Raw genomic sequence first — 53,491 nt, forward strand, 5'->3', positions numbered from 1 at the left:
AAGATTAAATTCCGAAACCCCTATCTGCGTATGCAGGTAGGGGTTTTGTTTTGACTGCAGGAAATGCACTAACTAAAACGCACCTCTAAAAAAGCCCCGTACAGAGATCTTCTGGCGGGGCTTTTTTGCGCGTGGTCGGTAAGCGTGATCGATGGTTCCAAGGCTCTTGATTAATTACCAGCGTCGGCGCAACCAAATACACGTTTATACGCCCAACGCTTCAAGGGAACGCCTCTCCTGGCCGATAACCCGAACGATCGATGTTCTCTTTGTTTGCGGCGATTCACAGATATCCCGCGGGCTGATGAGAAATCGCTTGATAGCCTTTTGCCGCCAGCTATCATCTGCGCGCCGAACGCGCAGCAAAGCCGTATGTTCACCTTTGGGTTGTTCTTCTTAAATTGCCTGGAAATCTTCGATGCTGTCGTATCACCAAAAGAGTTTTCTGATCGTCGATGATTTTTCGGATTTCCGCAGTTCCGTCAGGTCCATGCTGCGGGAGCTGGGCATCAAGGATGTCGACACCGCTGATACCGGTGAACAGGCGCTGCGTATGTGCGCGCAGAAGTCTTACGATTTTATCCTGCAGGATTTTCACCTGGGCGATGGCAAAAAGAACGGTCAACAGGTGCTCGAAGACCTGATGATCGAGAAGCTGATCAGCCATGAAAGCGTGTTTGTCATGGTTACCGCCGAGACGAGCCAGGCCATGGTGCTCAGTGCTCTGGAGCACGAGCCCGATGCTTACCTGACCAAACCGTTCAACCGCTCCGGTCTGGCCCAGCGCCTTGAGCGGCTGGTACAGCGCAAGACGTTGCTCAAGCCGATCCTGCAGGCGCTTGACCGGGGTAAGCCGGTCGAGGTGCTCAATGCTTGTATCGCCTTGTGCAAGCAGGACATCCGCTATTCGCCGCTGTGCCTGCGTTATCGCGCCGATGCCCTGCGCGACCTGAACCAGAACGAGGCGCTGGAGCGTCTCTACGACGGCATCATCGCTGATCGACCGCTGCCATGGGCGTTTGCCGGGCTGGGCAAGTTGCTGTTCAAGCGCGGCCAGGTCAGCCAGGCCAAAGGTGTCTACGAGAAGGCGCTGAAGGTCTTCCCGATGATGCCGGCGCTGTATGACGGCATGGCCGACGTGCTGGTCGCCGAAGGCGATACCAAGGGCGCCCAGCGCGTATTGGAGGAAGCCATCCGCCTGTCGCCGCTAGCGGTTCGTCGGCAAGCGTTGCTGGGTAAGCTGGCGATGACCAACGAAGATTTTGAAACCGCCTCCAAAGCCTATCGGCAAGCGGTGGCTCAAGGTGCTCAGTCACGTTTCAAGGATGCGGAAAGCAACCTTGGCCTGGCCCACGCCTTGATCAGCAAAGGCAGTGAAAAGGGCCTGGATACCCGGACCCGACTGGAAATCAACACGACGCTCAGCGCAGTGGCCAAGGAGAATCCTTCCGACCCGGGTCTGCAGATCCGGGCGCGGCTGATGAAAGCCACCAGTCTGTTGCTCAACGATGCCGAGACCGCCGAAAAGCTCACCGAGCAAGCAATGATGCGCCTCGATGGCATGGAGCAATTCATGAGTGCCGAAGCGGCGCTCCTGGTGGCCAAGCAACTGCAAATGCTCGGACAGGCCAGTGCAGGTGCGTCGATGTTGAAAAACTGTGCGGAGATCTACGGTGACGACCCGTCGGTAATGCAGGGTATCGCCAAGTTGACCGACGACCCGACTATTCTCAACGCCGGTAACGCCGCCGCCGATCTCAACCGTCAAGGTGTGCGCGTGTACAAGACCGGTAATCTGGTGGAAGCGCGGGACGTGTTCCGCAAAGCCCTGGCGTTGCAACCGAAGAACATCAGTATCGCGCTGAACATGGCGCAATCGCTGCTGCATGGCACTGACACCAGTGTCCCGTCGGCAGAACTCGAGGAGTGCCGGGCCTGCCTGAAAACGGTCGGCCTGATGCCCGATACCGACGCGCGTTTTTCCCGTTATCAGAAGCTGCGAAGCAAGGCGTTTGGCGAATGAACGACAGTGAACAAGCTCTCGATTTCTCCACGGTGATCGCCTCTACCGTGCACGACATGAAGAACTCCTTGGCAATGCTGATGCAGGCCCACAGCCAATGGCTGGCACGCTTGCCCGATCAGCAGCATTCCAGGGAGCAGGGCGTCATCGACTTTGAGTTCGCCCACCTCAACGGCATGCTCGTGCAGTTGCTGGGGCTATATAAGCTCGGTGTTAACCAGATGCCGTTGCAGCCGGCTTACCACGAGTTGGACGATTTCATTGAAGCGCAATTGGCGGCGCATCAGGAGGTCTTCGCCAGTCGGGGCATCATGGCTACGTATGAAGTCGACCCGTTGAGCCCATTGGGTTTCTTCGATCGGGAGCTGATCGCTTCGGTGCTGGCCAACTGCATCAACAACGCGATTCGCTATGCCAAGGATGCGCTGTTGATCACGGTCAGTGATGAGGCCGGTCAGTTGGTGATCACCATCAACGACGACGGCGAGGGTTATCCGCCGGAGATGATCGAGCGCCAGGCCGATTATGTGCAGGGCATCAACCAAAGCTCTGGCAGTACTGGCCTGGGCTTGTACTTCGCCGGACGAATTGCGGCGCTGCATCAACGCAATGGCGTTGGCGGTTACACGCAAATCAGTAATGGCGGCCCGCTGGGTGGTGGCGTCTTCAGCCTCTATCTCCCCTGACCCATATCCTCCCTTTAGGAGCTGGCGAAGGCTGTGATCTTTTGACTTTCAGAGGCGAGATCAAAAGATCGCAGCTTTCGACAGCTGCGACGCAATTACGCATTTTTGTTTGCCGCTGCTTGATATTCCGAACGGCCGGAGCCTATTTTGTACGGGTCGCCGTTCGCGGCTCGCACAACAACAAGGATTGCGTCATGACAACCGATGGCCAGCGTTCACTCGCTCAGCGATTGACGGGCATTGATGAGATTGAATGTGTCACGCCGGATTTGAACGGCGTACCACGGGGCAAAGTAATGACCGCCGAGGGTTTCCTCGAAGGGCGACGGTTGCAGATGGCGCGGGGTGTGCTGCTGCAATGCATCATGGGCGGATATCCGCCAGCGCGCTTTTACGGCAGCGATGATGGCGACTTGGCGCTGGTCGCGGATCCTGCGCAGATCCACCGCTTGCCCTGGAGCAAGCAACCCCGGGCATTGGCCATTTGCGATGCGGACGAACTGACCGGGGAGAGCTCCTCGCTGTCGACTCGCGGTCAGCTCAAAGCCGTCATTGCCCGTTATGCCGCACGGGGGCTCGCGCCAGTTGTGGCGACCGAGATTGAATTCTTTGTCTTCGCGCCCAACACCGATCCGACGCAAGCTTTCCAGCCGCCGCTGGGCCTGGATGGTCGTCGCGAGGACGGTCATTCGGCGTTCAGCGTCAGTTCCAATAACGGCTTGCGGCCGTTCTTCAGTGAAGTCTATGAATGCATGGCGGCCCTGGGCTTGCCTCGCGATACCTTCATGCACGAGATGGGCGTCAGCCAGTTCGAGATCAATCTGCTGCACGGCGATCCACTGTTGCTGGCCGACCAGACCTTTTTGTTCAAGCACCTGCTCAAGGAAGTCGCGCTCAAGCATGGCCTGACCGTGGTGTGCATGGCCAAGCCATTGGCGCACACGCCGGGCAGTTCGATGCATATTCACCAGAGCATCGTCGAGATCGGCAGCGGCCGTAATGTGTTCAGCGACAAGGCCGGGGAACCGACGGCGACCTTCCGCCATTTCATCGGCGGTCAGCAGGCCGGGATGGCCGACTTTACGGCGTTGTTTGCGCCGAACGTGAATTCCTATCAGCGCTTGTGCCACCCGTATGCGTCACCGAATAATGCCTGCTGGTCACATGACAACCGGGCTGCGGGTTTGCGCATTCCGGCCAGTTCGCCGGTGGCCCGCCGGGTCGAGAATCGCTTGCCCGGCGCCGATGCCAATCCGTACCTGGCGATTGCCGCGAGCCTGGCCGCAGGGTTGCACGGCATCGAAAACGAGCTGGAACCGAGCGAGCCGATTCAGGGTGAATTCGTAGTGCCGGATAATCTTTCGTTGCCATGTACCTTGCATGCTGCTCTTGAACGTCTGAAACGTAGCCAATTGGCGATGGAACTGTTCGGCAAGGAGTTCATCGAAGGCTACATCGCTTCGAAGACCATGGAGTTGACCAGCTTCTTTGATGAAATTACTCCCTGGGAACGGCGTGTTTTAGCAGCCCAGGCCTGACGATCCGTCGTCTTCGGGCTATCGTTTTCGATAGCCCGATCCCACTGCAAGGAGCCGCTCGGAACGCCGATGCGCCAAATCTGGAAATCCTTTCGAGCGCTGTATTTCGCCTCGCTGATGATGTTGATCGGCTCTGGCTTGTTAAGTACCTATCTGGGCTTGCGTCTGGCGGCTGACCATGTCGACAGCTTGTGGGTCGGTGCGCTGATGGCGGCCAACTATTTCGGCCTGGTGCTGGGTGGCAAGATCGGCCACCGGCTGATTGCCCGGGTCGGGCATATTCGCGCCTATGCGGCGTGCGCCGGGATTGTCGGCGCCGCGGTGTTGGGCCACGGCTTGATTGACTGGCTGCCCGCCTGGCTGTTTTTGCGGGTCATCGTCGGCCTGGGCATGATGTGTCAGTACATGGTTATCGAGAGCTGGCTCAATGAGCAGGCCGAGGCCAAGCAGCGCGGGCTGGTGTTCAGCGGCTACATGATTGCCTCGTACCTGGGGCTGGTGTTGGGGCAGTTGATTCTGGTCCTGCACCCGGCGCTTGGCTTGGAACTGCTGATGCTGGTCGCGCTGTGTTTCGCGCTGTGCCTGGTGCCGGTGGCCCTGACCCGACGCATTCACCCGGCAGCTCTGCATCCGGCACCCATGGAGCCACGGTTCTTCATCAAGCGCGTGCCGCAGTCGTTGAGCACGGTGTTGGGGGCCGGGTTGATCGTCGGTTCGTTCTACGGTCTGGCGCCGCTGTATGCCTCGCAGCAGGGGTTGTCCACGGAGCAGGTCGGTCTGTTCATGGGTAGCTGCATTTTTGCCGGGCTGGTGGTGCAGTGGCCGCTGGGCTGGTTGTCCGATCGGTATGATCGAGCGTTGCTGATCCGCTGTTTTGCCTTTTGCCTGGCACTGGCCGCGTTGCCGCTGGCGATCATGACCGAGGTGCCGCTGGAGGTGTTGTTCATCGCCGGGTTCCTCTGTTCGCTGGTGCAGTTCTGTCTGTATCCATTGGCCGTGGCGTTCTCCAACGACCACGTCGAGGGCGATCGCCGGGTGTCCCTGACGGCGATGCTTCTGGTGACCTATGGTGTCGGCGCGAGTATCGGGCCGTTGGTGGCCGGGGTGTTGATGAAGCTGTTCGGCAGCCACATGCTGTATGCCTTCTTCAGTTTCTTCGCGCTGGTGCTGGTGTGGCGGATTCGCCCGAAAGCAGTGACCAACCTGCACGTGGTCGACGATGCGCCGCTGCATCACGTGGCCATGCCGGACAGCATGTCGAGTTCACCCCTGGTGGCAGCGCTTGACCCGCGGGTCGATGAGCAGGTGGTACAAGACCAGATGCACAATCCGGTTGAGCCTGAACCCGAACCCGAGCCGACACCTGATCCCGAGACAACTCCAGACGATCCGGAAGACCCGGACACCGGTCGCGAACAAAGCTTTACCGAGGCCAGGCCTTAAATCGAGGCATAAAAAAACGGGCAGTCACCGCGAGGGACTGCCCGTTTTTTATTGAAGCGCTGTATTACATGTCGTCTTTGTCGAAGCGTCGGGCTTCGCGTTGCAGCTGATAGACGAAGCGCTCGACCTGCCGTTGCACCAGGCCGCTCATGTTGTGAAAGCGCACGCCGGCGAAGGTGGTGGAGATTCTTTCTTCGAAGTGCAGGTAACGCAATTCAACTGGGGCGGTCATGCTGCCAAAGGGCAGGGCGGCCATGAAGCGGTCGTAGACCTGGCCCAGTTGCAGGCTGGAGGTGATGTCGCCCTCGAAGCGCAATTTGCAGCCGGTGGCGGAGATGTCCAGCAACTTGCCACTGATCGGCGCCTTGAGCTTTTCACCGCCCAACTCGACACTGACCAGTTGCGCCAGCTTCAACGCAGCGCGAAAGGCATTGCGGCGCTGGTGATAAACCACTTCGGAAGGCAGCGCGCCACGGTAGCAACGACCACCACCGGACTCGTCGATAGTCAGCGGGCCGTTACTTTCCCAGGCAATGCGCACACCGTCGTGAAAGCCTTCGACCTTGAAGGGTTCGCCGGCCAGCAGGAAGCGTTCACCGTCGCGGGGGATCATTTCATCCAGGGCAATCATGTTGCTGTCACGATCAAGGTCCACCAGATAACTCTGGAAGCGCTGGCTGCGCTCATGGAACGTGATGATCAGCGGGTCATGGCTGTCTTGCAGCTGCCGGAGGTTGCCGGAGATTTCCAGAGGTGTGGTGAGCACCTTGGGTGGTTGCGGAGCGTCTTCCGCGCTTGAGGCATTGAACACGGTTCATCAATCTCCAGACAAAATATGACTACTAGCGGGCATTCTGCCAGTATGTTTCGCGTCTTGATAGGGCGTGCTCATTGGCGGGGTATCAAGCCTGACTGAGCGGGCGTGGCTTTGCCATCTTGGCGGTTGATCCGCGGGCATCATAGAGCGCTGGAGGTTCGCCACCGGTGAGGATTTTCAGCTGATTGGCCGTGGCGGCCTGCTGCATCAGGATCGACTGGCCATTCTTGACGTTGGCTGCCTGGCACTGAGCCAGAAGATCGGTCAGTACATCACCTTGTTGCAGCAACTGATCGCCGATGCTCGAGTGGCTGGCGAGTTGCTCGAGGCCGCTGCGAGTGATGGGCAAGTTGAGGCTGGCGAGGATTTCGCTGCGCTTGCGGCCATGCTGTTCGAGCAAAATGATCAATGCCTGTTTCTGCGCCAGAATCTCTTCAAGCAGTGGCATGTCGCGACCGTGCAAGGCGAGGGACTCGGTTTGCAGTAACTCCAGCAAGCGTTGCGCTGGAGCAAAGTCGTCGGTGATCAGTTGCAGTAGATTAGTGTCGTGCATGGCTGGCCTTGGGTTTTAAGCGTCCAAAAGCCTGGCGCAGGCGAGGGCCTAGCGCTGGGCTTCGAAGTTGAGCAGTTTGCTGGCTACACGGCTGCTGTCGACTTTATAGCTGCCATCGGCAATCGCTGCTTTCAACTCGGCCACACGGGCGTTGTCGACGGCAGGCTGATCGCGCAGCTTGTCAGTGACCTTCTGCAACTGTTGAGCCTCATTGCTGAGATGTACCGACTCCCCGCTTTTGACGGTACTGGCCTGATCGGCCGGGGTATTCAGCGGCGCGGATTTGCCGGCGTCGGCGGTTTCCTTGGCAACGCTGGTACGTGTACTGCCCGTAAGTGACGAGGAGCTGTTCAAACGGCTGAAATCGATGACCATGATAAAAAAACCTCTGGGTATTTGGACGCTTGCCATGTTTTCGGCAATACCTGCGAAAACTTTAGGCTCATTTGTGCAATGAGCTGCATGCGCCAACGCTGCATGGACACAGTTTAGGTAACAGCCTGCCAGAGCGCCATAGCTGAGCCTCTACATGGACACTTCCACTTGGCCCGGCGCGGTGACTTGCGCTTTGATGACCCGCATGGAATTGAGGTTTTTCACGCGTATCTGTTCGGCCAGGCCGCCATTGGAGAGTGCTTCGCCCGGCATGCGCACACTGAGCGTACCACTGCGGGCGGTAATCACCACTTGATCGCCTTTGCGCACGACTTCTGCCTGTTCCAGATGAACCAGGGTAATCACTTGGTCGCCTACCGTTGGTCGGGTAAGTTTCTGTCCGATGGCCTGATCGACCGAGGTGAAATACCCCTGGTTGATCAGGCTGATGTCCCGCTCGCGCAGTGCGACATCGCCGGGTTCGATAATCCCCGCGCGCTTGAGTGGACGGGTAGTGATGACAACGTCTCGAAACAGGCGCACTTGAGCGGGTACGAACACTGTCCACGGGGAGCTGCCCTCGCAGCGAACCTTGACCGTTACTCGGCCTATCGGGGTCGCCGGACTCTCCAGTGAGGCTGTCAATTCCTTGTCGCACATGGGCATGCGCAGGCGTGGATCGAGCTGTTTGACCTCGATTTCGTAGCGTCCTTCCGTTTGACTGGTGGCCAGATAGTCTTCTACGGTGAATTCAAGAAACCCCTGAGTCACGCCGATAAGCATATCAGGCAAGGTAACCGAATCAGCAACGGCAGGGCTGCCAGGGGCTAACAGGCAAACAGCCGACACCACGCACAGCAATTTGCGGTAGTTTGATGTCAGGCGTCGGAAAAATGTCGTTTGTTCGTTCATACGGGTTAAAAAGCAAGCGCCGTGCCGTTTAGTGATGAATGTGCGTCGCAACACAACTTAGCGTTGTTGGTGTAGGAGTCTGGGCATGGCTGGTGTAATGGATTCGGTAAACCAGCGCACGCAACTGGTAGGGCAGAATCGCCTGGAGCTGTTGTTGTTCCGTCTCGACGGCCAGCAGCTGTATGGCATCAATGTGTTCAAGGTTCGTGAGGTGCTGCAATGCCCCAAACTGACTCTGATGCCTAAGTCCAGTCCCGTCGTGTGCGGTGTGGCAAATATTCGTGGAGCGACCATCCCGATCCTTGATCTGGCGATGGCGACCGGTTCCGGTCGGTTGCTCGATCAAAGCAATCCCTTCGTGATCATCACGGAGTACAACACCAAGACCCAGGGTTTCCTGGTCCGGTCGGTAGAGCGCATCGTCAACATGAACTGGGAGGAGATTCATCCGCCACCCAAGGGCACGGGACGCGATCATTACCTCACGGCTGTGACTCGGGTCGACAATCAGTTAGTCGAAATCATCGACGTCGAGAAGATCCTGGCCGAAGTAGCGCCGACGCCGGAAGCGATTTCGGTCGGTGTGGTCGATGTCGAAACCCAGCACAAGGCGTTGTCCTTGCGGGTGCTGACGGTCGATGACTCGTCGGTGGCGCGCAAGCAGGTCTCGCGTTGCCTGCAAACGGTCGGCGTCGAAGTGGTGGCGTTGAACGACGGTCGGCAAGCGCTGGACTACCTGCGCAAGCTGGTCGACGAGGGCAAGAAGCCGGAAGAAGAGTTCCTGATGATGATTTCCGACATCGAGATGCCGGAGATGGACGGGTACACCCTGACGGCCGAGATCCGCAGCGACCCTCGCATGCAAAAGCTTCATATCATCCTGCATACTTCGTTGTCGGGTGTGTTCAATCAGGCGATGGTCAAGAAAGTCGGTGCCGATGACTTCCTGGCCAAATTCCGTCCTGATGACCTGGCATCCCGGGTAGTCGACCGGATCAAAGCAGCAGATATCAGCTAGGGGCCCTTTGCCCCTGGCGGTCAACACGATTTAAGAGGCGGTATCTTTGTCTACGGGTAATTTGGATTTCGAACAGTTCCGGGTCTTCCTGGAAAAAGCCTGTGGCATTTTGCTCGGTGAAAACAAGCAATACCTGGTTTCGAGCCGTCTCAACAAACTGATGGAACAGCAGGGCATCAAATCCTTGGGTGAGCTGGTCCAGCGCATCCAGACCCAGCCGCGCAGTGGTTTGCGCGAGATGGTGGTGGATGCCATGACGACCAACGAAACCCTGTGGTTTCGTGACACCTATCCGTTTGAAGTCTTGAAGAACAAGGTACTGCCCGAAGCAATCAAGGCGGCTCCCGGTCAACGCCTGCGCATCTGGTCGGCGGCCTGCTCATCGGGTCAGGAACCGTATTCGCTGTCGATGTCGATCGACGAGTTCGAGCGGACCAACCTGGGCCAGTTGAAGATGGGCGTGCAGATCGTTGCCACCGACCTGTCCGGCACCATGCTGACCAACTGCAAGACCGGCGAATACGACAGCCTGGCGATCGGTCGCGGTTTGTCGCCCGAGCGCCTGCAGCGTTACTTCGATCCGAAAGGGCCGGGGCGCTGGGCCATCAAGGCACCGATCAAGAGCCGGGTAGAGTTTCGTTCGTTCAACCTGCTGGACAGCTACGCAGCCTTGGGCAAGTTCGACATCGTGTTCTGCCGCAACGTGCTGATCTACTTCTCCGCCGAGGTGAAGAAAGACATCCTGTTGCGCATCCACAGCACGTTGAAGCCAGGTGGTTACCTGTTCCTAGGCGCTTCCGAAGCGCTGAACGGTTTGCCGGATCATTACCAGATGGTCCAGTGCAGCCCAGGGATCATTTACCAAGCGAAGTGATGCAAAAGCGGCTGGCATAAAAAACGGGAGTCCTCAGGGACTCCCGTTTTTTTTGCCTGATGATTTCTGATGCGCGCCGCAATCCCTGTAGGAGCATGGCTTGCCCGCGATGGCGGTGTGTCAGACAACATCATCATTGGCTGATACGCCGCCATCGCGGGCAAGCCATGCTCCTACAAGGGATCGGTGTTGCCCGTGGGAAAGCGGCAGAAAAGCGGCAGACGGCGGAAACCCGTTGCCGCTTTTCTGGCATTGCCGCTTTGCCGATGCCCGCAAAGCCCCGGTTTACGGCGTTTTTTGAATTGGCACGCCGCTTGCTATGTTCATGTTACGAAAAATCAGGTCACCCGAAGGTTTCCCGACATGAGCATCAGCTTCGATAAAGCGCTCGGTATCCACGAACAAGCCCTGGGCTTCCGCGCCCAGCGTGCCGAAGTCCTGGCCAACAACATCGCCAACGCCGATACCCCGAACTACAAGGCTCGGGACCTGGACTTCTCCAAAGTGCTTGCCGCACAGAACGAGAAGACCAAGAACGGTTCTTTCGCCTTGAACATGACCAACAGCCGTCATATCGAAGCCGAAGGCCTGGGCAATGGCGACGAGTCGCTGCTGTATCGCACGCCGATGCAACCGTCGATCGACCAGAACACCGTGGACGCTCAGCTTGAACAGTCGAATTACGCGGAAAACGCGGTCGGCTTCCAGGCCAGCTTCACCCTGCTCAACAGCAAATTCAAAGGGCTGGTTTCAGCCCTGCGAGGAGAGTAAGTCATGTCCCTTGCCAGTGTTTTCAACATTGCCGGTAGCGGCATGAGTGCCCAGACCACTCGCCTGAACACCGTCGCCTCGAACATCGCTAACGCCGAAACCGTCTCGTCGAGCATCGACCAGACCTATCGCGCCCGTCACCCGGTGTTCGCCACCATGTTCCAGGGTGGCCAGAACGGCGGCAGCGATTCGCTGTTCCAGAGCCAGGACGCCGCCGGCCAGGGCGTGCAAGTGTTGGGCGTGGTCGAAGACCAGAGCAACCTTGAAGCGCGCTACGAGCCGAACCATCCGGCTGCCGACGCCAAGGGCTACGTCTACTACCCGAACGTCAACGTCGTCGAAGAAATGGCTGACATGATTTCCGCGAGCCGTTCGTTCCAGACCAACGCCGAAATGATGAACACCGCCAAAACCATGATGCAGAAGGTCCTGACCCTCGGTCAGTGATAAGGGGCGACTCAGATGAGTGTTACCGATTCCACCAGCGGCCTCAGCATTAACGACATCCTGGCGAACTCTTCCGTCAAGTCCAATGCCACCAAGGATGGCCTTGGCTCCGTGGCCGGCGCCGCGACCGGTGGCCAGACGTTGGGCAAGGATGCGTTCCTGCAATTGCTGGTGACCCAACTCAAAAACCAGAACCCGCTGGACCCGCAGGACAACAGTGCGTTCGTCGCCCAGTTGGCCCAGTTCAGTAGCCTGGAAGGCATCACCACGCTCAACAGCACGGTCAGCTCGATCGCCGGCAACTACAGCTCTTCTCAGGCGTTGCAGGCTTCGTCCCTGGTCGGCCGCTCCGTGATCGTGCAGACCAACAATATCCAGGTCGACGACCCGACCAAGGCAGTCACCGGTTCGGTGAACCTGACTTCGTCGATCGCCGGTGGCACCGTGACCATTGCCGACAAAGACGGCAAGACGGTCCGCACCATCGACCTGGGCACCCGCGCGGTCGGCAGTTCCAGCTTCACATGGGATGGCAAGGATTCGAGTGGCAACCCCGTTCCGGTCGGCGCTTACACCATCAAGGCCAGTACGCCGATCGACGGCAAGGCGACGGACCTGGCGGTGTACCTGCCGGCCACCGTCAACAGCGTGACCCTCAGCCAGACCGGCGGCGAGCTGATGCTCAACCTCGCAGGCCTGGGCCCGGTCGCCCTGTCCAAAGTTCAAACCATTGGTATATAGAGCCGACTAACCCGGCACAAAGGAGTGGAATATGTCTTTCAATATCGGCCTTAGCGGTCTCTATGCAGCCAACAAACAACTGGACGTGACCGGCAACAACATCGCCAACGTCGCGACCACCGGTTTCAAATCCTCCCGCACCGAATTTGAAGACGTCTACTCGGCGACCAAACTCGGCAGCGGCAGCCAGGTCGTCGGCAGCGGCGTGCGCCTGGCCAACGTGTCTCAGCAGTTTACCCAGGGTGACATCAACAACACCGGTAACGTGCTGGACATGGGCATCAACGGTTCGGGTTTCTTCGCCCTGAGCAACAACGGCTCGACGTCCTACACCCGTAACGGTACGTTCAAGGTCGACAAGGACGGTTTCATCACCAACACCGACTACACCTCCCGCCTGCAAGGCTACGGTGTGGATGCCAACGGCAAGATCATCAACGGCGTGTTGACCGACCTGAAACTCGACACCTCGAACCTGGCGCCGAAGACCACTTCGACCGTGACCTCGACGATCAACCTGAACTCGACGGCTCCGGTCATCGACGATACCGTCCCGGCTGGCAAGTTCGACCCGACGCTGACGGCGACCTACACCAAATCGTTCAGCACCCCGATTTATGACAGCCAGGGCAACCAGCACACCATGGATCAGTACATGGTGAAAACCGGTGCCAATACCTGGAAGGTCTACACTCTGGTAGACGGCCGCAACCCGGATGCTACCGGCAGCGATCCGAAAGTCACTGCCCCGGTCGCTTCGACACTGTCGTTCGACACCAGCGGTAAGTTGACTCAGGTAAGTACGCCTGCACCAGTGGCGACCGATCCTCCGATCATCAGCAGTGACTTGACGATGAAAAAATGGATACCAGGCACCGTCACCAATGGTGTCTGGAAAGCCAACGGCGCGGCCGCCAACCCGGCAGGCGTGACCATCTCCATGGCCAATACCACCCAGTACAACGCCGACACCGCGCGTTCGATCCCGACCCAGGACGGTTATGCCACCGGCCAGATCACCAACCTGACCATCGACGGCACCGGCACCCTGTTCGCCAACTTCAGCAACAACCAGAGCAAGGCCATCGGCCAGGTTGCGCTGGCCAGCTTCACTAACGAACAAGGCCTGCAAGCGATTGGCGGCACCAGCTGGAAAGAGACGTTCGCTTCGGGTATCCCGGGCTACGACGCGCCGGAAACCGGGACCCTGGGTTCCATCCAGTCCAACTCCCTGGAAGAGTCCAACGTCAACCTGACCAACGAACTGGTCAACCTGATCAAGGCGCAGAGCAACTACCAGGCGAACGCCAAGACCATCTCCACCCAGAGCACCATCATGCAGACCATCATTCAGATGACTTGATGCTGGCTGGGTTGTAGAGCTTCACCAAGAGCCCCTCGCGAGAGGGGTTTTTTTATGCGCGCGGCAAACGCGTACGCTCAGATTTATACCGTTCGTCCGCCTCTGTGGTGCGGAATTTGCACTCTCGGCGGGCAAAGGCCAGCAAGCGTCAAACTTTCATACGGCCTGCGTTATCTCGCCAGAACACTCTTCGGCGACATGGAAGCGATAGTAAATCCCAAGGAGGGAACTCAGTGAGCCGTCATAGAACCGTCAGTGCGCCCAGGGTGGCGCTGCAACTGAATGTGGCCTGGCATCGAGCATCGGCTTACTCCCAAGGCCTGGCTTTGTTCGCCAGGGTCTTCAGCATCATTTCAACGACTTCATCGAAACCCTCTGCTAACGGCGGATGGCGCTCTGCCGTCTCGCCTGTTTAAAACGATCAGTCATCACGTGCCGTGCATTCAGAGAGGGGTGAAACCCCCGAGGCACCCGGCGCTTAAACGTAGTTTCCAACACACACAAGGAAGATGTAATGGCGGTAATCAACGGGACCAACGGTGCAGATACGCTGGTAGGTACTGCAGGCGATGATCAAATACGCGGTTTGGCAGGAGATGATGTGCTCAATGGCGGGGACGGCAACGATCTCCTCATCGGCGGCGCGGGGGCTGACCAACTGATTGGTGGCGCCGGCATCGACATTGCCAGCTACGAGGATGATGTCTCGGGTGCAGGGGTGACCATCAACCAAAAAACCGGTGTCAATACGGGGCTGGCTTTGGGCGATACCTTCAGCGGTATTGAAGTGATCCGTGGAACGGCCTACAGCGACAACTTTGTTGGGGGCACTGCCGCCGATAACTTTGATGGTTCTGGTGGCTACGACACCCTGAGTTATTCCACCTCTGCCCAGGCCGTCAATATTACCGTGACGGGAACCACAGGTACCGGTGTCGGCGGTGATGCACAGGGTGATACCTTCAGCAATATCGAGGTGATCACCGGCTCGGCTTTCAATGATGTCTTTACCGCGACTTCCGGTAGCGCAACCTTTTATGGTGGTGCCGGCAACGACGTCTACATCATCAATAGCGCCAGTGGGGTTGGGGTAGGTGAGAGCGCCGGCGGCGGTGACGATGAGGTTCGTACCAATCAGCTCAACATGGGGATGAACGCCAACGTCGAGCGCCTGACCTACACCGGCACCGGCAACTTCACCGGGCGTGGCAACGACGGGGATAACATCATCACCGGCGGGGCGGGCAATGACTTATTGATCGGTGGCGCGGGGGCCGACCAACTGATTGGCGGTGCCGGCATCGACATTGCCAGTTATGAAGATATCGTCTCGGGCGTAGGGGTGACGATCAACCTGAAAACCGGAGTACACACGGGCATTGCGGCCGGCGATACGTTCAGTGGCATTGAAGTGATTCGCGGCTCGAGCTACGTCGATAACTTTGTCGGCGGAACTGCCGCCGATACCTTTGATGGAGCCGGCGGTTCCGACACCCTGAGTTATTCCACCTCTGCCCAGGCCGTCAATATTACCGTGACGGGAACCACAGGTACCGGTGTCGGCGGCGATGCACAGGGTGATACCTTCAGCAATATCGAAACCATCACTGGTTCGGTCTTCGATGATGTCTTTACCGCGACTTCCGGTAGCGCAACCTTTTATGGTGGTGCCGGCAACGACGTCTACATCATCAATAGCGCCAGTGGGGTTGGGGTAGGTGAGAGCGCCGGCGGCGGTGACGATGAGGTTCGTACCAATCAGCTCAACATGGGGATGAACGCCAACGTCGAGCGCCTGACCTACACCGGCACCGGCAACTTCACCGGGCGTGGCAACGACGGGGATAACATCATCACCGGCGGGGCGGGCAATGACTTACTGATCGGTGGCGCGGGGGCCGACCAACTGATTGGCGGTGCCGGCATCGACATTGCCAGTTATGAAGATATCGTCTCGGGCGTAGGGGTGACGATCAACCTGAAAACCGGAGTACACACGGGCATTGCGGCCGGCGATACGTTCAGTGGCATTGAAGTGATTCGCGGCTCGAGCTACGTCGATAACTTTGTCAGCGATGCAAGTGTTACTAATTTTGATGGTGGTGCTGGCAACGATACCCTGAGCTTTGCCGGTTCCGCCCAAGCGATCAATCTGACAATGGCAAATGGTGTTGGCAGCGGTGTGGGCGGCGATGCGCAAGGCGATACGTTCAGCAACATCGAGGTGATCATTGGTTCGGCCTTCGATGATGTCTATACCGTGACCTCCGGGAATGCGACCTTTTACGGTGGCGCCGGCAACGACGTCTACATCATCAACGCCGGGGCGATGGGCGTAGGCGAATTGGCTGGCGGTGGCGACGACGAAATCCGTACCAACCAGGCCTCCATGGGCATGAGTGCCGAAGTCGAGCGCCTGACCTACACCGGCACCACCAACTTCACCGGACGCGGCAACGCCGGGGACAACATCATCACCGGCGGCGCGGGCAACGACTTGCTGATCGGCGGCGCGGGTGCCGACCAACTGATTGGCGGTGCAGGCATCGACACGGCCAGTTATGAGGACAGCACCGCCGCCGGCGTGACCGTCAACCTGAAAACCGGAGTCAACGCAGGTTTCGCTGCAGGCGATACCTTCTCCGGCATTGAGATCATTCGTGGCAGCCAGAACGGTGACACTTTCGTCAGCGGCCTGGAGGCGAACATCTTCGATGGAGGCACCGCTGGCGGTGTCGACACGGTTGATTACTCGACGTCCGCGCAGGCCGTCAACATCACCCTCACCACACTCGGCGTCGGCAGTGGCCAGGGTGGCGACGCTCAAGGCGACACCTTTACCAACATCGAGAAAATCGTCGGTTCGGCTCAGGATGACGTGTTCACCACCGGTGCTGCGACTTTCACGCTGCAGGGCGGCGCGGGCAACGATATCTACGTTTTCAACGGCCCGGCTTACCAGGCGGTTATCGAGGTCGCGGGTGGCGGGGATGATGAGGTCCGCACTTCGATGGCGAACCTGGCATTGAGTGCCGAAGTCGAGCGCCTGACCTACACCGGCACCGGCAACTTCATTGGTACCGGCAATGCGGGCAACAACATCATCACCGGTAATATCGGCAATGACCTGCTGATGGGGGGCGCGGGTGCTGATGTCTTCATCGGCGCGGCCGGGACCGACACGGTTACTTACGACGACTCCACCGTCGGCGTGACGATCAACCTGAAAACCGGCGTTCACACCGGCATTGCCGCTGGCGATACCTTTGACGGCATCGAAGTCATTCGAGGCTCCAAGTTCAGCGACACCTTTGTTGCCGGTGCAAATATCGATAAGTTCGAGGGCGGCGCAGTTGGCACCGACAACATCGACGTCGTCGACTACTCGCTGTCCTCTGCCGCGATCAACCTGACACTGGCTTCAGGAACCGGCACCGGTACGGGCGGCGATGCTGAAGGCGATTCGTTCTCCGCTATCGAGAAGGTCATCGGCTCGGCGTATGACGATGTGTTCAACTCTTCCACTGCGGGCTCCTTCACCCTGCAGGGCGGGGCTGGCAATGACGTCTACATCGTCAACAACAGCGCGTCGGCGGTGATCGTCGAAGCAGTCGGTGGTGGTGACGACGAAGTACGCACCAACCAGGCCAGCCTGGGCATGTACAACAACGTCGAACGCATGACCTACACCGGCACCGGCAACTTCACCGGTCGCGGCAACGCTTCTGACAACATCATCACCGGCGGTGTGGGGAACGACACCTTGCTGGGTGGCGGTGGCGCCGACAGTTTCATCGGCGGCGCCGGCACCGATACCGTCAGCTACGACGACAGCACGGTCGCCGTGACGCTTAACTTCAAGACCGGCGTATACAGCGGCATTGCGGCGGGCGACACCTATACCGATATCGAACTGATTCGCGGCACGCAGTACGGCGATACGTTTATGGGCGGGGCGTTGGCGGATAAATTCGACGGTGGCGCTGGCACCGACATCGCGGATTACTCGCAGTCCGGCCAGGGCGTGACCTTGACACTCGGTGCGGCGGGGATCGGGTCGGGCGTCGGCAGCGGTGGCGATGCCGAGGGCGACAGCTTCTTGGGGATCGAGAAAATCATCGGTTCGGCTTACAACGATGTCTTCATCGCCAATACCAACTCCGCCGGGTTCACCGTGCAGGGTGGCGCAGGCGATGATGTCTATGTCCTCAACAACGCCACCTATGGCGCGATTGTCGAGTTGGCCGGTGGCGGCAATGATGAAGTGCGCACCAATCAGGGCTACTACCAGATGAATGCGGGTATCGAGCGCCTGACCTACACCGGCATCCTCGATTTCCAGGCACGGGGTAATGCGCTCGACAACGTCATCACGGGCGGGGCCGGTAACGACATCCTGATGGGCGGCGACGGAGGCGACACCTTCATTGGCGGGGCTGGTTTCGATACCGTCAGCTACAACGACATCGGGCCGGTCGGCGTGACGATCAACCTCAGGACGGGTGAGCATACGGCGATCGCCAAGGGCGATACCTTTGACAGCATCGAGAAGTTTGTCGGGTCGGGTCGTGACGATGTCTTTGTCGGTAACGACGAGGTCAATAATTTCGATGGTGGCTTTAGTCGGGATACCGTCAGTTTTGCCTTTGAAACCTCGGCGATCACGCTGGACCTTACCAAGCCGTTCACCGGGGTGGCGGCAGGGGACACCTACACCAACATTGAGAACTGGGAAGGGACGGCGTTCAACGACACGTTGATCGGTGGTGCCGGCATCGAGACGTTTATCGGTGGCAAGGGCGCTGACTTTATCGATGGCGGGGCCGGGCTCTCTGACACGGCCTGGTACATCGGCAGTTCGGCAGCGGTACAAATCAACTTGCTGGCAGGCACGGTGACCGGCGGCGATGCGACCGGTGATGTACTGGTCAACATTGAAGGCCTGCATGGCTCGGCGTTCGACGACACCCTGACGGGCACCGCCATTCAAAACGAGCTCTTTGGCGGCGAAGGGAATGATCTGGTTTATGGGGGCGACGGCAACGACTCCATCTATGGTGGCAAGTACGAGCCCTATGCTATCAACGGCCCGGATCGCAGTGGCGTCGCCGAAGCGGACCAACTCTTTGGCGGCAACGGTGACGATACTATTTTCAGCGCCAACAACGATGTCGGGAGCGTCCTGCACGGTGATGCCGGCAACGACTACCTCAAAGTCTACGCAGGCATTGCTTATGGCGATGACGGGAGTGACCAGCTGTGGGGCGAGGGCCCTGAGTACCAACTGCATGGTGGTGCGGGTTCGGACACCCTGATCATGACCGGCGGTGGCTATGCCTATGGCGGCGAGGGCAGCGACACCTACTCGGTGCAATCGTCTACCAGCGTAATGATCAAGGATATCGGCAGCTCGGGCGGTGATAAAGTCGAGCTCATGAACATCCAGTCCTACGCCGACGTGATCATCAAGACCGATGGCACCAACGCCTTCATCTTCAATGCCGTGGAATGGAACGCCGGCAACCAGAACAACGCGGTGATTCTTGCCGACTGGTATGCGGGCTCCAACACCATCGAGTCATTCACCACCGTCAATGGCGACTCGTTCACCATTCCGGTCGTAGGGCAGGCCATGTCTGATCATCTGTCGATGGTCTGACGCTCAGGCGGTACGTAACAAAAACGGCGAAACCTGAAGTTGAGGTTTCGCCGTTTTTTTCGCCCGGAACTTTCTTTCCTCCAGACAAAAGAAAACCCCCGATCAGCCAGAGGCTCATCGGGGGTTTCAGATAAGCGCCTTTCAGCGCCTACCGGCTCAGCTTATTGGCAAGCTTCGCAATCCGGCTCGTCGATGGCGCAAGCCTTCGGCACTGGAGCAGGACCGGCGGGAGCGGCCAGGACCGAATCTTCACCGTGGTTGCCGCCGCTGGAAACAGCGTTCAGCTTGCCGGTGTTGATGGTCGACTTCTCGGTGCTGGTCGCGGCCAGGGCACGGAGGTAGTAAGTGGTTTTCAGGCCACGATACCAAGCCATGCGGTAGGTCACGTCCAGCTTCTTGCCCGAAGCGCCGGCGATGTACAGGTTCAGGGACTGCGCCTGGTCGATCCACTTCTGACGACGGCTGGCCGCGTCAACGATCCACTTGGTGTCCACTTCGAAAGCCGTCGCGTAGAGCTCTTTGAGTTCTTGCGGGATGCGCTCGATTTGCTGCACCGAACCGTCGTAGTACTTCAGGTCGTTGATCATGACCGAGTCCCACAGACCGCGAGCCTTCAGGTCGCGAACCAGGTACGGGTTGATCACGGTGAATTCGCCCGACAGGTTCGATTTCACGTAGAGGTTCTGGTAGGTCGGTTCGATCGACTGCGAGACGCCAGTGATGTTGGCGATGGTCGCGGTCGGTGCGATGGCCATGATGTTGGAGTTACGAATGCCTTTCTGTACACGGGCACGAACCGGTGCCCAGTCCAGGGATTCGTTCAGGTCAACGTCGATGTACTTCTGGCCACGTTGCTCGATCAGGATCTGTTGCGAATCCAGCGGCAGGATGCCTTTGGACCACAGCGAACCCTGGAACGTCTCGTAGGCGCCGCGCTCGTCGGCCAGGTCGCAGGAAGCCTGGATCGCGTAGTAGCTGACCGCTTCCATGGACTTGTCGGCGAACTCGACGGCCGCGTCGGAACCGTAAGGAATGTGCTGCAGGTACAGCGCATCCTGGAAGCCCATGATGCCCAGGCCGACCGGACGGTGCTTGAAGTTGGAGTTCTTCGCTTGTGGCACCGAGTAGTAGTTGATGTCGATCACGTTATCGAGCATGCGAACGGCGGTGTTCACGGTGCGTTCCAGCTTGGCGGTGTCCAGCTTGCCGTTGGTGATGTGGTTCGGCAGGTTGATCGAGCCCAGGTTGCAAACGGCGATCTCGTCCTTGTTGGTGTTCAAGGTGATCTCGGTGCACAGGTTCGAGCTGTGGACCACGCCCACGTGCTGCTGCGGGCTGCGCAGGTTGCACGGGTCTTTGAAGGTCAGCCATGGGTGGCCGGTTTCAAACAGCATGGACAGCATTTTGCGCCACAGGTCTTTGGCCTGGATGGTCTTGAACAGCTTGATCTTGCCTGGGTACTGGGACAGGGCTTCGTAGTACTCGTAACGCTCTTCGAAGGCCTTGCCGGTCAGGTCGTGCAGATCCGGTACTTCGGATGGCGAGAACAGGGTCCACGGGCCGTCATCGAAGACGCGCTTCATGAACAGGTCAGGGATCCAGTTGGCGGTGTTCATGTCGTGGGTACGACGACGATCATCACCGGTGTTCTTACGGAGCTCGATGAACTCCTCGATGTCCATGTGCCAGGTTTCCAGGTAGGCACATACAGCGCCTTTGCGCTTGCCACCCTGGTTAACGGCAACGGCGGTGTCGTTCACTACTTTGAGGAACGGAACAACGCCCTGGGATTTGCCGTTGGTGCCCTTGATGTACGAACCCAAGGCACGAACCGGGGTCCAGTCGTTGCCCAGGCCGCCCGCAAATTTGGACAACATGGCGTTGTCGTGGATCGCGTGATAGATGCCCGACAGGTCATCCGGCACGGTGGTCAGGTAGCAGCTCGACAGCTGTGGACGCAGGGTGCCGGCGTTGAACAGGGTCGGGGTCGAGGACATGTAGTCGAAGGACGACAACAGGTTGTAGAACTCGATCGCACGGTCTTCCTTGTTCTTCTCTTCGATCGCCAGGCCCATGGCCACGCGCATGAAGAAGATCTGCGGCAGTTCGAAGCGGATACCGTCCTTGTGGATGAAGTAACGGTCGTACAGGGTTTGCAGGCCCAGGTACGTGAACTGCTGATCGCGCTCGTGGTTGATCGCCTTGCCGAGTTTTTCCAGGTCAAAAGTGGCCAGGATCGGGTTCAGCAATTCGAATTCGATACCCTTGGCGATGTACGAAGGCAGGGCCTTGGCGTACAGGTCGACCATTTCGTGGTGAGTGGCGCTTTCAGCGACTTGCAGGAAGCTCAGGCCTTCGGCACGCAGGGTGTCCATCAGCAGGCGGGCGGTAACGAACGAGTAGTTCGGCTCACGCTCAACCAGGGTACGGGCGGTCATCACCAGGGCGGTGTTGACGTCGGTCAGGGCCACGCCGTCGTACAGGTTTTTCAGGGTCTCGCGCTGGATCAGGTCGCCGTCGACTTCTTCCAGGCCTTCGCACGCTTCGGTGACGATGGTGTTCAGGCGACCCATGTCCAGAGGCGCAAAGGTGCCATCGGCGCGGGTGATACGGATCGACGGGTGAGCGTTGACGGTTTCTTCGGTCGGTGCGTGGGCAGCGCGTTCTTTCGAACGACCGTCACGGTAGATCACGTAGTCGCGAGCGACTTTCTGCTCGCCGGCACGCATCAAGGCCAGTTCAACCTGGTCCTGGATTTCTTCGATGTGGATGGTGCCGCCCGAAGGCATGCGACGCTTGAAGGTCGCGGTGACTTGTTCGGTCAGGCGGGCAACGGTGTCGTGGATTCGCGACGAGGCAGCAGCGGTGCCGCCCTCAACTGCGAGAAACGCTTTGGTGATGGCGACGGTGATTTTGTCATCGGTGTAAGGAACGACAGTGCCGTTACGCTTGATCACGCGCAGTTGGCCAGGCGCGGTGGCGGACAGATCCGAAGTCGAATCAGCGGCCTGCGGCAAGGTGCCCTGCGGGTTCTCGCGAGTTGTGTCGGTTTGCATGGGTGTCTCCACGTTCTCTATGTTTGTTTGGGCACCATCACGGTGCCCACCGTTCCGTCCTGAAGCACTACAACCAGCGAGCGCCGGGCATAACAACTTCGGGACAGTCGGAAGGGGGCTATAGGGCGCCGCTTCCATGCCGAAGTCTTTGGTCCCAAGCCATGGGCTGAAGACCGAATTCGTGTTGGGTGACAGTTGGGGACTGCAACACCCGTACCGTTTTTGCCGTTTTGGGCTCAAAAACAGTCGCCATCCGCTCGTGCGGTTTGGGCTTCTTGAAATACGTTTGGTTCAACCAGACAAAGGCAATAAAAGCGCTTGAAATCGGTGTCTGATTTGTGTTTGGTTTTTTGGCTAAAACCCTACATGTAGGGTTTTTTCAGCGCCGAGGTACAAGATAATGCGTTTTGGGGGGTGATTGCAACGTACTACCTGTGGATAAACCTGTGCGTAAATTGTGTGTGAAACGTGGAAACAGCGTGTAGGCCGCGACCCTACTGGAGTAGACCGTTTGTCACGGTATTTTCACAATCGAAAACAGCCTGGGCGGTTTTTTAAGGGCGCGAACCCTATCACAAAAAACCGGGTTGTCCGAACGCATTTGCCGACTTGTTTTCTCGTTGAGCGACGTTTATACAATCGGCCGGTACACACGCATTTTTATCCTCCCCAATCATTACAAAAAGACGGGCGGATCCTTTCTTATTAGTGTTGTTGGCAAGCAGAGGTCACCCGTGGAGCAAGAAGCCTGGCAGGTATTGATTGTCGAAGACGACCAGCGTCTGGCCGAACTGACCCGCGATTACCTGGAAGCCAATGGCCTGCGCGTATCGATCGAAGGCAACGGTGCCCTGGCCGCCGTGCGGATCATCAAGGAGCAACCGGACCTGGTGATCCTCGACCTGATGCTGCCCGGCGAAGACGGCCTGAGCATTTGCCGCAAGGTGCGCGACAAGTACGACGGCCCGATCCTGATGCTCACTGCCCGCACCGACGACACCGATCAGATTCTCGGCCTGGACCTGGGCGCCGACGACTACGTGTGCAAACCGGTGCGCCCGCGTTTGTTGCTGGCACGCATCCAGGCCTTGTTGCGCCGCAGCGAAGCCCCGGAAGTGGCCCCGGAAAAACTCCGCCGTTTGCAATTCGGTCCGCTGGTGGTGGACAACGCGTTGCGCGAAGCCTGGCTCAATGACCACGGCATCGAACTGACCAGCGCCGAGTTCGACCTGCTGTGGCTGCTGGTGGCCAACGCCGGGCGCATTTTGTCCCGGGAAGAAATCTTCACCGCCCTGCGCGGCATTGGCTATGACGGCCAGGACCGCTCCATCGACGTGCGCATCTCGCGCATCCGCCCGAAAATCGGCGACGACCCGGAGCATCCACGGCTGATCAAGACCGTGCGCAGTAAAGGTTATTTGTTCGTGCCGGAAGCCTGCGTAGACCTGCCGCTGTGAATTCGATCTTCCTGCGCATTTACGGCGGCATGTGCGCGGCGCTGATCCTCGTGGCGGTGCTCGGTGTGCTGGCGCTACACCTGCTGAACCAGGTGCGCAGCGAGCAATACCGTGAACGCCTGGCCCACGGCACGTTTTCGCTGATGGCCGACAACCTGCAACCGATGAACGAGACCGAGCGCCACCGCGCGTTGCTGGTGTGGGAGCGCCTGCTGGGGATTCCTCTGGCGCTGCAAACCTTCTCCCAGACCGACCTCGACCTGACCCAGCGCACCCGGGTGCTGCGTGGCCAAGCCTTGGTCGAGCAGACCGGGCCCCATGCGGCAAAGGTTTACCGCTTGGTCAGCGACAAAGAACAACTGGTGCTCACCGGCGAAGTGCAGCAGATCAGCGAACAACTGGCGCGGGCGACCATTTACCTGCTGGCCGACGAACTGGTGCGCTACCCGGTCGCCGAGCAACCCAAGCGCCTGGCGCAATTGAAGGAAGACAAAGGTTTTGGTTTTGACCTGCGGCTGGTCACGGTCGAACAGGCAGACATGGACGAGGACCAAAGCCGCCGGGTGTCCGAGGGCGATACGGTGATGGCGCTGGGCAAGGGCGGCGATTCGATCCGCGTGTTTGCCGGCATGGTCGGCACGCCGTGGGTGCTGGAGATCGGCCCGCTGTTTCAGATGAACCCGTATCCGCCAGAGTGGCTGGTGCTGATCGCCGCCCTCGGCTTGTCGCTGATCGGTTTGATCGTCTACCTGTTGGTGCGGCAACTGGAGCGCCGTTTGCGCGGCCTCGAAGCCGCCGCCACGCGCATCGCCAAGGGCAGTCTGGAAACCCGCGTCCCGGCGCGCGGTGCGGATTCGGTCGGGCGCCTGGCGTCGGCGTTCAACGGCATGGCCGAGCACTTGCAGCAGTTGCTGGCGATCCAGCGTGAACTGGTGCGCGCGGTGTCCCACGAACTGCGCACACCCGTGGCGCGTCTGCGTTTTGGCCTGGAGATGATCGGCTCGGCCACCACCCCCCAGGCGCTGGAAAAGTACCGCGAAGGCATGGACCACGACATAGAAGATCTCGATAAATTGGTCGATGAAATGCTGACTTACGCGCGGTTGGAGCAGGGCTCTCCGGCGCTGAATTTCCAGCGTGTCGATCTGGATGCGTTGGTCAATCAGGTGATCGAGGAACTGGCGCCGTTGCGCGCCGAAGTCACGGTGCAACGCGGGTTGTGCCTGTCGGCCGCCGATTGTGACGATGCCTGGGTCGAAGCCGAACCGCGCTACCTGCACCGCGCCTTGCAGAACCTGGTCAGCAACGCCATGCGCCATGCCCAGTCGCGGGTGACCGTCAGTTATCAGGTCGGGCAGTTACGCTGTCGGGTGGATGTCGAGGATGACGGGCCGGGCGTGCCGGAAGTCGCCTGGGAGAAAATCTTCACGCCGTTCTTGCGGCTCGATGACAGCCGCACCCGCGCGTCGGGCGGGCATGGGTTAGGGTTGTCCATCGTGCGGCGGATTGTGCATTGGCATGGTGGGCGGGCGCTGATCAGCAAGAGCAAAAGCCTGGGTGGGGCGTGTTTCAGCTTGAGTTGGCCGAGGAATCAGGAGAAGCGTTGAGATCGTTGGTGCCTGGGCAATCGCCTTCGCGGGCAAGCCTCGCTCCTACAAGGGCGGGGGCGGGCATGACTCGAAACGTATGGGGCGGGCATGACGCGAAACCTGTAGGAGCGAGGCTTGCCCGCGAAGAGGCCCTTCCAGACACTGCAAATACTCAGGCCCTGATACTGACCAAACTCAACAACTGCCCATCCTGCACCCCAAACTGCGCCTCCAGCTCAGTCCCGTTGCGCCATTCGCTGGACAAATCAGTCAGCAACCGCAACCGCACCTGGCCGTCCACGGTCCACTCCAGCACCTCCGCATGTTCAAAATAAAAGCGCTGTTGAACGATCGGATACAACGCCTTGAACAGGCTTTCCTTCACTGAAAACGTCAGGGTCACCAGCAACGCCACTTGATCGCTTGGTCCCGCGGCCATGCGCTGTAACTCCGCAGGGGTGAGAATTTCCCCGGCCAGGCGCTCGGCCCGTTCAACGTTGAGCAGGTTTTCCAGGTCCATGCCCAGGCCGCGCCAGTGCGCCTTGTTCGCGACAATCGCCGCGGCTCGGCCGGTGCTGTGGGTGATCGACCCGGCAATGTGCGCCGGCCACACCGGTGCGCGGTCTTCGCCAATCTCCGGGACAAAACTCAGCCCTTCCAATTGTTGCAACGCGGCCCGGGCACAGACCCGTCCGGCGAGAAACTCTGCCTGACGCTTGGCCACCGAACGCTGGATGCTCGCCGGCGGCGCGATGGCGCTGCGCTGGAAATCATCGATGGCCAGTTGCGAGGTGTCGAAGTGAGTGCTCAGCAGCACGGTATCGGGCAGCACAAAGGGCAACGGCCAGTGTGGCTCGAGTGGGGTGCAGCAGGCGGGTAGGGCGGGGGTCGAGGTCATGGCGGGCATTTTGCCGGGTTGGATTGATGCTGGGTAGCCCCACGCGGATCGTTCCCACGCTCTGCGTGGGAATGCATCCAGTGACGCTCCGCGTCACAGAGGACGCGGAGCGTCCTGGGCTGCATTCCCACGGGGACCGTGGGAACGATCAGTGTGTCAGCTAAAAATCTTCTTGAAGAACGCCTTCATATCCGCCCACGAACGCTCATCCGCCGCTTTGTTGTAGCCAATATCCGGCCCGCCATGATCACCATGGCCCAACCGGTCTGCATCCGGATTGGTAAACCCATGCTTGGCATCCGCCAGGCTGACGAACTTGTAGTCAGCCCCAGCCTTGTCCATTTCCGACTTGAACGCCGCCACATTGTCCGGGGTGATCATGCTGTCCTTGGCGCCATGCTCGACGAGGATTTTCGCCTTCACGCTGCCCGGTGTTGCCGGCGTGTTCGTCGCCAGCGCACCGTGGAAACTCACCACGCCCTTCAACGGCAAGCCCTGGCGCGCTGCATTCAACACCACGCCACCGCCGAAGCAATAACCGATGGCCGCGAGTTTGTTCGGATCGGTCTGCGGCTGTTGCTTCAACACATCGAGCCCGGCCTGGAAGCGCGCACTGGCCACCGCGCTATCTTTCAGCGCCTCTTGCATGAACGCCATGGCGTCCTTCGGATGCTCGGTATTTTTGCCGCCGCCATACATGTCGATGGCCAACGCGCTGTAACCCAGCCCAGCGAGGTCCCGTGCCCGGCGCTTGGCGTAATCGTTGAGTCCCCAGAATTCATGCACCACCACCACGCCCGGGCGCGGGCCTTTGATCGCGTCGTCATAGGCGTAGTAGCCGATCATTTTCGTGCCGTCGGTGCTCTGGTAAGGGATTTCCTGGGTCTTGATCGCAGCCTGGGTCAGCCCGCTCACGGCCAGCAAGACGAGGGCAAGGAACATGCGCATGGTCGGTTCTCCTGAAAGAAAGTCGTCAAATCAGCCTAGTCGATTTGATTCAGCTTAGGTTCAGAGTGCGTTCAGGGGGAGTTCAGGGCCGGGTGAGTAACCTTGCCCCGTACCCAAAAAGCGATAGCGCATAAGGAAACTTCCTATGACTGGATTGAAAAAACTGCTTCTGGCTTTCACCGTTTTGAGCGCCAGCGCCGCGGCCCACGCCACCGACGAAACCTTCGCCGGCCTGACGCTCGGCCAAACCAGCGACAAGGTTAAAAAATCCCACGCCTTGAACGACAACCTCAACAGCCCGAACGCCGATGGCGTGATCGGCAAGGACACCACTTGGGGTGTGCGTCTGGGCCAGCAAAACAGCCAGGGCCGTTACTACGCCACTTACGACAACGTGTCGGGCTCGCACAATGGCATTAAACTGCGCCAGGAAAACCTGCTGGGCAGCTACGATTTGTTCTACCCGGTAGGCGGCAGCACCCAGTTGTTCGGCGGTGCCACGGCCGGTATCACCAAAATGACTCAAGAGTCCCCAGGCTTCAGCCGCGACAGCGACATCGGTTACGCCCTCGGCGGCCAGGTCGGTGTGTTGCAGCAAGTTTCCCAGAACACCTCGGTCGAGCTGGGTTACCGTTACCTGCGCAGCAATGCCAGCACCGAAATGAGCGAGCGCGGTGGTAGCAAACAAGGGTCGCTGGCCTTGAACAGCAGCGCCCAGACGTACCTGTCTGCCAACTACGCTTTTTGATAAGCGGTTCGTGACAGACCTGCGCCGGGTCACCCAAAAAGGGTGATCCGGCGTTGCCATGTTGACCCTCGAGGCATGTGCGCATGCCTCTGGAGATGTTGTTTTGCCCGGGAGAGCGTTATGAAACTGCTGGTCGTCGAAGATGAAGCGCTGTTGCGCCATCACCTGCAAACCCGCCTGACGGATAGCGGCCACGTGGTCGAATCCGTGGCCAACGCCGAAGAGGCGCTGTACCAGACTGAGCAGTTCAACCATGACCTGGCGGTGATCGACCTCGGTCTGCCGGGCATGGGCGGCCTCGACCTGATTCGTCAGCTGCGCTCCCGGGGCAAGACCTTTCCGATCCTGATCCTCACCGCCCGCGGCAACTGGCAGGACAAGGTCGAAGGCTTGGCCGCCGGTGCCGACGACTACGTGGTCAAGCCGTTCCAGTTCGAAGAGCTGGACGCCCGGCTCAATGCCTTGTTGCGCCGCTCCAGCGGCTTCACCCAGTCGACCATCGTCGCCGGTCCCTTGCTGCTCGACCTCAACCGCAAGCAGGCGTCCCTCGATGATCAGCCGCTGGCGCTGACCGCGTATGAGTATCGGATCCTCGAGTACCTGATGCGCCATCACCAGCAAGTGGTGGCCAAGGACCGCTTGATGGAACAGCTCTACCCGGACGACGACGAGCGCGATCCGAATGTGATCGAAGTGCTGGTCGGCCGTCTGCGCCGCAAACTCGAAGGCCCGGCCGGGTTCAAGCCGATCGATACCGTGCGTGGCCTCGGCTATCTGTTCAATGAGCGCTGCACTTGATTCGTTCCCTTCGCGTTCGCCTGATGCTCGCCGCCACCCTGTTGGCGGTGTTGTTCATGCTGGCGTTGCTGCCGGCGATGCAGGGCGCGTTCAGCCTGGCGTTGCAGGATTCCATCGAGCAACGCCTGGCCTCGGACGTCACCACGTTGATCTCCGCCGCACGGGTGGAAGGCAATCGCTTGCAGATGCCTTTGCAATTGCCCGATGAGCGTTTCAACCTGACTGACAGCCGTTTGCTCGGCTACATCTACGACCGCGAAGGGCATCTGGTCTGGCGCTCGAAAGCCACCCAGGAAGAAAACATCAACTACAAGCCGCGCTATGACGGGCGCGGGAATGAGTTCGCACGGATTCGTGAAGCCAACGGCCAGGAGTTCTTCGTCTACGACGTCGAAGTCAAACTGCTGGGCGGCAAAAGCGCGGCGTTCAGCATCGTCGCCTTGCAACCGGTGCGCGAGTACGAAGTCACCGTTGAAGGCCTGCGGGAAAACCTTTACCTGGGCTTCGGCGCGGCATTACTGGTGTTGCTGGCATTGCTGTGGATCGGCCTGACCTGGGGCTTGCAGGCGTTGCGCCGGTTGAGCCAGGAACTGGATGAAATCGAAAGCGGCACCCGGGAAAGCCTCACCGAAGAACACCCCCGAGAACTGCTGCGCCTGACCGGCTCCCTCAACCGTTTGCTGCACAGCGAACGCGAGCAACGCAGCCGTTATCGCGATTCCCTCGACGACCTGGCCCACAGCCTGAAAACCCCGTTGACAGTGTTGCAAAGCGTCAGCGAGGACATGGCCCAGCGCCCGGCGGATCGTGATCAGGCCTGGGTGCTGCAATCGCAGATCGAACGCATGAGCCAGCAGATCAGCTATCAATTGCAGCGCGCCAGCCTGCGCAAAAGCGGCCTGGTGCGCCATCAGGTGCGCCTGCGCCCGGTGCTGCAAAGCCTGTGCGACACGCTGGACAAGGTCTACCGCGACAAACGCGTGCGGGTGGCTTTCGATTTGCCGGACCAGTGTTACGTGCCGATCGAGCAGGGCGCCTTGCTGGAAATGATGGGCAACCTGCTGGAAAACGCCTATCGCCTGTGTCTGAGCGAAGTGCGCATCAGCGTGCGCGAAACCCTGAGCGGGATTGAGTTATGCGTGGAAGATGACGGGCCGGGCGTGCCGCCGGACCAGCGCGCGCGGATTCTGCAAAGGGGCGAACGGCTGGATCGCCAGCATCCGGGGCAGGGGATCGGGTTGGCGGTGGTCAAGGACATTATTGAAAGCTACAGCGCCAAATTGACCCTGGGAGATTCGGCCATGGGGGGTGCAGCGTTCCGGATTCATTTTCCGGTGATGTAATGATCGTTTGATGATCGTTCCCACGCTCCGCGTGGGAATGCCTCAACGGACGCTCCGCGTTCGGCTCTTTGGGACGCAGAGCGTCCCGGGCTGCATTCCCACGCAGAGCGTGGGAACGATCCGGGGGGGCTTCAGTTTTCCTGCGCGCGATAGGCGCCAGGGGTAAGTCCAGTCCATTTCTTGAACGCCCGATGAAAAGCCGACGGCTCGGAAAACCCCAACTGTTCGGCAATCTGTTGCAACGACAGATCCGCGCGCCCGAGGTGATAAATCGCAATATCCCGGCGCAACTGGTCTTTCAATTCCTGAAAACTGCTGCCTTCTTCACGCAAATGCCGACGCAAGGTCTGCGGGCTGATGTGCAGGTGCGTGGCGACGGCTTCCAGGTCCGGCCAGCGAGCACTGTCGCGGCTGAGCAAACGGCGCAACTGGCTGCTCAAACTGTCGCCGTCGTCCGGGCGTGACAACAGGTCGGCGGGGGAGCGTTCGAGGAAATGCTTGAGGGTTCGCTCGTCCTGCAGCAACGGCATGGCCAGGTAGCGACTGTGAAACAGCAGGCTGCTGTGGGACGTCGAAAACACCTGCGGGCAGGGAAACATTAGATCGTATTCGGCGCCGTGTTCGGGTTTCGGGTAACTGAATGTCGCTTGTTCCAGGCGAATGCGCTGGCCGATCAGCCAGCTGCCGAGGCGATGCCAGATCACCAGCAGGGATTCGCTGAGAAAGTGATCCGGGTCCCACAATTGCGAATCGTCCAGGCTCAAGCGGATCATTTCGTCCTCGCGGCTCAGGGTCAGGCGCGGAGCGTCGGGGAATAGGCTATAAAACAATAAGCCGCGATGCAGTGCTTTCTCCAGATTGCGGCAATGGATGATGGCATGGCACATCATGGCGAAACTGCCGGGTTTGCTCGATACCTTGCCGAACCCCAGGTATTCATCGTCCAGCGCCAGCCACAGGCTCTGGATCAGGTGGGTGAACTGCTCCGGCGCGATGCGTGCCCGGGGCTCGTCGAGCAACTCGGGGCTGATCCCCAGTTGTAACAACAGCCCGGAATAATCATAGCCACGCCGACGCGCACCACCGAGGGCGGCACGGGCGAAATGACTGGCGATGGTGCGTTCGCGCATAGAAAGGGCAGGTCCGTCCATTAAGCGGCCGATGGTAGCGGCAGGACTTGGCAAGGGACAAGGCGGATATCCGCCATATTGTAGGACGATGTTTGTAGGAACGGCGGAATTCCGCCACATTGCTGTAACCGACCGGTGACAAAGAAAACCCTGCAGGCCTTGATGTCAAAAGGCTTGCAGGGAATTCGGCGAAGGTGGCACGGGCTTTGCGATATAACGGGCAGATGCCTGCCGTTGCGCAGCTCGACAAAACAAATCCCTCCAGTGCAGGAGGGTTCGCAAATGAAGTGTCACGGGCAACAGATGGATGTTGTGATGGGGCACTCTTGAGGAACTTTGCAATGACGACTCGTCAGCCACTGTACAAATCCCTGTATTTCCAGGTGATCGTTGCCATCGCCATCGGCATCCTGGTCGGTCACTTCTACCCGCAGACCGGTGTGGCCCTCAAGCCACTGGGTGACGGGTTCATCAAACTGATCAAAATGATCATCGCCCCGATCATCTTCTGCACCGTCGTCAGCGGTATCGCGGGCATGCAGAGCATGAAATCGGTCGGCAAGACCGGCGGCTACGCGCTGCTGTACTTCGAAATCGTTTCGACCATCGCACTGCTGGTCGGTCTGGTGGTGGTCAATGTCGTCCAGCCGGGCGCCGGCATGCACATCGACGTGACCACGCTGGATGCCTCCAAAGTCGCTCAATACGTCGCCGCTGGTGCTGATCAAAGCGTTATCGGCTTCCTGCTCAACGTCATCCCGAACACCATCTTCGGCGCGTTCGCCACTGGCGATATCCTGCAAGTGCTGATGTTCTCGGTGATCTTCGGTTTCGCCCTGCATCGCCTGGGTGCCTACGGCAAGCCGATCCTGGACTTCATCGATCGTTTCGCCCACGTGATGTTCAACATCATCAACATGATCATGAAGCTCGCGCCACTCGGTGCCCTGGGCGCCATGGCGTTCACCATCGGTGCCTACGGTGTGGGTTCGCTGGTGCAACTGGGTCAGTTGATGGCGTGCTTCTACATTACTTGCCTGCTGTTCGTGCTGGTGGTGCTGGGCGGTATCGCTCGCGCCCACGGCTTCAGCGTGCTGAAAGTGATTCGCTACATCCGTGAAGAACTGCTGATCGTACTGGGTACTTCTTCTTCGGAATCGGTACTGCCACGCATGCTGATCAAAATGGAGCGTCTGGGCGCGAAGAAATCCGTCGTAGGCCTGGTGATCCCGACCGGTTACTCGTTCAACCTCGACGGTACCGCGATCTACCTGACCATGGCGGCCGTGTTCATCGCTCAGGCGACCGACACCCACATGGACATCACGCACCAGATCACCCTGCTGGTGGTGTTGCTGCTGTCCTCCAAAGGCGCTGCCGGCGTGACCGGTTCGGGCTTCATCGTCCTGGCTGCCACGCTGTCCGCTGTTGGCCACTTGCCGGTTGCCGGTCTGGCGCTGATCCTCGGCATCGACCGCTTCATGTCCGAAGCCCGCGCGCTGACCAACCTGGTAGGTAACGCTGTTGCCACCCTGGTGGTGGCCAAGTGGGTCAAGGAGCTGGACACCGACGTGATGCACGCCGAGCTGGCTTCTGGTGGTCGCGGTATCTCCGACGAGCGCGTTGAAGACGACCTGGGTGTGGCCGAAGGCCCAACCCCAAGCAACGTCAAATAAGACAGGCTGTACTGAAAAAACCCGCTTCGGCGGGTTTTTTCATGCCTGCGGTTTGAGCGAAACGGCCACTTTTGCTGACCCATCAGGTGATTGCTGCAATGCCCTCGGTTGCCTAGTCTGGAGGCATCGCTCACGGAGTATTCCCATGCTTGGTCCACTGGCATCACTTATTCCCATGCTTGGTCCACTGGCATCACTCAAGGTTCTGGATTTCTCGACACTGCTGCCGGGGCCGTTCGCCTCGTTGTTGCTGGCAGACATGGGCGCCGAGGTGCTGCGCATCGAATCGCCGACCCGCATGGACCTGCTGCGGGTGCTGCCGCCCCACGATCAGGGCGTCTCCGCCAGCCACGCTTATTTGAATCGCAACAAACGCAGCCTGGCCCTGGACCTCAAGCAGCCCGAAGCACTGGAAGTGATCAAGCAGTTACTGGCGGATTACGACATCGTGCTGGAACAGTTCCGCCCCGGCGTGATGGAGCGCTTGGGCCTGGGTTATGCGGCGTTGAAGGCGATCAATCCGAAACTGATCTACGTCTCGATCACCGGTTATGGCCAGACCGGCCCCTACAAGGACCGCGCTGGCCACGACATCAACTACCTGGCGCTGGCCGGACTGTCGAGCTACACCGGCCGCGCCGACAGCGGTCCGGTGCCGTTGGGCATGCAAGTGGCGGATATCGCCGGTGGTTCGTTGCACGGGGTGATCGGCCTGTTGGCGGCGGTGATCGCCCGGCAGCAGACGGGGCAGGGACAGCATCTGGACGTGAGCATGACCGACTGCGCCTTCAGCCTGAATGCCATGGCGGGTGCCGGGTATCTGGCTTGCGGCGTGGAACCGGGGCGCGACGAGCAGATGCTCAATGGTGGCAGCTTCTACGACTATTACCGTTCGCGGGATGGCCGCTGGTTGTCGGTGGGCAGCCTGGAACCGGCGTTCATGCAGCAACTGTGTACGGCGCTGGAGCGCCCGGAACTGGCGGCCCAAGGGCTATCGCCCAAACCCGAGCAGCAACAGGCGCTGAAGAATGAGTTGAAAATGGAATTCGAGAAGCGTGACTTTGCCCAGTTATGCGCGTTGTTTGCCGGGGTCGATGCGTGTGTCGAGCCGGTGTTGAGCGTGGGCGAGGCGGTGCGGCATCCGCAGTTAAAGGCGCGGGGCGTGGTGACTGAAGTGCCTCGGGGGGATGGCTCGACTCAGCAACAGATGGCGTGTCCGTTGAAGTTTTCCGAGGGATTGCCGGCGCCACGGTTTATCGGGGCGGCGGTGGGGGCGCATACGGATCAGGTGTTGGGGGAGTTGGGGTTCAGTGCGCAGCGGATCAAGGAATTGCGAGCGGCGAAAGTCGTAAATTGATCGTTCCCACGCTCCGCGTGGGAATGCATCCCGTGACGCTCCGCGTCACAGAGGACGCGGAGCGTCCATGGCGGCATTCCCACGCAGGAGCGTGGGAACGATCATGCGGTCACTCGACCCGCATCTCCCCACTAAACACCAAGGTACTGCGGCATCTGCGACACAAATACCGCCGCCCCTGCCTTACCAAACTATGCCGCTGCGCCGAAAACGGGAAATCGCTGTCGGCGCACGGGCATTTGTAGATGTAGCGGGTCACGCTGCGGCGTTTGACGTCGTAGGTGTGGCAACGGTTGGGCGGCAGTTCGTACACGCCGCGCATGATCAGTTGCCACTCTTCGCCGTGGGGCTGGATGCGGTCGCCGAACAACTGATGGGCGATCAGGTGCGCGACTTCGTGGGCCACGGTCTGCTTGAGGAAGTCTTCTGTGTTTTCCCGGTACAGCTGCGGGTTGAAACGCAGCAGGTTCTCATGCAGATGCGCGACCCCAGCTTTTTGCCCGCGCAGCTTGAGGCTCACCACAGGGCGTTTGAAAGGTCGTTTGAAAAAGGATTCAGCTTGTTGGAAACAGTCTTCGACGCGGGTATTGAGTTGCTCGGGCATGCTTGATGGATCTCCAGAGACGTCGAGTATGCCGCAACCCCCGGGACTTGCGAATCAGTGAGGCGCCGAATGGTCGTGCCCCGCTCATTAGAAGGCCGCCTTGCGGCGGCCTGTATTGGCAGATCTTGTTTTATGCAAAGGTTAATTCGTATAGACCGGCCCCACGCCGAGTCCCCAGACAATAACGGTAAACGCCATGATGGCGACCAACACCACCAGGCCTACAGCCAGCACCGAGCTTGAAAACAGGAATCCCTCGTCCGATGGAATGTTCATGAAGGTCGGCAACCCCACATACAGCAGGTACACCGTGTAGCAGATGGCCGCCGTGCCGATGATCATCCCCAGCCACATGTGTGGATACAGCGCTGCCAGCCCGCCGACGAACAGCGGTGTCGCGGTGTAGGTGGCAAACGCGACGCAACGGGCCAGGCTCGGGTTGGCGTCATAGGTGCGGGCCATCCAGTGGATGAACGCGCCCATCACGGCCACGCCGCCAAGCATCGCCACGTACGACATGATCGTCATCCATAGCGCGCTCTCTGTGGTCAGCATCACCGGCGCCCGACTGCCAATGACCCAGCCGACCTGGGTGGTACCGATAAAGGCCGAAACAGCCGGGATGGCCGCCAGAATTAGCGTGTGGGTAAGGTACATGTGGCTGATGCTTTCTTCCTGGTCGCCACGGATGTCTTTCCATTCCTGATCGGGGTGGGTGAAGAGCCCCACTACGTGATGGATCATGCCAGTCACTCCTCTTGTTTTTACCATCGCCCCCCAGCGGAGCGCCTACGGGCCAAAGGGGCCAAGTAAGTAAAGGTCTGGATATGTATGCGACCTTATGTCGCAGTATAGAAAGGAGTTACCGGCGCAGGTTGCAGGGCGTTAGAGCAAATCGCGCTGTAAACACCTCTGTTAATCGCGAGCGGGTCTGTCACCACAATCCACTGTGGGAGCGAGCCTGCTCGCGAATGCGGTGTGTCAGGCAATGTTGTGTCGACTGATCCACCGCATTCGCGAGCAGGCTCGCTCCCACAGGGGGATAGTGGGCTCTTCGCCGATGGAAAATTTTTGCGTAAAATGCCGGCCTTTCGTCACTCCTCACGGATTTCGCGTCATGGGCACTCTCACGGTCAACCAGAACAAACTGCAAAAGCGCCTTCGCCGCCAGGCCGGTGAGGCTGTTGCCGATTTCAACATGATTGAAGACGGCGACAAGGTCATGGTCTGCCTGTCCGGTGGCAAGGACAGCTACACCCTGCTCGATGTGCTGATGCATTTTCAGAAGGTCGCACCGATCAAGTTCGACATCGTCGCCGTGAACATGGACCAGAAGCAGCCCGGTTTCCCCGAGCACGTACTGCCGGCCTATCTCAAGGCATTGGGCGTCGAATACCACATCGTCGAGAAAGACACCTATTCGGTGGTCAAGGAACTGATTCCGGAAGGCAAGACCACCTGCTCGCTGTGTTCGCGCCTGCGTCGTGGCACGTTGTACACCTTTGCTGATGAAATCGGCGCGACCAAGATGGCCCTCGGTCACCACCGCGACGACATCGTCGAGACGTTCTTCCTCAACATGTTCTTCAACGGTTCGCTCAAGGCCATGCCGCCGAAACTGCGCGCCGACGACGGGCGCAACGTGGTGATCCGTCCGTTGGCCTACTGCAACGAAAAAGACATCCAGGCCTACTCGGACTTCAAGCAATTCCCGATCATCCCGTGCAACCTCTGCGGCTCCCAGGAAAACCTGCAACGCCAGGTGGTCAAGGACATGCTGCAAGACTGGGAGCGCAAGACCCCGGGGCGCGTCGACAGCATTTTCCGCAGTCTGCAGAATGTGCAGCCGTCGCAATTGGCGGATCGTAACCTGTTTGACTTCACCAACTTGCGCATTGATGAAACCGCCGCTTCGCGGTTCGTCAACGTGGTCAATCTCTGATCAAAACTGTGGGAGCGAGCCTGCTCGCGAAGGCAGTGTGCCAGTCGCCATCTCTATTGACTGGCACACCGTCTTCGCGAGCAGGCTCGCTCCCACATTAGTTTTCCCACATCAGTTTCGTTTCAATCCTCAGGAGAGGGCATGCGCGATTACAAGTGGCTACACGAGTACTGTCTGAACCGCTTCGGTTCGGCGGCTGAACTGGAAGCCCATCTGCCGGTCCCCAAGACCCCGGCGCAATTGCGCAAGATCAGCGATGACCGTTACCTCTCGACCATGGCGCTGCGGGTGTTTCGCGCCGGGCTCAAGCACAGCCTGGTGGACGCCAAGTGGCCGTCCTTCGAAGAAGTGTTCTTCAAGTTCGACCCGGAAAAAGTCGTGCTGATGAGCGCCGAACACCTGGAGCGCCTGATGCAGGACGCGCGGATCATCCGCCACCTGGGCAAGCTCAAGAGCGTGCCGCGCAATGCGCAATTCATTCTCGATGTGGCCCATGAAAAGGGCAGTTTTGGCGAATTGATCGCCGAGTGGCCGGTGACCGATATCGTTGGCTTGTGGACCTTCCTGAAAAAGCGCGGTCATCAACTGGGCGGGTTGTCGGCGCCGCGTTTCTTGCGCATGGTCGGCAAGGATACGTTTGTGCCGAGCTACGACGTGGTCGCGGGGTTGAATGCGCAGAAGATCGTCGACAAGGTGCCGACCAGCCAGCGGGATCTGGCGTTGGTGCAGGACGTGTTCAACCAGTGGCATGAACAGAGTGGCGGGCGGGCGATGAGCCAGATATCGATGATGCTTGCGTATACCGTCAATCATTGACGCGCAGGATCGTTCCCATACTCTGCGTTGATCGTTCCCACGCTCCGCGTGGGAATGCCGCCCGGGACGCTCTGCGTCCCTGTGACGCGGAGCGTCACTTGATGCATTCCCACGCAGAGCGTGGGAACGATCACTGTAGACAGTCAGGCGACGGAGATCTCACCCTCGCCAGCCAACTTGCGATTCAACTGAAACCGCCACCGCACATACAACAGCGCCGAGCAAAACACCGCCAGGCTCGCGCCCATCTCCAGCAAACCAAACAGCTGCCGGTTCGGGTCATACGCGGCCAGTGCGCCCTTGATGAAATACAAATTCACCACAAAGCACATCCACGAATGCCCGCGGGCGCTGCCGACAATCATCCCCGGCGCCAACAACAGCAGCGGCACCAGTTCGATCAGCAAAATCACCCACGGCCGAGCGCCATGCAGGTCGGCGACCAGCAGGTAGTAGGCACACAGCAACCCCACCAGACCGAAAAAGCACAGCAGGCTGACCGCGCGCATCGCCCGGACCCGGGGTTCGAGCCATTCGATCGAGGGCAGAATCTTCGGTTTCTTCGCCATGTCAGCCCTCCAGCTTTTGCGCGGTTTTGCCCAGGCGCAGGCCCAGGGCCCGGCACAGCGCGACTTCATGCTCATTCAAACCCTGCTTGCCGTCGGCCCCGGCGTGATGACTGGCGCCGTACGGCGTGCCGCCACCACGGGTTTCCAGCAAGGCCGACTCGCTGTAGGGCAGGCCGGTGATCAGCATGCCGTGGTGCAGCAACGGCAACATCATCGACAGCAGGGTGGTTTCCTGGCCGCCATGCAGGCTCGCGGTGGAAGTGAACACCCCGGCCGGTTTGCCAACGAGGGCGCCGGTCAGCCACAGGTTGCTGGTGCCGTCGAGGAAGTACTTGAGCGGCGCCGCCATGTTGCCGAAACGGGTCGGGCTGCCGAGGGCCAGGCCCGCGCAGTTCTTCAGGTCATCGAGGCTGGCGTACAGCGCACCTTCGTCCGGAATGTCCGGCGACACCGCTTCACACTCGGTGGAAATCGCCGGCACCGTGCGCAGTCGCGCTTCCATCCCGGACTGCTCGACACCCCGGGCAATCTGCCGGGCCATTTCATTGGTCGAGCCGCTGCGGCTGTAATACAGAACCAGAATGTACGGCGCGCTCACGGCAACAGCTCCAGCACATTCTCCGGCGGACGGCCGATGACGGCTTTGTCGCCGACTTCCAGAATCGGCCGCTCCATGAGTTTGGGGTGCGCGGCGATGGCTGCGATCAATTGCGCCTCGGTCAGGCTGGCATCGGCGAGGTTGAGGGTTTTGTATTCATCCTCACCGGTGCGCAGCAATTGCCGGGCGTTGATCCCGAGCTTTTTCAGCAGGCCCTGGAGTTGCGCGGCGTCCAGCGGGGTTTCGAGGTAGCGGACCACAGTCGGGGTCAGGCCACGGGCTTCGAGCAGTTCGAGCGCACCGCGGGATTTCGAGCAGCGCGGGTTGTGATAAAGCGTCAGATCGGTCATGTGCGGGTCGCATCTTGCGTAAGGTGACGGCTATTCTAACTGTGCAGCGCGCAATCCAGAACCTCGGGAGGCGATGGGTCGCAGGCGCATTCAATTTTGAACAAGGATCACGACATGACAAGGCGATTGGCAGCGGCATTGGCGATCATCGGGGCGCTGATGCTGGGGGGCTGCGGCAACGACTATGGCATTGACCAGGACGGTCACAAAGTCGCGGCCGGGCGTCTCGATAAACAGTGGTTCGTGCTTAATTACTGGGCCGAGTGGTGTGGCCCGTGCCGGACCGAGATTCCACAGTTGAATGCTTTGGCCGAAGAACTCAAGGGCAAGAAGATCGGCGTGTTCGGGGTCAACTTCGACAACGTGCAGGGTGAAGAACTGAAGGGCGCTAGTGAAAAACTGGGGATCAAGTTCACCGTGCTGGCCCAGGATCCGGCCGAGCTGTTTGATTTGCCGCGCAGTGAAGCGTTGCCGGTGACGTACATCATCGATAACAAGGGCAAGGTGCGGGAACAGTTGATGGGCGAGCAGACGGCGGCGGGGGTGATGGCGAAGCTTGAGGAGTTGAAGGCGACGAATTGAGTAGGACTGAAATGGGTGTTGGTCCTTAGATCCAACCCCTCACCCCAGCCCTCTCCCCAAAGGGGAGAGGGGGAAAGGGAGCAGACCGCATGCTTTTGATCGTTCCCACGCTCTGCGTGGGAATGCCGCCCCGGACGCTCCGCGTCCCTGTGACGCAGAGCGTCACTTGATGCATTCCCACGCAGAGCGTGGGAATGATCGGTGAGGAAGGGATCAACCCTCTTCAAGCCACCAGCGCAACGGCTTGCCCTCGGCCGGCCAGAAGCGCATCTGGTCGATCGGCGAGATGTCCCAGCGCTGTACATTTTCCAGCGCTTGCAGGAAACGCTTTTCCTGCTCCATCAACGCCGGTGCACAGAGTTTACGGGTGCTGCCGACTTTGCCGAAGCTCAGCTTGTCGCCGTCCAGGGTGTACGGCGCGAACCAGTGGTTGCAGCCGCCGTTGCCGTAGGCCCGGCCGTCGTCACCGAGGGTGATGGTCAGGTGGCTGTAGTCCATCAATGGCCGTTCGCCGATCCACTCCAGAATGTAGCTGCGGTTCTGTTGCAGTTGGACCGGTTCGGCGGCGCAGCCTATCAGACTGGCGCCAACCATGGCCGCCAGAGCAAGGTGTTTCATCACGCAGGCTCCTGGCATTTTGGGCACAGGTGTTTCTCGCCAGCGGTGGTCCAGCCCAACTCGGTAATCCGCGCGGTGGCGGCAGGCTTTTCGGCCTTGTTACCCAGCTTGGCGTCGACCGCGAACTCGAAGCTCAGTTCTTTGGCGCAGCTGTCGCAATTGACCTTCCAGGTGTGGATCGCCAGTTCGCCGAACACCGGACCACTGGCCACCGCGACCCATTGGCCGGGCGGGTTGATCAGGTGGCGGACGGTTTCGACGGTCAGGCGCATGGACAAGTCCTTTGCACCTTTGAGGGTGACCACCAGGACGTCATTATTGCGAATCGAGCCGCCGTTGCCGGTGACTTGATAACGCCCCGGCACCAGGGCGCGGCATTCAGTCAGGGTGTGCTGCGGGTTCATCAGGTTGTAGCGGAAATCGTGTTCGACCATGGGTCCTCCAAATATGCGCGGTATGCTAGCACGGGCATCAACGCAGCATGGCGCGGGCATATGACCTTCGATCAGGTTCAAATCAACCGCCCACTCATGGCACACTGCCGCTTTTACACCTCTAAGGAATGGAAATGGCCTTGATCGAATGTTTTGAATGCAAACGGAGCATCAACTCTGAAACAGCTTCGTGCATTCATTGCGGCGCGCCGATCTCGGCAAGGCGAGCAAGTCCCTCCCGGGCCATACCGATCTCCTTCGGGCACCGACCGCGGGATGAACAGGTGCCTGAGGTTTCGACAGCGGAGCCTGAATACGAGCCGGAACCGCAAGTCGAACCAACGCCTGAAGTGCCACCGGCACCTGTTTCCCGGCACCGCCGTCGGGGCGCGCCGGTCAATGTGCCGACGGCCGATGCGTGGACAGACACCGTGCGTCCTGTGGAAGGTTGGCTGAAAATCATGGCATTTTTACTGCCACCGTTTTTCGTCTGGTTTTTGCTGCGTCCCGGTCATTCCCTGCAACAGCGCGTGATCGGCTTCGGTTGGCTGGCACTGTTGATCCTGGCGTCCTCGATCAGCCCCAAAGCCTGACCCTGATCAGCCTTCGACCCGATTCTGCGGCGCACCGGCCGCCCAGGCCGCGATGTTTTGCAGGGTCGTCGCGGCAATTGCGCCCAGGGCCTCGCGGGTGAGAAAGGCCTGGTGCGCGGTGATGATCACGTTGGGGAATGTCAGCAGCCGCGCCAGCACATCGTCTTGCAGCGGCAGGTCCGAGCGATCCTCGAAAAACAGCTGCGCTTCCTCTTCATACACATCCAGGCCCAGATAACCCAATTGCCCGTCCTTCAACGCGTCGATCAGCGCCGGGGTGTCCACCAGACCACCGCGCCCGGTGTTGATCAGCATCGCGCCCGGTTGCATGTGGGCCAGTGACTCCCGGTTGATCAAGTGTTTGCTCTGCTCGTTGAGCGGGCAATGCAAGCTGATGATCTGCGACTCGGCCAGCAATCGCGGCAAGCTCAGGTAGCGCGCACCGAGGGCCTCGACCTGGGGATTGGGGAAGGGGTCATAGGCCAATAGCGTGCAGCCGAATCCATTCATGATTTTTGCGAAGGTCGCGCCGATCTGCCCGGTGCCGACCACGCCGACGGTCTTGCCCACCAGATCGAAACCGGTCAGCCCGTGCAGGCTGAAATCCCCTTCGCGGGTGCGGTTGTAGGCACGGTGCAGGCGCCGATTAAGCGCCAGGATCAGCGCCACTGCATGTTCGGCGACGGCGTGGGGCGAGTAGGCCGGAACCCGTACGATGGACAATCCCAGGCGTTTCGCCGCGATCAGGTCAACATGGTTGTAACCGGCCGAACGCAGCGCAATCAGGCGCGTGCCACCGGCCGCCAAGTGTTCGAGTACCGGCGCACTGAGGTCATCATTGATGAAGGCGCACACCACTTCGTGTTGCTCGGCCAGCGCTACGGTGTCGAGGCTCAGGCGAGCAGATTGAAACTGCAACTCGATCCCGGCAGGCACATCAGCCGCGAGAAAACTGTCGCGGTCGTAGGTCTGGCTGCTGAAAACAATCGTGCGCATTTTTTCCTCCTGGAGATTTCTTGTAGCCGCTGGCGACGCCCTGTGGGAGCGAGCCTGCTCGCGAAAGCGGTGTGCCAGACAACATAGAATCTCCCACAGTCGTACAGCGCTGGGTTGAGTCAGGCGCTGATACGCGCCTGCGCGGCCAGACGATTGATCGAACGTTCCAGTTCTTCAAGTGCCGCCGCTGCTTTGGGGTCTTGTTGCTTGAGCAGGGTTTCGCTGCGCTGGCAGGCGGCGCGCAGTTGCGGGACGCCGCAATAACGCGTGGCGCCGTGCAGGCGATGGACCCGCTCGATCAGGGCATTCTGGTCGTTGGCTTCCCGGGCGACGCGAATGGCTTCGCGATCGGCCTCCAGTGAGGCCAACAGCATCGCCAGCATGTCCGCCGCCAGATCGGCCTTGCCGGCGGCCAGGCGCAAACCTTCTTCGTGATCAAGTACCAGCAAGTCGCTGGCACCATGGTTGTCGTTGGAACGGTCTGGCACCTGATTGCGCAGGGCCAGGCCAGTCCACTTCAATACAACCTGGGCCAGTTGCCGTTCGCTGATCGGTTTGGTCAGGTAATCGTCCATGCCGCTTTGCAACAGCGCACGCTTTTCGTTGGCCATCGCGTGGGCGGTGAGGGCCACGATCGGCAGCGGCGTGCAATGCCGTTCGCTTTCCCACTGGCGAATCGCTTCGGTGCTCTGGCGACCGTCCATGCCGGGCATTTGCACATCCATCAGCACCAGGTCGAAGGTTTCGTTCTGCACCGCTTTGACTGCGGCGTAACCGCTTTCCACGGCCAGGACCTTGGCGCCCATGTCTTCGAGCAGGGTTTGTACCAGCAGCAGGTTGGCCGGGTTGTCGTCGACGCAAAGCACTTTGGGCGCGCGGCTCGACACCGGTTCGCCGGGTTCGCTGCGCTGCTGGCGCGGGTTGACCAGATCGGACAAGGCCCGGCGCAATTTGCGCGTGCACGCCGGTTTGGCCTGGAGTTGACTGTGCGGGTTGGGCACCGAGAGGTGGAACAGCGTCTGCTCGGTGGTCGGGCACAACACCAGGACTTTGCAGCCCAAATGCTCCAGGTCCCAGATGTGTTGGTTGAGGCGCTCCGGCGGCATGTCGTTGCTGGTGATGCCGAGCACCGCCAGATCAATCGCCTGCTCGGTCTGATGCGCACCGGTAACCCCATTGGTCAGGCTTTCCAGGGTATTGAACGGCGTGACTTCGAGGCCGCAATCTTCCAATTGGTGCTGCAACGCCTGGCGAGCCAGTTCGTGGTTTTCCAGCACCGCCACCCGACGCCCGAGCAAGGGCGGGCCGGGCAAGTCTTCGGCGTCATCGCGGGTTTTTGGCAGGCTCAGGCTGATCCAGAATTCCGAGCCTTCGCCCGGTGTGCTATCGACGCCGATCTCGCCGCCCATCTGCTCGATCAAACGCTTGGAAATCACCAGACCCAGACCGGTGCCGCCGGGTTGGCGCGACAGTGAGTTGTCGGCCTGACTGAACGCCTGGAACAGGGCGCGCACGTCCTGGTTCGACAGGCCAATGCCGGTGTCCTGAATGCTGATGCGCAGTTGCACGCTGTCTTCGTGTTCTTCTTCGAGCATGGCCCGGGCGACGATGGTGCCTTCGCGGGTGAACTTGATCGCGTTGCTGACCAGGTTGGTCAGAATCTGTTTGAGTCGCAGCGGATCGCCGACCAGCGACAACGGCGTGTCGCGATACACCAGGCTCACCAGCTCCAGCTGTTTGGCGTGGGCGGCCGGGGCGAGGATGGTCAAGGTGTCCTGCAGCAAGTCGCGCAGGTTGAACGGAATGTTGTCCAGCACCAGTTTGCCGGCCTCGATTTTCGAGAAGTCGAGAATCTCGTTGATGATCCCCAGCAGGCTGTCGGCGGATTTTTCGATCGTGCCCAGATAGTCGAGCTGGCGCGGGGTCAGCTCACTTTTTTGCAGCAGGTGGGTGAAGCCGAGAATGCCGTTGAGCGGCGTGCGGATTTCGTGGCTCATGTTGGCCAGGAACTCGGATTTGATCCGGCTCGCTTCCAGGGCTTCCTTGCGCGCCAGGTCCAGCTCGATGTTCTGGATTTCGATGGTTTCGAGGTTCTGGCGCACGTCTTCGGTGGCCTGATCGACGCTGTGTTGCAGTTCTTCCTGGGCGTTCTGCAACGTGCCGGCCATGCGGTTGATGCCGGAGGCCAGTTCGTCCAGTTCCTGACTGCCGAGGGGCGGCAGGCGGGTTTCCAGGTGCCCGTCCTTGAGTTGCGCCACCGCCAGTTTGATCTGGCTGATCGGCCGGTTGATCGTGCGACCCATGCGCAACGCCAGCAGCGCCGCGCCGGCCAGCCCCGCGAAAATCAGCAACAGGCTGGCGAACAGGCTGCGGTAACCGCGCAGCAGCATGCCGTTGTGGGACAGTTCGAGTTCGACCCAGCCGAGCAGGCGCTCGGTTTCATCGGGAATCACGTCGCCGGCCAGGTTGCGATGCTTGCCGAACACCGGCAGCAAGTAGCGGGTTGCGTCATTGCCGCTGCGCCGCAGCATCTGCGAGCTGTTGCCGATCGGCGCCGCATTGAGCATGGTCGGGCCGGCGTGGGCCAGGGGAGTGCGGTCGGGGGCGAGGAAGGTAACGGCGCGCACGTCCGTCTGTTCCAGCGACTGGGTGGCGATCCGCTCCAGCAGCTCGATGTTCTTGTGGCCCATGGCCGGGGCCACCAGTGGCGCGAGCTGTTCGGCGATCATCTCGCCGCGCTGCATGAGTTGGGCTTGCAGGTCCGATTGCTGCATCCAGGTGAAATAACCGCCCAGCACCAACGCCATCAGGCTGGTCGGAAGCAAGGTCAGCAACAGCACGCGGCCTTTAATTCCCAGTTTCTTGAGCACGCATTTCTCCTGCATCCCGCTATTTATTAGACCCGCGCGTGCATCCGGCACGCACCACTTGCGCAGTGTAGCGATTTGCTTGCGGGCAATCTTCGTAAAATTGATGTCGTCATTCGTCGGCTCGATCACTGCTTTTGCCTGCCGCGCAAACCTTGGGTTGCCCCTGGCGAGGCAATCTTGAATAATCGCCAACTGAGAATTATTTGCAGATAGTCATGAATCCCATCACTGCTGGCCATCCTCGTATCCTGTCTATAGAAGACGACCTCGTGCTCGGAGCTTATGTTCACGAGCACCTGGGGCGCTGCGGTTTTCAGGTGACCTGGTGCCAGAACGGCCAGGAAGGCCTGGCCATCGCCCGCGGGCAACCGTTTGATGTGGTGCTGATGGATATCCTGCTGCCGGGGCTGGACGGCTTGAACGTCCTGACCCAATTGCGCCAGAGCCATGCCACGCCGGTGGTGCTGATGTCGGCACTGGGCGCCGAGGCCGATCGCATCAGCGGTTTTCGCCTGGGCGCCGACGATTACCTGCCCAAGCCGTTCAGCATGGCCGAGTTGCGGGTGCGCATCGAAGCCATCCTGCGCCGGGTGGCCCTCGACCGTCGACCCGAGCCTTTCGCGGTGATCAGTCCCGTTCACAGCCTGCTGTTCGACGAAGACCAATGCGAAGTCTTCTATCGCGAACGCGCCGCCGGCCTGACCCGCAGTGAATATCGACTGCTGGAAACCCTCAATCGCAACAACGACGAAGTGCTGAGCAAGGCCTTTCTATATCAGCACGTGTTGCAACGGGGGTACGCGGCCCATGATCGCAGCCTCGACATGCACATCAGCCAGATCCGTCGCAAGCTCAAGGCCATCGGCTACACCGAGCGGGAAGTGCGCACGGTGTGGGGCAAGGGTTACGTATTGAGTGCCGTCGATGAAATGGTCTGACCTGCCGGGCCGGCACTCGCTGTTCTGGAAACTGGCGTGCCTGCTGGTGGCATTCTGTCTGCTGATGATCTGGTTGAGCTGGTCCTGGGGCCGCTACATGGAACAGAAAAACCTGTTTCTGTCCGACGAAGCCCGGGGCACCTTGACGCGTTATGCCGCCGAGGCGGAACAGGCGTGGGAAGAGGGCAAGAGCGCTGGCGTCGATGCCTGGTTGCAGCGCGTCGGCCAGCGCGAGACGACCTGGGTCGGCGTGATTGGCGGCGACTTGCAGTCCTTGAGCAGCTATCCGCTGGTGGACAGGGAAATCCAGCGCCTGACTTTTCTGCGCGGCCTCGATTGGCCCACCAGTCGCCATACCCAAGGCTTGCCGTGGCTGCGGGTGCCATTCCCCAAGGAGCCAGGCGCCGGCAGTCTGGTGATCGAACTGCCGCAACGTTTCCTGCCCGGGCAATATCGGGTGTTCTGGCGAGTGATCACCAACGGCGTGATTCCCGGACTGTTCACCTTGCTGTTGTGCGTCGGTTTGTACCGGTTACTGGTGGTGCCGTTGAACAGCCTGCGCGAACAGGCCAACGCCTGGCGCGCCGACCAGTTGAACGTACGTCTGTCACGCCACACCACCAATCGTTCGGATGAACTGGGCGAACTGGGCCGCGCCTTCGACCACATGGCCGAGCGCCTGCAAAGCACTGTGGCCCTGCAACAGCAACTGTTGCGCGACCTGTCCCACGAACTGCGTACACCGTTGAGCCGCTTGCGGGTGGCCAGTGAAAGCGAGCAGGGGCTGGTGCAATTGCGCGAGCGTATTGGCCGCGAAGTCGACGGCATGCAGCGACTGGTGGAAGACACCCTGCAACTGGCCTGGCTCGACACCGAACGCACCCGGTTGCCCGACGAATCGATCCAGATCCAGGCGCTGTGGGACATGCTCACGGAAAACGCCTGCTATGAAAGTGGCTGGCCGGCGAGTCAATTGCACTGCGCGGTGGATTCATCCTGCTGGGTGCGCGGTCACCTCAACACCCTGGCCCAGGCCCTGGAAAACATCGTGCGCAATGCGATTCGGCATTCCCCTGACGGTGGCGTGGTCAGCCTCGGTGGACAGCGTGACGGCGACTTCTGGCATTTATGGCTGGAGGACCAGGGCGGCGGGGTGGCTGAAGACGATCTTGAGCGGATCTTCTCGCCCTTTATTCGCCTCGACGGTTCACGCCCGGGGGACGGCGGGTTTGGGTTGGGGTTGAGCATTGCCAGGAATGCGGTGCAGCGTCAGGGTGGGACGCTTTGGGCGGAGAATACTGGGGTGGGGTTGCGGCTGAATATGCGGTTGGTAGCGGATGACGTTTTAAGCGTGTCGCCGCCATCGCGGGCAAGCCTTGCTCCTACAGGGTGTGTGTTGCCTACGTGAGGGCGGGCGTACGGGCTGAGCAGGCCAGAGCGTTCCGGGTTTGTTGTACGACATTTCCTAAAGGGTTTTGACGGCGTTTTGAAGCCGACTTGACGGTTTAAGCTCGCGCTTTCCCTCGCCTTCAAGGAATTGGGCATGACTGCTCCCGACGCTCCCCGCAACACCACCGATGACCGTTTCAATGAAGTGCTGGCACTGATTCAGAGTGCCAAACAGCAAGCCATCCAGGCAGTAAATACCCAACTGATCGAGTTGTATTGGCAGGTAGGGGCTTATATCAGTCGCAAGCTGGAGCGGGCCGAGTGGGGGGATTCGGTGGTCAGCCAGTTGGCTGAACATCTGGCTCAGACTCAGCCAGGGTTACGTGGATTTACTCGGCGTAATCTGTTCCGCATGCGCCAGTTCTACGAGGCTTATCGCGGCGATGAAAAAGTGTCAGCACTGCTGACACAATTGCCCTGGACCCACAACCTGCTCATTCTGACTCAGAGCAAGCTCCCGGAGGAACGTGAGTTTTACCTGCGTATGGCGATTCAGGAGCGGTGGTCAACGCGCGAGCTTGAACGTCAATTCAAAGCTGCGCTATTCGAACGCAGCGTCACCCAACCAGTAAAAGTCTCAGCAGCGCTGAGACAAACTCACCCGTCGGCGCTAGAGATCTTCCGCGATGCCTACATGGTCGAGTTTCTCGACTTGCCCGGCGGCCATGCCGAAACTGACTTGCATCAAGGATTGCTGGGGCGTCTCAAGGAATTCCTGATCGAGTTGGGCCGCGACTTCTGCTTTGTCGGCTCCCAATACCCACTGCAAGTTGGTGGGCGTGATTTCGCCCTGGATCTGCTGTTCTTCCACCGTGGGCTCAATTGTCTGGTGGCCATTGAGCTAAAGGTCGGTCGATTTGAACCGGAGTATCTAGGCAAACTGAACTTCTATCTGGAGGCGCTGGATCGCGGTGAACGCAAACCCCACGAAAACCCGGCCATTGGCGTGTTGCTCTGCGCCAGCAAGGAAGACGAGGTGGTTGAGTACGCGCTTAACCGCAGTCTGTCGCCAGCGTTGATCGCTGAATATCAGGTGCAGTTGCCGGATAAACAGTTGCTGCAGGCTAAGTTGCATGAGTTCTACGCATTGAATGTCGCGGAGGGCGGGGAGGGCTGATCCAGCCCCTTATTCCCATAAGCCATAAGCACCACACTTTGCGTGATATGGCCTGCGAACGTTTGCCGGTATGATAGGCGCCCCCGCAGTCTGGATTGCGAATACGCCATGACCTTGCAGTACCCAACCATCGCCGATTGCGTCGGCAACACTCCGCTGGTTCGTTTGCAGCGCCTGCCTGGCGCCACCAGCAATACCCTTTTGCTCAAGCTCGAAGGGAATAACCCGGCGGGTTCGGTCAAGGACCGTCCGGCGCTGTCGATGATTACCCGCGCCGAGTTGCGTGGGCAGATTCACGTCGGCGATACGCTGATCGAAGCGACCTCGGGTAACACCGGGATTGCGCTGGCCATGGCCGCCGCGATCAAGGGTTACAAGATGATCCTGATCATGCCGGACAACTCCAGCGCCGAGCGCAAGGCCGCGATGACGGCCTATGGCGCCGAGCTGATCCTGGTCACTCAGGAAGAAGGCATGGAAGGCGCTCGCGACCTCGCCCAGCGAATGGAAGCTGAAGGCCGTGGCAAGGTGCTGGACCAGTTCGCCAACGGGGATAACCCTGAAGCGCACTACACCACCACCGGCCCGGAAATCTGGCGTCAGACCGAGGGCACCATCACGCATTTCGTCAGTTCGATGGGCACCACCGGGACCATCATGGGCGTGTCGCGCTACCTGAAAGAGCAGAACGACAACGTGCAGATCATCGGCCTGCAACCGATGGAAGGCTCGGCGATTCCGGGCATCCGTCGCTGGCCGCAGGAATACCTGCCGAAGATTTATCAAGCCGATCGTGTCGACCGCATCGTCGACATGGCCCAAAGCGAAGCCGAAGACGTGACCCGTCGTCTGGCCCGCGAAGAAGGCATCTTCTGTGGCGTGTCCTCGGGTGGCGCGGTGGCAGCGATGCTGCGTCTGTCCCGGGAAGTTGAAAACGCGGTGATCGTCGCGATCATCTGCGACCGTGGCGACCGTTACTTGTCGACCGGCATTTTCGACGCGCCCAACTGATGGCCAAGCAAGAGAGAGGCCTGCGCTTCCAACCCACGGGCGGCAGCAAGGCCCCACAAATTCCGACCGGCAAAAAGCAGCGCTTGAGCATCGAGCGACTGGCCAATGACGGTCGTGGTATCGCGTTTTTCGAAGGTCGCACCTGGTTCGTCATCGGCGCGTTGGCCGGTGAGGAAGTCGAGGCGCGGGTGCTCAATGCCCACGGCAAAGTGGTCGAGGCCCGCACCGAGCGGGTGTTCCAGGCCAGCGAGCTGCGTCGTCCGGCACCGTGCCCACATGCCGGTCGCTGTGGCGGTTGCAGCGTGCAGCACCTGCCCCACAACGAACAACTTGCCCTGAAACAGCGCATGCTCGCCGAGCAATTATCCAAGGTCGCCGGTGTCGAACCCCAAGAGTGGGCTGCGCCGTTGAGCGGACCGGAATTCGGTTACCGCCGTCGCGCCCGGGTGGCGGTGCGTTGGGACATGAAGGCGAAAAAACTCGAAGTCGGTTTCCGCGCTGCCGGCAGCCAGGACATCGTTGCAATCACCGAATGCACGGTGCTGGTACAGCCCTTGCAGCCGATCATGACCCGCTTGCCGGAAATGCTCCGACGTCTGAGCAAACCTCAGGCGCTGGGGCATGTGGAGTTGTTCAGCGGTTCATCGCTGGCAGTGTTGCTGCGGCACATGGCGCCGTTGTCCGAGGCCGACCTGACAATCCTCAAGGATTTCTGTGCGTTTCATGAGGCCCAGTTGTGGCTGCATGGCGATAGCGAACCGCAACCGGTCGATATCACGCAACAGCTGGGTTATCGCCTGGAACAGTGGGACTTGAACCTGGCGTATCGGCCGGGGGATTTCATCCAGGTCAACGCCGGTGTCAACGAAGCAATGGTCGCTCAGGCGCTGGACTGGCTCAAGCCGCAAGCCGATGAGCGCGTTCTGGATCTGTTCTGCGGCCTGGGCAACTTTGCCTTGCCGCTGGCCAAAGCTGTTCGCGAAGTGGTGGCGGTCGAAGGTGTGCAGGCGATGGTCGAGCGGGCAGCCGCGAACGCCGCCAGCAACAATCTGCATAACGCGAAGTTTTTTCAGGCCGATTTATCCCAGCCTTTGGCTGATGCCGAATGGGCGCGCGAAGGCTTTTGTGCGGTACTCTTGGACCCACCACGGGACGGTGCTTTCGAGGTGGTGCGCAACCTGGCATCCCTGGGCGCCAAACGGTTGGTGTATGTGTCGTGCAACCCTGCAACTCTGGCGCGCGATACGGTCGAATTGATCAAGCAGGGCTACCGGTTAAAACGTGCCGGGATTCTCGATATGTTTCCTCAGACGGCACATGTCGAGGCCATGGCGTTATTTGAAGCGAGCTAGGACGGCTCGTCTGGTCCGACTGGCCGCCCGTGCAGCCGCCGCGCACCAGCCCGGCGCGGGCTCACGGGCATTGAAGGTCAGCGATTTGACGCATTGAATCTGCGTCGTAGGGAAGGTAAAGCAAGATGGTACAGGTGAGAGCACACCAGCCGATCAACACCGACGGCAGTATCAATCTCGAGGCTTGGCTCGATCACGCGGTCACTGTCGATCAGGCACTGGATCGCGAAGCCTTGAAGGAAGCCTGCGAGTTCGCTCGACAGGCCGAACAGCAAGCCAATGCGGCGAAAAATCTCTGGTCCGAAGGGACATCGAGTTTCCGCACGGGCCTTGAGATCGCCGAGATTCTCGCCGACCTCAAACTCGATCAGGACTCGTTGGTGGCCGCGATCCTGTATCGCGGCGTGCGCGAAGGCCAGATCGAACTGCCGGCGGTCAGCCAGCGCTTCGGTCCGGTGGTCGCCAAACTCATCGACGGCGTGTTGCGCATGGCGGCGATCAGCGCCAGCCTGAGCCCCCGTCAATCCCTGGTGCTGGGCACTCAGGGCCAGGTGGAAAACCTGCGCAAGATGCTGGTCGCTATGGTCGACGACGTGCGCGTCGCGCTGATCAAACTGGCCGAACGCACCTGCGCGATCCGTGCGGTGAAAACCGCCGACGACGAGAAACGCAATCGCGTGGCCCGTGAAGTTTTCGACATCTACGCGCCGCTCGCCCACCGTCTCGGTATCGGTCATATCAAGTGGGAGCTGGAGGACTTGTCCTTCCGTTACCTTGAGCCCGACCAGTACAAACAGATCGCCAAGTTGCTTCACGAGCGACGCCTGGATCGTGAGCGCTTCATCGCCGACGTGATGAACCAGCTGAAGAATGAGCTGACCGCCACTGGCGTCGATGCCGACATCAGCGGCCGCGCGAAACACATCTACTCGATCTGGCGCAAAATGCAGCGCAAGGGCCTGGAGTTCAGCCAGATCTATGACGTGCGCGCCGTTCGCGTGCTGGTGCCGGAAATGCGCGACTGCTACACCGCGCTCGGCATCGTCCACACCTTGTGGCGGCACATCCCGAAAGAATTCGACGACTACATCGCCAACCCGAAAGAGAACGGCTATCGCTCGCTGCACACCGCAGTGATCGGCCCTGAAGGCAAAGTGCTGGAAGTGCAGATCCGCACCCACGCCATGCACGAAGAAGCCGAGCTGGGGGTGTGTGCGCACTGGCGCTACAAAGGCACCGACGTCAAGGCCGGTTCCAACCAGTACGAAGAGAAAATCTCCTGGCTGCGTCAGGTTCTCGAGTGGCACGAAGAACTCGGTGACATCGGCGGCCTGGCGGATCAACTGCGGGTCGATATCGAGCCGGACCGGGTCTACATCTTCACCCCGGACGGTCACGCCATCGACTTGCCGAAAGGCTCGACACCGCTGGACTTCGCCTACCGCGTGCACACCGAAATCGGTCACAACTGCCGCGGCGCCAAGATCAACGGGCGAATCGTACCGCTCAACTACAGCCTGCAAACTGGTGAACAAGTCGAGATCATCACCAGCAAGCACGGCACCCCGAGCCGCGACTGGCTGAACTCGAACCTGGGTTACGTCACCACCTCGCGGGCGCGGGCGAAGATCGTTCACTGGTTCAAATTGCAGGCGCGCGATCAGAACGTCGCGGCCGGTAAAACCTTGATCGAGCGCGAACTGACGCGTCTCGGTCTGCCTGCGGTGGATTTCGACAAGTTGGCCGAAAAAGCCAATATGAAAACCGCCGAGGACATGTTTGCCGCCCTCGGTGCCGGCGATTTGCGCCTGGCGCAACTGGTCAATCTGGCCCAGCAACTGGTCGAGCCGGAACGCGGCAACGAACAGCTGGAACTGATCCCGCGCAAAGCCACTGGCTACAAACCGGGCAAACGCGGCGACATTCAGATTCAGGGCGTCGGTAACCTGATGACCCAAATGGCCGGCTGCTGCCAGCCATTGCCGGGGGATGCAATCGTCGGTTACATCACCCAGGGCCGCGGTGTGAGCATTCACCGTCAGGACTGCGCCTCGGTGCTGCAACTGGGCGGGCGCGAGCCGGAGCGGATCATTCAGGTCAGCTGGGGCCCGGTGCCGGTGCTCACCTACCCGGTGGACATCATCATCCGCGCCTACGACCGCTCCGGTCTGCTGCGTGACGTGTCCCAAGTGCTGCTCAATGAGCGGATCAACGTACTGGCGGTCAACACCCGCTCGAACAAAGAGGACAACACTGCGCTGATGTCCCTGACCATCGAGATTCCGGGGCTGGACGCGTTGGGTCGGTTGCTGGGAAGGATTTCCCAGTTGCCGAACATCATCGAAACCCGGCGTAACCGTACGCCGTGAAGCGGTCCCCTGTAGGAGCGAGGCTTGCCCGCGAAGGCGTCATACCTGACACACCGCCTTCGC

45 protein-coding genes are annotated in these 53,491 nt (G+C 59.9%); 28 read left to right on the top strand and 17 right to left on the bottom strand.

Annotated elements, in window-relative coordinates; translation table 11 throughout:
- Positions 1 to 418: 418 nt before the first annotated feature.
- The 4 genes from BK667_RS14400 to BK667_RS14415 all read left to right on the top strand — a co-directional run bounded on the left by BK667_RS14400 (position 419) and on the right by BK667_RS14415 (position 5,690).
- Entirely contained in the window at positions 419 to 2,023 is a 1,605-nt protein-coding gene (locus BK667_RS14400; protein WP_123598021.1) for a tetratricopeptide repeat-containing response regulator, read from the top strand.
- The gene (locus BK667_RS14405) at positions 2,020 to 2,709 is read left to right on the top strand and encodes a sensor histidine kinase (RefSeq protein ID WP_123598022.1); all 690 of its coding nucleotides are present in this window, start codon (positions 2,020 to 2,022) and stop codon (positions 2,707 to 2,709) included. The genes BK667_RS14400 and BK667_RS14405 overlap by 4 nt, the downstream gene beginning before the upstream one ends.
- 296 nt (positions 2,710 to 3,005) lie before the next feature.
- Positions 3,006 to 4,247 (top strand): glutamine synthetase family protein, encoded by a 1,242-nt coding sequence (locus BK667_RS14410; protein ID WP_185058219.1) that lies wholly within the window; start codon positions 3,006 to 3,008, stop codon positions 4,245 to 4,247.
- 69 nt (positions 4,248 to 4,316) lie between these two features.
- Positions 4,317 to 5,690, top strand: coding sequence for an MFS transporter (locus tag BK667_RS14415; RefSeq protein ID WP_123598024.1), 1,374 nt, complete (start codon positions 4,317 to 4,319; stop codon positions 5,688 to 5,690).
- Between the two features lie 64 nt (positions 5,691 to 5,754).
- On the opposite strand, the gene BK667_RS14420 is transcribed toward BK667_RS14415, so the two are convergent.
- From BK667_RS14420 to flgA, 4 genes are all read right to left on the bottom strand, one after another.
- A complete protein-coding gene (locus BK667_RS14420; RefSeq protein WP_123598025.1) occupies positions 5,755 to 6,501 on the bottom strand; it encodes a flagellar brake protein in 747 nt (248 codons plus the stop codon).
- 91 nt (positions 6,502 to 6,592) lie between these two features.
- The gene (locus tag BK667_RS14425) at positions 6,593 to 7,060 is read right to left on the bottom strand and encodes a flagellar protein FlgN (RefSeq protein WP_123598026.1); all 468 of its coding nucleotides are present in this window, start codon (positions 7,058 to 7,060) and stop codon (positions 6,593 to 6,595) included.
- A 48-nt stretch (positions 7,061 to 7,108) separates the two neighbouring features.
- Entirely contained in the window at positions 7,109 to 7,435 is a 327-nt protein-coding gene (gene flgM, locus BK667_RS14430; protein WP_123516622.1) for a flagellar biosynthesis anti-sigma factor FlgM, read from the bottom strand.
- 150 nt (positions 7,436 to 7,585) lie between these two features.
- Complete coding sequence (gene flgA, locus BK667_RS14435) at positions 7,586 to 8,347, bottom strand: flagellar basal body P-ring formation chaperone FlgA (protein WP_123407129.1); 762 nt, start codon at positions 8,345 to 8,347, stop codon at positions 7,586 to 7,588.
- Positions 8,348 to 8,432: 85 nt separating this feature from the next.
- Here flgA and BK667_RS14440 point away from each other — a divergent pair, with 85 nt between their 5' ends.
- The 7 genes from BK667_RS14440 (at position 8,433) to BK667_RS33065 (ending at position 19,220) form a co-directional block, all read left to right on the top strand.
- Positions 8,433 to 9,365, top strand: a complete 933-nt coding sequence (locus BK667_RS14440) for a chemotaxis protein CheV (protein ID WP_123516618.1) — start codon at positions 8,433 to 8,435, stop codon at positions 9,363 to 9,365.
- A gap of 46 nt (positions 9,366 to 9,411) precedes the next feature.
- On the top strand, positions 9,412 to 10,239 hold the full coding sequence (cheR, locus tag BK667_RS14445) for a protein-glutamate O-methyltransferase CheR (RefSeq protein WP_123516616.1): 828 nt from the start codon (positions 9,412 to 9,414) through the stop codon (positions 10,237 to 10,239).
- A 363-nt stretch (positions 10,240 to 10,602) separates the two neighbouring features.
- Positions 10,603 to 11,010 carry a flagellar basal body rod protein FlgB gene (gene flgB / locus BK667_RS14450; protein ID WP_123516614.1) on the top strand — a complete coding sequence of 136 codons (408 nt, stop codon included), beginning with the start codon at positions 10,603 to 10,605 and terminating at the stop codon, positions 11,008 to 11,010.
- A 3-nt stretch (positions 11,011 to 11,013) separates the two neighbouring features.
- A complete protein-coding gene (gene flgC / locus BK667_RS14455; protein ID WP_054054819.1) occupies positions 11,014 to 11,457 on the top strand; it encodes a flagellar basal body rod protein FlgC in 444 nt (147 codons plus the stop codon).
- A 15-nt stretch (positions 11,458 to 11,472) separates the two neighbouring features.
- Complete coding sequence (gene flgD / locus BK667_RS14460; protein ID WP_123516612.1) at positions 11,473 to 12,198, top strand: flagellar hook assembly protein FlgD; 726 nt, start codon at positions 11,473 to 11,475, stop codon at positions 12,196 to 12,198.
- A 31-nt stretch (positions 12,199 to 12,229) separates the two neighbouring features.
- On the top strand, positions 12,230 to 13,561 hold the full coding sequence (gene flgE, locus BK667_RS14465) for a flagellar hook protein FlgE (protein ID WP_123598027.1): 1,332 nt from the start codon (positions 12,230 to 12,232) through the stop codon (positions 13,559 to 13,561).
- A 514-nt stretch (positions 13,562 to 14,075) separates the two neighbouring features.
- Positions 14,076 to 19,220, top strand: coding sequence for a beta strand repeat-containing protein (locus BK667_RS33065; protein WP_148060139.1), 5,145 nt, complete (start codon positions 14,076 to 14,078; stop codon positions 19,218 to 19,220).
- Positions 19,221 to 19,381: 161 nt separating this feature from the next.
- Here the strand turns inward: BK667_RS33065 and BK667_RS14510 are convergent, their stop codons facing one another.
- Entirely contained in the window at positions 19,382 to 22,276 is a 2,895-nt protein-coding gene (locus BK667_RS14510) for a ribonucleoside-diphosphate reductase subunit alpha (RefSeq protein ID WP_123598028.1), read from the bottom strand.
- A gap of 734 nt (positions 22,277 to 23,010) precedes the next feature.
- On the opposite strand from BK667_RS14510, the gene BK667_RS14515 reads away from it, so the two are divergent.
- Together BK667_RS14515 and BK667_RS14520 are read left to right on the top strand one after the other, a co-directional pair.
- On the top strand, positions 23,011 to 23,733 hold the full coding sequence (locus BK667_RS14515; RefSeq protein ID WP_123509967.1) for a winged helix-turn-helix domain-containing protein: 723 nt from the start codon (positions 23,011 to 23,013) through the stop codon (positions 23,731 to 23,733).
- Complete coding sequence (locus BK667_RS14520; protein WP_123509968.1) at positions 23,730 to 25,340, top strand: ATP-binding protein; 1,611 nt, start codon at positions 23,730 to 23,732, stop codon at positions 25,338 to 25,340. The genes BK667_RS14515 and BK667_RS14520 overlap by 4 nt, the downstream gene beginning before the upstream one ends.
- Positions 25,341 to 25,494: 154 nt before the next feature.
- On the opposite strand, the gene BK667_RS14525 is transcribed toward BK667_RS14520, so the two are convergent.
- Both BK667_RS14525 and BK667_RS14530 read right to left on the bottom strand, forming a co-directional pair.
- Entirely contained in the window at positions 25,495 to 26,220 is a 726-nt protein-coding gene (locus BK667_RS14525; protein WP_221178476.1) for a 4'-phosphopantetheinyl transferase family protein, read from the bottom strand.
- 156 nt (positions 26,221 to 26,376) lie between these two features.
- Positions 26,377 to 27,168: a dienelactone hydrolase family protein gene (locus tag BK667_RS14530; protein ID WP_123509970.1), complete on the bottom strand. Its 792-nt coding sequence runs from the start codon at positions 27,166 to 27,168 to the stop codon at positions 26,377 to 26,379.
- Between the two features lie 145 nt (positions 27,169 to 27,313).
- Here BK667_RS14530 and BK667_RS14535 point away from each other — a divergent pair, with 145 nt between their 5' ends.
- The 3 genes from BK667_RS14535 to BK667_RS14545 all read left to right on the top strand — a co-directional run bounded on the left by BK667_RS14535 (position 27,314) and on the right by BK667_RS14545 (position 30,057).
- Complete coding sequence (locus BK667_RS14535; RefSeq protein WP_123598029.1) at positions 27,314 to 27,916, top strand: outer membrane beta-barrel protein; 603 nt, start codon at positions 27,314 to 27,316, stop codon at positions 27,914 to 27,916.
- Positions 27,917 to 28,036: 120 nt separating this feature from the next.
- Positions 28,037 to 28,714: a response regulator gene (locus BK667_RS14540; RefSeq protein ID WP_054054836.1), complete on the top strand. Its 678-nt coding sequence runs from the start codon at positions 28,037 to 28,039 to the stop codon at positions 28,712 to 28,714.
- A complete protein-coding gene (locus tag BK667_RS14545; protein ID WP_123598030.1) occupies positions 28,711 to 30,057 on the top strand; it encodes an ATP-binding protein in 1,347 nt (448 codons plus the stop codon). The genes BK667_RS14540 and BK667_RS14545 overlap by 4 nt, the downstream gene beginning before the upstream one ends.
- 131 nt (positions 30,058 to 30,188) lie before the next feature.
- Here BK667_RS14545 and BK667_RS14550 read toward each other — a convergent pair whose 3' ends face one another.
- Positions 30,189 to 31,187, bottom strand: a complete 999-nt coding sequence (locus BK667_RS14550; RefSeq protein ID WP_123598031.1) for an AraC family transcriptional regulator — start codon at positions 31,185 to 31,187, stop codon at positions 30,189 to 30,191.
- Between the two features lie 341 nt (positions 31,188 to 31,528).
- On the opposite strand from BK667_RS14550, the gene BK667_RS14555 reads away from it, so the two are divergent.
- On the top strand, positions 31,529 to 32,863 hold the full coding sequence (locus tag BK667_RS14555) for a dicarboxylate/amino acid:cation symporter (RefSeq protein WP_123509974.1): 1,335 nt from the start codon (positions 31,529 to 31,531) through the stop codon (positions 32,861 to 32,863).
- Positions 32,864 to 33,038: 175 nt separating this feature from the next.
- Positions 33,039 to 34,220: a CaiB/BaiF CoA transferase family protein gene (locus BK667_RS14560; RefSeq protein ID WP_123598043.1), complete on the top strand. Its 1,182-nt coding sequence runs from the start codon at positions 33,039 to 33,041 to the stop codon at positions 34,218 to 34,220.
- Between the two features lie 109 nt (positions 34,221 to 34,329).
- On the opposite strand, the gene BK667_RS14565 is transcribed toward BK667_RS14560, so the two are convergent.
- On the bottom strand, positions 34,330 to 34,824 hold the full coding sequence (locus tag BK667_RS14565; protein ID WP_123407102.1) for a SprT family zinc-dependent metalloprotease: 495 nt from the start codon (positions 34,822 to 34,824) through the stop codon (positions 34,330 to 34,332).
- Between the two features lie 141 nt (positions 34,825 to 34,965).
- Complete coding sequence (locus BK667_RS14570) at positions 34,966 to 35,568, bottom strand: Yip1 family protein (protein ID WP_123598032.1); 603 nt, start codon at positions 35,566 to 35,568, stop codon at positions 34,966 to 34,968.
- Positions 35,569 to 35,941: 373 nt separating this feature from the next.
- On the opposite strand from BK667_RS14570, the gene ttcA reads away from it, so the two are divergent.
- Together ttcA and BK667_RS14580 are read left to right on the top strand one after the other, a co-directional pair.
- Positions 35,942 to 36,766 carry a tRNA 2-thiocytidine(32) synthetase TtcA gene (ttcA, locus tag BK667_RS14575; RefSeq protein WP_123598033.1) on the top strand — a complete coding sequence of 275 codons (825 nt, stop codon included), beginning with the start codon at positions 35,942 to 35,944 and terminating at the stop codon, positions 36,764 to 36,766.
- A gap of 141 nt (positions 36,767 to 36,907) precedes the next feature.
- Positions 36,908 to 37,582, top strand: a complete 675-nt coding sequence (locus BK667_RS14580; RefSeq protein WP_054054851.1) for a DNA-3-methyladenine glycosylase I — start codon at positions 36,908 to 36,910, stop codon at positions 37,580 to 37,582.
- A gap of 143 nt (positions 37,583 to 37,725) precedes the next feature.
- On the opposite strand, the gene BK667_RS14585 is transcribed toward BK667_RS14580, so the two are convergent.
- Genes BK667_RS14585 through arsC form a run of 3 tightly spaced genes read right to left on the bottom strand, consistent with a single transcriptional unit; the run spans position 37,726 to position 39,099 of the window.
- Positions 37,726 to 38,151, bottom strand: a complete 426-nt coding sequence (locus BK667_RS14585; protein ID WP_123509979.1) for a DUF2069 domain-containing protein — start codon at positions 38,149 to 38,151, stop codon at positions 37,726 to 37,728.
- Position 38,152: 1 nt separating this feature from the next.
- Positions 38,153 to 38,749 carry an NAD(P)H:quinone oxidoreductase gene (wrbA, locus tag BK667_RS14590; RefSeq protein ID WP_123509980.1) on the bottom strand — a complete coding sequence of 199 codons (597 nt, stop codon included), beginning with the start codon at positions 38,747 to 38,749 and terminating at the stop codon, positions 38,153 to 38,155.
- Complete coding sequence (gene arsC, locus BK667_RS14595; protein ID WP_123509981.1) at positions 38,746 to 39,099, bottom strand: arsenate reductase (glutaredoxin); 354 nt, start codon at positions 39,097 to 39,099, stop codon at positions 38,746 to 38,748. Before arsC ends, wrbA begins: the two co-directional genes overlap by 4 nt.
- Positions 39,100 to 39,213: 114 nt before the next feature.
- Here arsC and BK667_RS14600 point away from each other — a divergent pair, with 114 nt between their 5' ends.
- On the top strand, positions 39,214 to 39,681 hold the full coding sequence (locus tag BK667_RS14600) for a TlpA disulfide reductase family protein (protein ID WP_123407090.1): 468 nt from the start codon (positions 39,214 to 39,216) through the stop codon (positions 39,679 to 39,681).
- Positions 39,682 to 39,894: 213 nt separating this feature from the next.
- On the opposite strand, the gene BK667_RS14605 is transcribed toward BK667_RS14600, so the two are convergent.
- Both BK667_RS14605 and BK667_RS14610 read right to left on the bottom strand, forming a co-directional pair.
- Entirely contained in the window at positions 39,895 to 40,299 is a 405-nt protein-coding gene (locus BK667_RS14605) for an META domain-containing protein (RefSeq protein ID WP_123598034.1), read from the bottom strand.
- Complete coding sequence (locus BK667_RS14610; RefSeq protein ID WP_123509983.1) at positions 40,299 to 40,733, bottom strand: hypothetical protein; 435 nt, start codon at positions 40,731 to 40,733, stop codon at positions 40,299 to 40,301. The genes BK667_RS14605 and BK667_RS14610 overlap by 1 nt, the downstream gene beginning before the upstream one ends.
- 134 nt (positions 40,734 to 40,867) lie before the next feature.
- Between BK667_RS14610 and BK667_RS14615 the strand changes: the two genes are divergently transcribed.
- Complete coding sequence (locus BK667_RS14615) at positions 40,868 to 41,326, top strand: hypothetical protein (RefSeq protein WP_123598035.1); 459 nt, start codon at positions 40,868 to 40,870, stop codon at positions 41,324 to 41,326.
- A gap of 6 nt (positions 41,327 to 41,332) precedes the next feature.
- Here the strand turns inward: BK667_RS14615 and BK667_RS14620 are convergent, their stop codons facing one another.
- Together BK667_RS14620 and BK667_RS14625 are read right to left on the bottom strand one after the other, a co-directional pair.
- Complete coding sequence (locus BK667_RS14620) at positions 41,333 to 42,322, bottom strand: 2-hydroxyacid dehydrogenase (RefSeq protein WP_123598036.1); 990 nt, start codon at positions 42,320 to 42,322, stop codon at positions 41,333 to 41,335.
- A gap of 119 nt (positions 42,323 to 42,441) precedes the next feature.
- Positions 42,442 to 45,192, bottom strand: a complete 2,751-nt coding sequence (locus BK667_RS14625) for a response regulator (RefSeq protein WP_123598037.1) — start codon at positions 45,190 to 45,192, stop codon at positions 42,442 to 42,444.
- Positions 45,193 to 45,407: 215 nt separating this feature from the next.
- Between BK667_RS14625 and BK667_RS14630 the strand changes: the two genes are divergently transcribed.
- The 6 genes from BK667_RS14630 to relA all read left to right on the top strand — a co-directional run bounded on the left by BK667_RS14630 (position 45,408) and on the right by relA (position 53,428).
- The gene (locus BK667_RS14630) at positions 45,408 to 46,130 is read left to right on the top strand and encodes a response regulator transcription factor (protein WP_123598038.1); all 723 of its coding nucleotides are present in this window, start codon (positions 45,408 to 45,410) and stop codon (positions 46,128 to 46,130) included.
- Complete coding sequence (locus BK667_RS14635; RefSeq protein WP_123598039.1) at positions 46,117 to 47,538, top strand: sensor histidine kinase; 1,422 nt, start codon at positions 46,117 to 46,119, stop codon at positions 47,536 to 47,538. The genes BK667_RS14630 and BK667_RS14635 overlap by 14 nt, the downstream gene beginning before the upstream one ends.
- Positions 47,539 to 47,673: 135 nt before the next feature.
- The gene (locus BK667_RS14640) at positions 47,674 to 48,696 is read left to right on the top strand and encodes a PDDEXK nuclease domain-containing protein (RefSeq protein ID WP_123598040.1); all 1,023 of its coding nucleotides are present in this window, start codon (positions 47,674 to 47,676) and stop codon (positions 48,694 to 48,696) included.
- Positions 48,697 to 48,804: 108 nt separating this feature from the next.
- Positions 48,805 to 49,707 (top strand): cysteine synthase CysM, encoded by a 903-nt coding sequence (cysM, locus tag BK667_RS14645; protein ID WP_123509990.1) that lies wholly within the window; start codon positions 48,805 to 48,807, stop codon positions 49,705 to 49,707.
- Positions 49,707 to 51,059 (top strand): 23S rRNA (uracil(1939)-C(5))-methyltransferase RlmD, encoded by a 1,353-nt coding sequence (gene rlmD, locus BK667_RS14650; RefSeq protein WP_123598041.1) that lies wholly within the window; start codon positions 49,707 to 49,709, stop codon positions 51,057 to 51,059. The genes cysM and rlmD overlap by 1 nt, the downstream gene beginning before the upstream one ends.
- A 125-nt stretch (positions 51,060 to 51,184) precedes the next feature.
- The gene (gene relA, locus BK667_RS14655; RefSeq protein ID WP_123509992.1) at positions 51,185 to 53,428 is read left to right on the top strand and encodes a GTP diphosphokinase; all 2,244 of its coding nucleotides are present in this window, start codon (positions 51,185 to 51,187) and stop codon (positions 53,426 to 53,428) included.
- The last annotated feature ends 63 nt before the right edge of the window (positions 53,429 to 53,491 follow it).

Source organism: Pseudomonas frederiksbergensis (assembly GCF_003732705.1).
In the GTDB taxonomy this organism is placed as follows: domain Bacteria; phylum Pseudomonadota; class Gammaproteobacteria; order Pseudomonadales; family Pseudomonadaceae; genus Aquipseudomonas; species Aquipseudomonas frederiksbergensis_F.

Excerpts from the sequence above, each read along its gene's own strand:
- BK667_RS14400 (WP_123598021.1), top strand. The coding sequence starts at position 419 with ATGCTGTCGTATCACCAAAAGAGTTTTCTGATCGTCGATGATTTTTCG.
- BK667_RS14405 (WP_123598022.1), top strand. The coding sequence starts at position 2,020 with ATGAACGACAGTGAACAAGCTCTCGATTTCTCCACGGTGATCGCCTCT.
- BK667_RS14410 (WP_185058219.1), top strand. The coding sequence starts at position 3,006 with ATGACCGCCGAGGGTTTCCTCGAAGGGCGACGGTTGCAGATGGCGCGG.
- BK667_RS14415 (WP_123598024.1), top strand. The coding sequence starts at position 4,317 with ATGCGCCAAATCTGGAAATCCTTTCGAGCGCTGTATTTCGCCTCGCTG.
- BK667_RS14425 (WP_123598026.1), bottom strand. The coding sequence starts at position 7,060 with ATGCACGACACTAATCTACTGCAACTGATCACCGACGACTTTGCTCCA.
- flgM (WP_123516622.1), bottom strand. The coding sequence starts at position 7,435 with ATGGTCATCGATTTCAGCCGTTTGAACAGCTCCTCGTCACTTACGGGC.
- flgA (WP_123407129.1), bottom strand. The coding sequence starts at position 8,347 with ATGAACGAACAAACGACATTTTTCCGACGCCTGACATCAAACTACCGC.
- BK667_RS14440 (WP_123516618.1), top strand. The coding sequence starts at position 8,433 with ATGGCTGGTGTAATGGATTCGGTAAACCAGCGCACGCAACTGGTAGGG.
- flgB (WP_123516614.1), top strand. The coding sequence starts at position 10,603 with ATGAGCATCAGCTTCGATAAAGCGCTCGGTATCCACGAACAAGCCCTG.
- flgC (WP_054054819.1), top strand. The coding sequence starts at position 11,014 with ATGTCCCTTGCCAGTGTTTTCAACATTGCCGGTAGCGGCATGAGTGCC.
- flgD (WP_123516612.1), top strand. The coding sequence starts at position 11,473 with ATGAGTGTTACCGATTCCACCAGCGGCCTCAGCATTAACGACATCCTG.
- flgE (WP_123598027.1), top strand. The coding sequence starts at position 12,230 with ATGTCTTTCAATATCGGCCTTAGCGGTCTCTATGCAGCCAACAAACAA.
- BK667_RS33065 (WP_148060139.1), top strand. The coding sequence starts at position 14,076 with ATGGCGGTAATCAACGGGACCAACGGTGCAGATACGCTGGTAGGTACT.
- BK667_RS14510 (WP_123598028.1), bottom strand. The coding sequence starts at position 22,276 with ATGCAAACCGACACAACTCGCGAGAACCCGCAGGGCACCTTGCCGCAG.
- BK667_RS14525 (WP_221178476.1), bottom strand. The coding sequence starts at position 26,220 with ATGACCTCGACCCCCGCCCTACCCGCCTGCTGCACCCCACTCGAGCCA.
- BK667_RS14530 (WP_123509970.1), bottom strand. The coding sequence starts at position 27,168 with ATGCGCATGTTCCTTGCCCTCGTCTTGCTGGCCGTGAGCGGGCTGACC.
- BK667_RS14535 (WP_123598029.1), top strand. The coding sequence starts at position 27,314 with ATGACTGGATTGAAAAAACTGCTTCTGGCTTTCACCGTTTTGAGCGCC.
- BK667_RS14540 (WP_054054836.1), top strand. The coding sequence starts at position 28,037 with ATGAAACTGCTGGTCGTCGAAGATGAAGCGCTGTTGCGCCATCACCTG.
- BK667_RS14550 (WP_123598031.1), bottom strand. The coding sequence starts at position 31,187 with ATGCGCGAACGCACCATCGCCAGTCATTTCGCCCGTGCCGCCCTCGGT.
- BK667_RS14555 (WP_123509974.1), top strand. The coding sequence starts at position 31,529 with ATGACGACTCGTCAGCCACTGTACAAATCCCTGTATTTCCAGGTGATC.
- BK667_RS14560 (WP_123598043.1), top strand. The coding sequence starts at position 33,039 with ATGCTTGGTCCACTGGCATCACTCAAGGTTCTGGATTTCTCGACACTG.
- BK667_RS14565 (WP_123407102.1), bottom strand. The coding sequence starts at position 34,824 with ATGCCCGAGCAACTCAATACCCGCGTCGAAGACTGTTTCCAACAAGCT.
- BK667_RS14570 (WP_123598032.1), bottom strand. The coding sequence starts at position 35,568 with ATGATCCATCACGTAGTGGGGCTCTTCACCCACCCCGATCAGGAATGG.
- ttcA (WP_123598033.1), top strand. The coding sequence starts at position 35,942 with ATGGGCACTCTCACGGTCAACCAGAACAAACTGCAAAAGCGCCTTCGC.
- BK667_RS14580 (WP_054054851.1), top strand. The coding sequence starts at position 36,908 with ATGCGCGATTACAAGTGGCTACACGAGTACTGTCTGAACCGCTTCGGT.
- BK667_RS14585 (WP_123509979.1), bottom strand. The coding sequence starts at position 38,151 with ATGGCGAAGAAACCGAAGATTCTGCCCTCGATCGAATGGCTCGAACCC.
- arsC (WP_123509981.1), bottom strand. The coding sequence starts at position 39,099 with ATGACCGATCTGACGCTTTATCACAACCCGCGCTGCTCGAAATCCCGC.
- BK667_RS14600 (WP_123407090.1), top strand. The coding sequence starts at position 39,214 with ATGACAAGGCGATTGGCAGCGGCATTGGCGATCATCGGGGCGCTGATG.
- BK667_RS14605 (WP_123598034.1), bottom strand. The coding sequence starts at position 40,299 with ATGAAACACCTTGCTCTGGCGGCCATGGTTGGCGCCAGTCTGATAGGC.
- BK667_RS14610 (WP_123509983.1), bottom strand. The coding sequence starts at position 40,733 with ATGGTCGAACACGATTTCCGCTACAACCTGATGAACCCGCAGCACACC.
- BK667_RS14615 (WP_123598035.1), top strand. The coding sequence starts at position 40,868 with ATGGCCTTGATCGAATGTTTTGAATGCAAACGGAGCATCAACTCTGAA.
- BK667_RS14620 (WP_123598036.1), bottom strand. The coding sequence starts at position 42,322 with ATGCGCACGATTGTTTTCAGCAGCCAGACCTACGACCGCGACAGTTTT.
- BK667_RS14630 (WP_123598038.1), top strand. The coding sequence starts at position 45,408 with ATGAATCCCATCACTGCTGGCCATCCTCGTATCCTGTCTATAGAAGAC.
- BK667_RS14635 (WP_123598039.1), top strand. The coding sequence starts at position 46,117 with ATGAAATGGTCTGACCTGCCGGGCCGGCACTCGCTGTTCTGGAAACTG.
- BK667_RS14640 (WP_123598040.1), top strand. The coding sequence starts at position 47,674 with ATGACTGCTCCCGACGCTCCCCGCAACACCACCGATGACCGTTTCAAT.
- cysM (WP_123509990.1), top strand. The coding sequence starts at position 48,805 with ATGACCTTGCAGTACCCAACCATCGCCGATTGCGTCGGCAACACTCCG.
- rlmD (WP_123598041.1), top strand. The coding sequence starts at position 49,707 with ATGGCCAAGCAAGAGAGAGGCCTGCGCTTCCAACCCACGGGCGGCAGC.
- relA (WP_123509992.1), top strand. The coding sequence starts at position 51,185 with ATGGTACAGGTGAGAGCACACCAGCCGATCAACACCGACGGCAGTATC.